Here is a 56,388-nt window from a genome sequence, read left to right as displayed (position 1 = left end):
GCAAAACTGCACCCGCTTGACGTAGCTGACTGACAATCTGTGCATCTTGCAGCGGTACGCGACCTTGCAAGGCCCCTGTACTGGATGTGGTGGGCATGTCCACGGTGTTCAGATTGTCTTTCAGCACCAGGGGCACGCCATCCAGCGCCAAGGCTTCGCCACGAGCGCGGCGTGCGTCGGACTGGTCCGCCTGCTGGTAGAACAGCTCCGAATTCAAATGTGCCAGGCCGCCCAGATGAGCCATTTCTTGTGATTGTTTAAGCAGGTCATCGGCGATTTCGCGGGCACTGAATTGGTTTTTTTCCAGACCTGCCAGCAGTTCGCTGGCGCTAAGCTCATTGAGTGACATAAGGTCTCCTTGGGGCATCCGTACCCCCTGACTTTGACTGTGATAATTCGATCAATCAGCCTCTAACAGGGCTGTCTTGAAAAAAGAGTCTGTAAGGGTAGCAGCAAGTTGCCGGAATGGATCAGGAAGCCTTCCAAACGACCCGGTTGCGGCCAGCATGTTTGGCCTCATACAAAAGCCGGTCGGCCTGTTCAATCGCTTGATTGATATCGCCATTGCCGCTTAGCTGCACCACCCCAAAGCTGGCTGTCAGCGTATGGGCCGTGGCGGGGATATGCAGATTCATGACACTGCTGCGCAAGCGCTCCGCTACCAACACAGCTGTGTGCAGGCTAGCACTGCGTATCAGCAAGACGAACTCCTCGCCCCCAAAGCGGGCCGCCAGATCATCTTGCCGAACCGTGCGTGCCAGTAGAGCACCAAACTCCTTCAAGGCCCGATCGCCTGCGGCATGCCCCCAAGTGTCATTAACAAGCTTGAAGTGATCCAGATCGCAGGTCAACACTGCCCAGCCACTGTGACCATACAGATCCAGCCGCTTTTGAACCTGCTCGAAAAACGCTCGACGATTCAATAGCCGGGTTAAGGGGTCGCGGCTGCGCTCGTGATCCAGCGACTGCACAATCGACATCGCTGTGCTGGTCAAAATAGCTAAAGCCAGCCAAATACTGATCAGCATATTCGTGGCCAGCATGAGCAGCCAAAAACCCGAACGTGTCAGTTCAGGCTGGACTTCCTTGGGGATCACCGTCGCCAGAATCGCAACGCGCATAAACGCATAGAGCAGCACCGTCAGATAAGACGCCCGCAGCAAGGTCTTGAGCGGCAGCGTAGGCGTACGACCATAAAGAATCGACTTGGCGGGTAAGGCCACCAACAAAGCAAGACCCGAATTCAAGATCTGCAAACGCAACCAAAGATCATCATCCACGCGGGAGAAATAAAGCAACAAACCCAGCGTGATGAGCATAATCGGCCAGGCCCAAGCCGCATGTGCTCGGCCGCCAAAACGCAAAGCCACCCCATTGGCCATCGTCCAGACACCCAGCAGATACATAGAGGACAGCGGCAAAGTCCAACGAGCCAACTGCTCATTGGGCATCAAACTGTGAATCCCCATAGGAATCGCCGTGGCGATATAGCCCGAAGCAATCCAAAGAAGATAACGATGATCGCGTAGACGGCTCCAGCAGTAAATCATGGCGACGCCCAGCAAAGCCGCGCAGGCAGGGACGATCAGAACGAAATACTGGTTGGGAGAAGACACGGTGTATTCGCGTGCATTTAAAAGAGTTGAAATTTGGCGTTACAACAATTGTAACGATATTGGTGGCTGACAAGCGTTTGTCGATTGAGAACAAACAGTTTAATCAGACAAAGGAAGCTGCTTCGATCTACTTTATGAGCCATCTGGCCCCCGAAACCTCGTCAGTCAGTACATGCCATCTGTTAGCCAAGCAATACTCAAACAAGGAATACGCAGACCAGCCCAGACAGTTCGCCAGGGTTGATAGGCAGACAGCTCCCCCAAAAAAGCGCTCATATTCGCGAACCCGAACCCGAACGGTAAGTTCGTCTAAGTAGACAGACTTACCGTCAATTAAAAGGGGCCTTCCAGCCTATTTCCTTGCCACCGTACGAGCCGATTTGGCCTCTTTGTAAGGTATCGGGGTGATTCAGAGTACTTGCCGCGGTCGGTTCTGACGTCCGGGGTTCAAGCCCTGTGCTGTTTGAGCGCGAGTTCACAGGGCGCCCGGAGGTCAGAACCGACAAGGGCACCGGTGCACAGCACCGGCAAGTGCTCAAGCCCCGATACCTTACAAAGAGCTCAAAGCGGCGTCTTATTGAAAGGGCCCCCTGTTAAGCCGCATCCAGCCCCAGTATCCTGACATCCACCTGTTTAATTATTCCGCCCGCGCATGAAAAAGAGAAAGACTCGGATCTTTTATCTAGTCCGCGCCGCCTTAACGAGCAAAAGAACCTCAGCGCACCAGAACAAAAGAACAAAAAAGAAGAGGGGAGCCATGACAGCTCCCCCCGTCCTCAAGACATCCACTCAAGAATTACTGAGCCGTTTCAACCAGCACCAGCTCAGTATCTTCCAGAGCCTGAATCTCCAGCGTAGTTTCATTGCGAACAGCTGCCCCGTCACGGGCATTCAACTCCAGACCATTCAGCGAAACCCGTCCCTTCGCAAGTACTAGATAAGCCAGATGCTCTGCAGGCAAAGACAAAGTCGTACTTTGTCCTTTCATTAACGTGGCCCCCAGCACACGAGCCTGGGCACGAATAGGCAAAGCCTCCGTGTCCCCTTCAAACCCACTGGCCAGCGCTACAAACTGCCCGGACCGCTCATCCTTGGGAAAAGGCTTGGCCCCCCAGGCAGGTGGCAAACCACGACGCTCGGGCTGAATCCAGATCTGGAAAATCCGAGTCGTGTCACTTTCCAGGTTGTACTCCGCATGGCGAATACCCGTGCCGGCACTCATCACCTGCACATCGCCCGCTTCCGTACGACCCTTATTGCCCAAACTGTCCTGATGGCTGATCGCCCCTTCGCGCACATACGTAATGATCTCCATATCGGCATGATCGTGAGGCGGAAAGCCCGTGTTGGGCGCAATCGTGTCGTCATTCCAGACACGCAGGGCACCCCACTCCATGCGAGCGGGATCGTAGTAATTTGCAAAAGAGAAATGGTGCTTGGCGTCCAGCCAGCCGTGGTTGGCGCCGCCCAGCTCATTAAAAGGCCGATGTTCAATCATGATGCGCTCCTTAATATTGGATACTAAAAAGAATTCTAAGCGTCTCGCTGATTGAATAAAATAGAATCAATAGCATAGTATCCATTCCAAAAATTACATGAAAACACTGCCAGACTTACAAGCATGGGCGATCTTTGCCACCGTGGCCGAAACCGGCTCCTTTGCCCAGGCCGCTGAGGTGCTGGGGCTGTCCCAGCCTACCGTCTCCAAAGCCATCACACGACTGGAGAAACAACTGCACGTGTCCTTGTTTCACCGTACCTCCCGGCGCTTGTCCCTGACAGAAACCGGCCAAGCCAGTCTGGAACAGGCTCAAGCCGTCCTGGCGGCGGGACAAAGCGCCGAAGCAGTCGCTCGAGATCAGCGCGAGAGTTTGCAAGGACGTATCAAAATAGCCGCCCCCATGTCCTTTGGCCTGGAGCACCTGGCCCCATTATTGCCACGCTTCATGGAAACACACCCGGCCGTCCTGCTGGACCTGCACTTTAACGATGCCCAAGTGAACATCGTTGAGCAGGGCTTTGACATGGCCTTGCGTATCTCTTCCATGGACGACTCCAGCCTCTTGGTGCGCCGCCTGTGCAATCTGCGCTTGCGACTGGTCGCCGCCCCTGCCTACCTGGCCAAATACGGCAGACCGACGCATCCCAGCGATTTGGCCGAACACATCAGCCTGCGCTATGCCTATGAACGGCGCGGCAGCGTCTGGCGTTTCCAGCAGGGCCAAGAACATTATTCCCAGACAGTACCTTGTGCCTTGCAAGTGAATAATGCCCAAGCCTTGATCCCTCCTTTGCTGCAAGGTTTGGGGCTGACCGTGCTGCCACAGTTCTTATTGGGCGATAAGGTGGAGCAGGGTTTGCTGGAAGTCGTCCTGCCGCAATGGAATTTGCCCAGCCTGACCTTGCATCTGCTGACCCCACCGGGCCGCTCTCGCTCGGCTCGGGTGCAAGCCTTTATCGACTTTCTGGTGACCGGGTTTGAACAGGCTGAGTGGGCAGACCCAGGCCAATAAGAGTCTGCTGACGTTTTACCGCTAGACTATCTGGTCCAGTCTTGTTTTCTAGGAGATCACTATGGATAAACGTCCTCCCTTGCCACCCTTCGAGCTGGAGAGCGCTCGCCAGAAAGTACGGGCTGCAGAAGATGCCTGGAACAGCCGTGACCCGGTCAAGGTGTCACAGGCCTATACAGTAGACACGCGCTGGCGCAACCGCAGCGAATTTCCGCAAGGGCGCGATGAAGTTCAATCTTTTTTAGAACGCAAATGGCAGAAAGAGCGCGAATATCGTTTGATAAAAGAGCTGTGGGCCTGGCAGGCAAATAGAATTGCCGTGCGTTTTGCCTATGAGTGGCAAGATGAATACGGCCAATGGTGGCGTAGTTATGGCAATGAGAATTGGGAATTTGACGAGCACGGGTATATGGCCGTGCGCCATGCCAGCATTAATGATTTAGCCATTACAGAATCCGAGCGCAAATTCCATTGGCCCTTGGGACGACGTCCTGATGAGCATCCTAGCCTAAGCGACCTGGGCCTTTAAGATCCAGATAAAGCTATCCACCTAAGTATGGCTGGCGATAAGTAGCCATAGAAAGTAAAAATCCGGTTTGCCGTTTGGTAAACCGGATTTTTTAAATCTTTACTCTTTATGCTTCATACATAGTCTTATGAAAAGACTGATGGGCACAATATTGAGGTTTATCTGTTCGCTATCAAAGACACGCATTCAGATAAATGGTTTAGTGTTGGGTTAGCCTTCGTTCACCTCCAAGGAGTCATCTATCATGAATCACCCTGCTGGCTTGGATTCGGCCCCCACGGCTGCTGATCGCACTGGGCCTTCCAGTCATTATTCCCGATTGATCGAGCAAGCTCGCAAAGAGCACAGTCGGATTTGTGTGGTGGCTCATCCTTGCGACGACGTGTCTTTGGGGGCGGCTTTGCAGGCGCGTGCTCAAGGCCTGTTCGAGATTGTGTTGGTTGGCCCGCAGGCCCGCTTGCATGCCGTGGCCGCAGAGCATGGTTTCAGCCTGGAAGGTGTCACCCTGATTGATACGCCGCATAGCCATGCCTCGGCAGAAAGAGCTGTGGAAGAAGTGCTGGCTGGCCGTGCGCAGTTGCTGATGAAGGGCAGCTTGCACACCGATGAACTGATTCAAGCGGTGTTGTGCACACAAGGTAAAGGCTTGCGTACCGGCCGTCGCCTGAGCCATGTGTTCATCATGGATGTGCCCAGCTACCCCGAGCCCCTGTTTGTGACAGATGGCGCGATCAATATTTTCCCGGACCTCAGCACCAAAGCAGACATCGTGCAAAACGCTATTGATCTGCACCACGGCCTGGGTTTGGGTAAACCGCTGGTGGCCATCTTGTCCGCGGTCGAGCAAGTCACAGAAAAAATCCCCACCACGCTGGAAGCGGCGGCGCTGTGCAAAATGGCCGATCGAGGCCAGATTACCGGCGGTGTGCTGGACGGCCCCTTGGCGCTGGACAATGCCATCAGTCTGGAAGCAGCACGTATTAAAGGCATTGTGTCGCCGGTCGCGGGCAGGGCACAGATTCTAGTGGCCCCTGACCTGGAGGCCGGCAATATGCTGGCCAAAAATCTGACTTTTCTATCGGGTGCTCAAGCGGCAGGGATCGTGATGGGCGCTCGTGTGCCTATCATCCTGACCAGTCGTGCTGACAGCGCCCAGACCCGCATGGCTTCTTGCGCCGTGGCCAGCATTTACGCTGGCTATCTGGAGCGTAAAGTGGCCGTGGAGGCCCAACACTCATGAGCGAACAGATTCTGGTCATCAATGCAGGCAGCTCCAGCCTGAAGTTTCATATGTATAAGGTGCAACCGGGCGACCAGTTGCACTTTGAGTTCGGCGGTCAGGTCTCAGGCATTGGCAGTTCTCAACCTGCTTTCAAGGTTAAAGATGCCCAGGGCCAATCCATGATCAAACAGGATCTGGAGAGCGAGCAGGCGAAGGACTTGCATACCGCCCAGGCTTTGGTGGCACGCTGGTTGCTGGAGCATGTGGATGGCCGGCCTATCGCAGTGGGCCACCGCATTGTGCACGGGGGCCCTCGCTATGACAGCAGTGTGCGTTTGACGCCAGAGGTTCTGGATTATCTGGACAGCCTGTCGCCTTTGGCTCCCTTGCATCAGCAAAACAACCTGGCTCCTGTGCGCGTGATTTTCGAGCACTACCCGGAGATTTTCCAGGTGGCGTGCTTGGACACCGCATTCCATCAAGGACATGCACCGCATCTGCAGCACTTTGCCTTGCCGGGTCGCTTCTTTGAACAGGGTGTGCGCCGCTACGGTTTTCATGGCTTGTCTTACCACTATATTTCCCAGCATTTGCAGCGTGAAATACCAGAACTGGCCGATGGGCGTGTCGTGGTGGCCCACTTGGGTTCAGGCGCGTCTGCTTGCGCCTTGAAAGAAGGGCGCAGTGTTCATACCACCATGGGCTTTACGGCTTTGGATGGTCTGCCTATGGGCACACGTCCGGGCCGTCTGGATGCAGGCGTGGTCTTGTGGATGTTGGAGCAGGGCATGGAGCACGATGAAATTCAGTCTGTGCTCTATACCCAATCGGGCTTGAAAGGTTTGTCCGGCGATCAGGCTGATATGCGTGCTTTGGAAGCCTCGGACGATCCCCGCGCCAAACTGGCGGTGGAGTACTTCTGCTATCACACGGCTGAAAACCTGGCGGGTTTGTGCGTAGCCTTGAAGGGTTTGGATACGCTGGTATTCACGGCTGGGATTGGCGAGCATAGCCCTTCTATTCGAGCGGGCATTGTCCAGCATTTGGAATGGCTGGGTGTGAAAATTGATCCGACACGTAACCAGGCAGGGGAAACTGTGATTTCCACCGATGATAGCCAAGTGCGTGTTCTGGTCATTCCAACGAACGAGGAACTGATCATTGCTGAACAGTCCCTCGCTTTGGTGCGTGCCAGACAGTAAGGCCAGCTATTCGATCTTAAGCATGTTTTTGAACCAGACCGGCAGCGACGGTCTGGTTTGTGCTGGGATCAATCAAGATGAAAGAGCCGGTGCTGGAATGGTCTTGATAGTCGTCCAGCACCAGCGGGTCCCGGCTGACCAGACTGACACGGCCAATATCATTCAAAGACAAGCTGCCGCCCGCCTCCTGCTCTTGCAGGCTATGAACATCGCGTAAAGCATGAACGGCCTGTACTTTGGCTTGCGTGACACGAGTGCCCTGTTTTAGCCAGTAAGAGCGGGTCGTGTTCAGGGCTTGCTCGTCCAGCCAGCACAATTGCGCATCAAAATGCTTGCTGGTGCTGACCTTGTCATGGGCCAGCGTCAACAAGTCTCCACGGGAAATATCCAGTTCACGGTCTAGAACGAGGGTGACAGCGTCGCCGTCGCTGACTTGAATCTGCTCTTGGCCTGCGCGGAACAACTGCGTTACTACGGCAGTCTTGGCGCTGGGCCACACCTGCACACTGTCACCCACTTGGATGCGGCCACCATTCAGTTGACCAGCATAGCCACGGAAACCATCGGCGCTGCTGCCACCATGACGCGCCACCCATTGCACAAACAAACGGGCTGGGCGCTGAATATCTTCACGTAAATCCAGCGATTCCAGCAAAGGCAACAATGGCAGGCCGGTGTACCAGGGTGTGTGCGGCGAAACCTGAGTGATGTTTTCACCTTTCAGCGCCGACAAAGGAATGATTTGAAAATACTCAATCCCCAGTTGCACGGCCAGTTGGCGATAGGCTTCATGAATGCGATCAAACACGGCCTGATCCCAATCGACCAAATCCATCTTGTTGACCGCCACCACGATATGGCGCAGCCCCAGCAATTTGGCGACGGTACTGTGGCGTTTAGTTTGAGTCAGCAATTGGCCGTCTTTGGCACGGTGCGCATCAATCAGGATGATGGCTGCCTGTGCGGTGGACGCGCCCGTGATCATATTGCGAGTGTATTGCTCATGGCCAGGGGTGTCGGCCACGATGAATTTACGTTTAGGCGTGGCGAAGTAGCGATAGGCCACATCAATGGTGATGCCTTGTTCGCGTTCGGCTTCCAGACCATCGGTCAGCAAGGCCAGATCAGGTTCGGCGTCCTCGCCGCGCTTGTATTTGGAGCGCTGGATGGCCGCAATCTGGTCGGCAAACACGCCCTGGCTGTCCACCAGCAAGCGTCCGATCAGGGTGGATTTTCCGTCGTCCACAGAGCCCGCGGTAATCAGGCGCAGTACGCCCTGATCGGCGGCCTGGAGCCAAGCATCATTGACTGTGTTCATTAGAAATATCCTTGTTTCTTGCGGTGTTCCATGGATGCTTCGGAGGTCTGGTCATCCATGCGGGTAGCGCCGCGCTCGGTAATCGTAGCCAAGGCGGTTTCAGCAATAATGTCCTGTACTGACGCGGCGGTAGACAGCACGGGGCAGGTGCAGGAAATATCGCCTACGGTACGAAAACGCACATCACGCCATTCGGAGCTTTCGCCATCCAGCAGCGGTGTCAGCGGGGTAATGGGAACGATCAGGCCCTGACGCTCCACAACTTCGCGAGAGTGGGTGTAGTAAATGGAAGGCAGATCAATGGCTTCGCGCTGGATGTATTGCCACACATCCAGTTCAGTCCAGTTGGAAATGGGGAAGACGCGCAGGTTCTCGCCCTTGTGAATACGAGTGTTGAACAAGTGCCACAGTTCGGGCCGCTGGGCCTTGGGGTCCCATTGACCAAACTCATCGCGGAACGACACGATGCGCTCTTTGGCACGGGCTTTTTCTTCGTCACGGCGGGCACCACCGAAACAGGCATCAAAGCCAAACTCGGCAATGGCTTCCAATAACGTGACGGCTTGTGCGCCATTTCGGCTTGCCGTCTCGCTGCGCAACACAACTGTGCCGCGTGCGATGGAGTCTTCCACACTGCGCACAACCAGCTCGGCATTCAGTTCAGCAGCGCGACGATCTCGAAACTCAATGACTTCCGGGTAGTTATGGCCGGTGTCCACATGCATCAGAGGAAAGGGCAGGGGGCCGGGAGCAAAGGCTTTTTGGGCCAATTGCAGCAGCACGGCTGAGTCTTTGCCGCCGGAGAACAGCAGCACGGGTTTTTCAGCTTCGGCAGCGATTTCGCGCAGAATAAAAATGGCCTCGGCTTCTAGCCAGTCCAGGTGAGTACGGTTGGAGAGAGGTTCGCCCATGAGTTTCCTTCAGGTGTTGACACTGCTATTCAGATTGCTGGCATGCAGGCCGCATTCCAGGCTGTCGCGCTGCTCCCACCACCAGCGCCCGGCGCGCACATCCTCACCGGGGCGAATGGCGCGCGTACAGGGCTCGCAACCAATGGAGGGGTAGCCTTGGTCGTGCAGCGCGTTATAGGGGATGCTCAAGCCACGGATCACGGCCCAGACGTCGTCCTGGGTCCAGTCGATCAGTGGGTTAAATTTTTCCAGGCCAAAGACGCTGTCGTATTCCTTGCTGGCCAGCTCGGTGCGGCTGGCGGTTTGTTCGCGCCGCTGGCCGGTAATCCAGGCTGAGCGACCTTGCAAGGCACGGCGTAAAGGCTCGACTTTGCGGATATTGCAGCACTCTTTGCGCAGTTCTACGCTTTCGTAAAAAGCGTGTGTGCCATGGGTATTGACGTGCTCTTGAACCCGGCCTGGGTCAGGAAGAAAAAACAGGATACTGCGTTCGTAGTGCTGCTGAATATGCTGGCCTAGTTGCAGGGTTTCTTCGTGCAGGCGGCCAGTATTCAGGGTGATGGTTTGCAAATCAGGGGTGTAGATGGACATGGCGTGAAACAGCACCATGTCTTCTGCAGCCAGGGAGCTGGCCAGAACGGCATCGGCGTGTTCGCGCGCGATGAGTTGCAAATCGTCGCGCAGCTGCTTCCACAGCATCAAAGGCCGGGCGCTTAAGGCAAGCGCGGCAGGGGCTTGGGCGGGCATGATCTGATGTCCTTGCGGCAATACCAGCGCCGGCCCTGCTTAAATTGGAATCGCGTGGGCCGCGCTATTGCCTTACATGGTTCATGGAATGATGAGCCAGTGTGCTTGCGCGCGCCCACGCTGGGAACGAAGTATTAGTTAGGTGAATATGCCCTTGCTGTATTTAGCCGCCTTGTCATTTTCTTTTTCAGGCGCGTCGGCTAGCGGCAATCACCGCGATGATCAGCACGCAAGACAGCCAGGTCAGCAGGTCAACTTGCTCGCCTAACCATAATGCAGAAATCAGCACCGTCAGGAACGGTTGAGCCAATTGCACCTGCCCAATACGGGCAACGCCGCCCATGGCCATAGCTTTGTACCAAGGGAAAAAACCCAGCAAGGAGGAGAACACGGCCAGATACAGCACCGCCATGATGGCTTGTGGCTCGGGTGTCTGTGTCATGGGCAAGGCCAGCCATAAGGTGGCAGGGATAGTTAGGGGCAGGCTGGCGGTCAAACACCAGCAAATTGTGCGCCAACCGCCCAGGGTACGGGCTACACGGCCACCTTCGGCATAGCCTACGCCCGACATGAAAACGGCCAGTGCCAACCAGATATCCCCGGTTTGCAGCGCACCTTCACCAATATAAAAGGCGTATGTCAGCACCAGAGCAGCGCCCAGCAAACTCAACAGCCAGAAGCGGCGGCTTAACGTTTCGCCATTACGAGCCGCGCTGACGATGGCGGTCGCGATGGGAATCAGACCACTGAGGACGGCGCCATGTGAAGAGGGTACGGTTTGCATGGCAATTGAAGAAAACACCGGCCAGCCTACGATCACACCGGTACAGGACAAGCCAATTCCGCGCCATTCCGTTGCGGTTGGGCGACGGCTGCGAGTCGCCAGCAAAATGACGGTTGCAAAGATGCCTCCAATACTGGCGCGTGCCATCCCAATTAACCAGGGGTCTAAGCTCTGTACCGCCAGCCGGGTCATGGGCAAGGTGAAGGCAAAGACGGTTACCCCGATAAAGGCATACAGATAAATCAGCAGGGTAGGGGTGGAGCTGGGCATGGGAAGGCTAGTACTGCGGCTCATGGAAATCACCACGTAGGGAAGATAGGTTGTTCACAGCTTTGAGCTTAAAATAAATAAGCGATACAGTTGCAGTACAGTTGTTCAATCAGTGGCTCAAGCTGTACTGGTCAAACTTCCGCTACAGTCGGTTTCCTCTATAAAAGGGCAGCATCATGGAATGGATGGATTGGCAGCCTGTTCGGGGCTCGGACAACACGCTTAGCGATCAGTTGGTGGCCTGGGTGCAGCAGGCCCTGCATATCCGCTATCGCGGCGGCAGCCGTTTGCCCTCGGTACGCCGTCTGGCGCAATCTGCGGGTGTCAGTACCCATACCGTGGTGGCCGCTTACGACAAGTTGATGGCACTGGGATTGGTGGAATCCCGCCCAGGGTCAGGATTTTTTGTACGCGTACGTAGTCCTCGACGTTTGCGTTCCGAGTCCTTGCATGTGGAAAAGAATGAGCCGCGCAAGATCGATGTGAACTGGATGTTGAACAGTTTTATGGGGCATAGCGACAGTGCGGGCATTCCCCGTCAGTGGCTGGACAACGATATGATTCTGGCCGCCTTGCGGCAGGTCAGTCGCAGCGCGGGCTCGAACTTGCTGGGCTATGGGCATTCGCATGGTTATCGCCCTTTGCGGCAGCATATTGCTGGGCAGCTGGAAGATGGTGGCATACAGGCTGATCCGGATACGCAGCTTTTATTGTGCAGTGGGGTGACGCAGGCACTGGATTTGCTTCTGCGCCATTGGTTGCGCCCTGGCGATGCCGTTGTTGTGGAGGATCCGGCCTGGTATTTGCTATTCGCCCGTTTAGCGGTGGTGGATGTGCGGGTGTTGAGCCTACCGCGACGTGCTGATGGCCCGGACCTGGCGGTACTGGAGCAACTGGCGCGTGAGCATCGTCCGCGTCTGGTCATCTTGAATACGGTGGTGCATAACCCTACCGGCTTTAGTTTAAGCCCGGCGGTGGCGCACAGTATCCTGACTCTAGCTCAGACCTGGGACTTTCACATTATTGAAGACGACACCTATAGCGAGCTGCATGCCCATCCAGCGTGTCGCCTGGCTCAATTGGATCAGCTGAACCGTGTCACTTTGGTGGGAGGCTATTCCAAGGTGATGGCGGCTGGTTTGCGGGTGGCGTATATGGCTGCCGCTCCAGAGCTTTTACAGGCCTTGGTCAATCTGAAAATGCTCGCGGGGCTGACTTCTCCGGAGTTGGGTGAGCGGGTTATTCACCGGGTGCTGGTAGACGGCCCCTATCGCAAACACTTGGAGCGCTTGCGGCGTCATGCCGATAGCGACAGGCACCGAACCTTGGAGCAACTGGCTCAATTGGGTTTGGCGCCGGATGCACCGCCCCAGGCGGGTATGTTTGTCTGGGTGGATACGGGTGTGGATACGGAAAGTTTGATCCGCACCTTAGGGCGTCCGGGACATTTATTGGTGCCGGGAGCCTTGTTTTCGCCGCAACAGCAACCATCTACTTATATGCGTATCAACGTTTCTTTAGGCGACGATGTGCAGTTTTGGCGTGATTTTGCGCGCTGTTTAGCCAGTGCCAAGCCGCCTTCTTCTACGGTGCCCAGCGAAGTAGCCTTATAGCTTGAACGCTGATAGTTGCACTGTCATCTAGCTCTGTTAGCATAAGTCTGTGCGACGCATAGAAAGAAACTCGTATGCGGAGTGCGATAGCTAATAGCAATGAGCGTTATTGCATTAATCAATTTTACTAATCGACAGTGGCTTCCTATAATGGCTTTACTGTCAATGATTAATCACTCACCGGAGCATGTATGTCTTTGATCAACACCGTCATCAAACCTTTTAAAGCCAACGCTTTTCACAACGGCAAATTTATCGAAGTCAGCAACGAAACCGTTGCGGGTAAGTGGTCTGTTTTCGTTTTCTACCCAGCCGACTTTACGTTTGTTTGCCCAACCGAACTGGAAGACTTGGCCGAGAACTACGCTGAGTTCCAAAAAATGGGCGTAGAAGTTTACTCCGTGTCCACCGACACTCACTTTGCTCACAAAGCATGGCACGACACCTCGGACGCCATCGGCAAAGTTAACTACCCAATGATTGCTGACCCAACCCATCAGCTGTCGCGCAACTTTGAAGTGCTGATTGAAGAAGAAGGTATCGCTCTGCGCGGTACGTTCGTGGTGAACCCAGAAGGCGAAATCAAGGTTCTGGAAATCCACGACAACGGCATCGGCCGTGTGGCTTCCGAGCTGCTGCGCAAAGTTAAGGCTGCTCAGTACATCGCCGCTCACCCCGGTGAAGTCTGCCCAGCCAAATGGGAAGAAGGCGCCAAGACGCTGACTCCTTCCCTGGATCTGGTTGGCAAGATCTAAGACCTTTTAAACACGGGTCTTTAGTGGTGGTCGGCGCGGTGCGCCGCCACCCCGGTGCCTGACCGGTTCAGGCACCTCAAGTTGTTTCGTTCAGTACAGGATAAAGGGCGTTTCACATGTTAGATGCAAACATCAAAACTCAATTGAAGGCTTACCTCGAGAAGATCACGCAACCGATCGAGATCGTTGCGACGCTGGATACTGGCGCCAAGTCCGTCGAGCTGCGCGAACTGTTGCAAGAAATTGATGGTCTGTCCGACAAGACCAGCTATCGCGAAGATGCGGATGCGCAAGAGCGCAAGCCTTCCTTCCAGATTAACCGTCCCGGCACTGACATTAGCGTGAGCTTTGCAGGTTTGCCGATGGGACACGAATTTACTTCTTTAATTCTGGCCCTGCTGCAAGTGGGCGGCCATGAAATCAAGCTGGATGCCGCTGTGATTGAGCAGATCCGTAATCTGCCCGGCGACTTTGTTTTTGAAACGTATTTCTCGCTGTCGTGCCAGAACTGTCCTGACGTAGTGCAGGCTCTGAACGCCATGTCCGTAATCAACCCACGTATCAAGCACGTGGCGATTGACGGTGCCCTGTTCCAGGACGAGGTTCAGCAGCGCAATATTATGTCGGTGCCGGCGGTGTTCTTGAATGGCGAAATGTTCCATCAAGGCCGCGCTAGCGCAGAGGAATTGCTGGCCAAGCTGGATACGGGCGATAACTCGGCACGTGCTGAGGCTTTGAATTCCAAGGACGAGTTTGATGTGCTGATTGTTGGTGGAGGCCCTGCGGGTGCCGCTGCTGCTGTGTATGCAGCTCGCAAGGGTATTCGTACTGGTGTGTTGGCCGAGCGTTTTGGTGGCCAGGTTCTGGACACTATGTCGATCGAGAACTACATCTCGGTGGTTGAAACCAATGGCCCCGCCTTTGCTACGGCCTTGGAGCAGCACGTTAAAACTTACGATGTGGACATCATGAATCTGCATCGTGCTAAGGGCATTCGCCGTGAAGGCAAGCAGGTCATTGTGGATGTGGATGGCGGAGCTCAGTTAAAGGCCAAGTCTGTCATTCTGGCGACCGGTGCCCGCTGGCGTGAGCTGAATGTTCCTGGTGAGCAGGATTACCGTAACCGTGGAGTGGCTTACTGCCCGCACTGCGATGGTCCTTTGTTTAAGGGCAAGGATGTTGCGGTGGTCGGTGGTGGCAACTCCGGCGTAGAAGCGGCGATTGATCTGGCTGGTCTGGTCAAGCACGTTACTTTGATCGAGTTTGGTGATACTTTGCGCGCTGATCAGGTTTTGCAGTCCAAGCTGCGCAGTTTGCCTAATGTGTCGATCATCATGCAGGCTCAGACGACGGAAGTTCTGGGTGATGGCACCAAGGTGGTTGGTTTGAATTACCTGGATCGTCAGACTCAGGAAGCCAAGAGCCTGAAGCTGGATGGTGTGTTTGTTCAGATTGGTCTGGTGCCAAACACGGAATGGCTCAAGGGCAGCGATGTTGGTTTGTCGCGCCATGGCGAGATCGAGGTTGATGCTCGTGGTGCTACTTCGCTGGCAGGGGTGTTTGCTGCTGGTGACGTGACGACTGTGCCTTTCAAGCAGATCGTGATTGCCGCTGGTGAAGGTGCCAAGGCTGCTTTGAGTGCTTTCGATTACCTGATCCGTAGTTCGGCTGAGGTTGAAGAGCCTGTCGCTGAGAAAGTTACTGCCTAAGTTTTTCTGATTGTTGGACTTAGCTGGTTGAGAGGGCCACCCTGTTTGGGGTGGCTCTTTTTTTGTCTGTGATGTGCAGAGGTTCTGGGGGAAAGTCGCCTCAGGAAAGACGCCGCTCAAGCCGTCCGCCCTGGCCTCGGGGCAATTCAGACTGCTTGCCGCGGGCTGTTCTGGAATCCGGGATGCAAGCCCTGTGCTGTTCGAGCGGGACGCTTGTACTTGGTCCGGGGGACCAAGCACCCCGGGAGTTCACAGGGCGCCCGGATTCCAGAACAGGCAAGGGCACCGGTGCGCAGCACCGGCAAGTAGTCAAGCCCCGAGGCCAGGGCGGACGGCTTGAGCGGCTCAATGCATGAGATGCCGCGATTTTTCAGCCGTTCTATGTACGAGAAATTGGCTGGGTTTTTGCTTTCTGTTGGCCTATCTATCTATTTGTCTGTCCATTTATTGCTTCGTGTTTACTTGTCGGTCGATCGCTTGTCTGGAAATTAAGCATCTACCTGTTCGCACATTTTTTTGGTGCAGTGGCCAAGCATGGTCATCTTGCTCTAATTTGAATGTGCTGATGCTGGTTTGTGATTCAGCTTTGCATATAAACACATCCTTACTGCATATACCGTCTCGGGCTTAGAAGTTGGCTTCATGCTTGCTGACGCTATAAACCACAGGCCGCAGCAGTGGTGCTTTATGAGAGTGCCTGCGGATTAATCCAAGCCCTGCTACAGATCCCCTTCAAGCTCCGGCCAATTCCCACCCAATACATCAGCACAGACTTGTAGCCATGCTCTGGCTGCCTGCGACAGATATCGTCCATTCCAGAGCAAGGCAACCTCCCAATTCAAAGCTGGGTCCACCACTTCCTTGGCAACCCAATCCCCCGGTTCCAGCCGAGACAGAAACGGCTGAGGCAACAAGGCCACCCCCATGCCTGCCTGCGCCATAGAAGCCACCCAATCCCATTGATTGCTTTGTGCGGCAATATTTGCTCGCAAACCTGCGTGAGCAAAAGCGCGCCGCAACATACGGGTCAGGGCATAGTCTTCACCCAGAAAAATCAGCGGATGCTTCTCCAGCTCCCGTAGCTTGATTTTCTTCTGCGAACCAGCAAGCAAATCCTTATGAGCAATCGCCCAAACCGCATGTTTCGCAACAGGTGTAGCTGACACATTCAGCTCCGGCCCCAAGGGCAAAATACTCAAGCCCATTTCAACCGTACCCGCTGCCACCATGCGCTCAATCCCCATGCCGGTCTCTTCGTGCAGAATCAGCTCAATCTGCGGATGCCGGTTCTTGAAAGTCTTGAGTACTTCCGTAAATAACACATTAATCATGGGCGGAATCCCCAGATCCAGACGACCGCGTTGCAGGGCCTGAACCTCGTGAACCTCCCGCAACAGCCCTTGCATGCTCTGCAAAACCTCTTGCCCACGCTCCAGCACCACTTTGCCGCAATCAGTCAGTTGCAACTGACGGTGATCGCGAATCAATAAAGGCTCACCCAGCTCATCTTCCAGCTGTTTAACCATCTTGCTGATGGTCGATTGAGTCACATTCAAACTTTGCGCTGCTTGCGTAAAGCTTTGATGTTTAACGGTTTCAATGAAATATCGCAAGGATCGGATATCCATATTTAGCTACCTTTTTGTCTATGACTTTTACGACTTCGTATGAGTTATTTTATTCATTATGGCGATGCTATGCTGACTTTGTTCAAAAAACATAAACGCCTGTGGTCAGGGCGATTTCGGCTTTTAAACGCGGCCTCAAGGGCCTGCCCTTTAAAAGCGAGTTGTCGTTCTGTTGCGTGAAGATCTCGCTCGGCGCTTTCGGCCCCGGCTCCTTCCGAAAGCAACAACAGGTAGATCAATGACACAGAGACAGGAGCACACGATGTTCAAGGATCGCATTCGTTCCCCCGAATTGGAAGGCAAAGTCATGACCGCTCAGGAGGCAGTCGCCTTCTTCAAAGACGGGATGAATGTTGGGATGAGCGGTTTTACCCGAGCAGGGGACTGTAAGGTTATGCCTCGAGCCTTGGCCGAACGTGCCCAGACCGAGCAGTTAAAACTGAACGTGGTAACTGGCGCGTCGCTAGGTAATGATAGCGACGGCATGATGGCAGAAGCTGGTGTGTTGGCCCGCCGCTCGCCATTCCAGGTGGACTCCGTGCTGCGCCGTCATATCAATGAGGGCAAAGTTCTTTTTACCGATCAGCACCTGTCTTTGACCGTTGAGCACATGCGCTCGGGCAACCTGCCCGCTATCGATATTGCAGTCATTGAAGCCGTAGCCATCACCGAAACCGGCGCTATTGTGCCGACGACTTCGGTAGGCAACTCGGCTAGTTTCGCTCAGCAAGCCAAACAGATCATCGTTGAGCTGAATCTGAGCATGCCGGTGGAAATGGAAGGCTTGCACGATATTTATGTGCCTGAGGCCCGCCCTAATCGCCAGCCTATTGAATTGACGGATGTGGACCAGCGTATTGGCACCACCGCCATTCAGGTTGATCCTTCCCGTATCGTGGGTATTGTGGTGACCGATGCTTTGGACAGCCCCTCCAGCGTGCTGCCTCCTGATGAAGAAACCCAGGCGATTGCCGGTCACATTATCGAGTTCCTGAAAGGCGAAGTGGATGCTGGCCGTATGAGCCAGTCCTTGCTGCCTTTGCAGGTAGGTATCGGGACGATCGCCAATGCCGTGACTTATGGCCTGCTGGATTCACCCTTTACCGACCTGAAGATGTATTCGGAAGTCTTGCAGGACAGCGCGATTGCCATGTTGGACTCCGGTCAGTTGAGCTTTGCTTCGGCTTCGTCCTTGACCTTGTCTGCCCCCAAAATGGCAAAATTCCTGGAAGGTCTGGATAGCTACCGTGACAAGCTGGTACTGCGTCCGCAGGAAATCAGTAATCACCCAGAGTTGGTACGTCGACTGGGCATTATTGCGATCAACACGGCGCTGGAGTTTGATATTTACGGCAATGTGAACTCCACCCACGTCTGTGGCACCCACATGATGAATGGCATTGGTGGTTCCGGTGATTTCGCCCGTAACGCCCACCTGTCTATTTTTGTCAGCAAGTCTGTCGCCAAAGACGGTGCGATCTCCAGTGTGGTGCCTATGGCATCGCATGTAGATCACTGTGAGCATGATGTGGCTGTGCTGGTTTCCGAGTGGGGTTTGGCTGATTTGCGTGGTCTGGCACCGCGCGAACGGGCACGCGTCATTATCGAAAAATGTGCTCACCCCGACTACCGTCCTGCCTTGCTGGACTATGTTGAGCGCGCCAGCGAACGTGGCGGCCATACGCCCCACATCCTGGAAGAAGCCTTGTCCTGGCATGTTCGTTTTCAGCAACAAGGCACCATGAAACAGGAGCAGTTCCAGACCCAGGAACTTGCCACTGCGTAGTCCATCAGGTCTGGTAATGCGCAGCCGAGTCAGTCCGGCAGCGTAGACCTTACAAACTGACCTGATCGCCCCTGGCATCCCACCCGTGCCAGGGGCATTTTTTTAGCGCTAAAATCGCACATTCTGCTGCGTTTAGCGAGGCCGACGTGCTCGAACAAATCGGTATTATCAATTTCTGGGCTTTTGTGGTGGGCACGGTGTTTATTGTGCTGCTGCCCGGACCTAATTCTTTATATGTACTGGCCAGTGGCGCAGGGCACGGCGTGCGCGAGGGTTACAAAGCCGCTCTGGGCGTAGTGGTAGGCGACGGCATTTTGATGACGCTAACTGCTCTGGGCGCCGCATCGCTGCTCAAGACTTTGCCTATGTTGTATATGGGCATACGCTGGCTGGGCGCGGCCTATCTCTTGTACTTGGGCGTGCGGCTGTTACAGTCGGCCTTCAGACAAGGTGGCCCGGTGCAGTCCGTGGACACGCGTTTGCGTCACGAAACGCGCTTTCGCAAAGCCTTGTTCCTTAGTTTGTTGAACCCCAAGGCCATCTTGTTTTTCCTGTCCTTTTTCGTACAGTTCGTCGATCCGTCGGCAGGCCACACGGGGCTGGCGTTCATGCTTCTGGGCCTGGTGGTGGAGGTGATCAGCATTTGCTATTTGTCTTTGCTGATCTTTGGCGGCGATCGTCTGGCAGGGATTTTCCGGCGTCATCAACGTCTGTCCCGGATGGGCAATGGTTCGGTAGGCTTGCTGTTTATGGGCTTTGCTGCCCGTATGATCAGCGACTAAGCGGGCCGCTTCAGGGCGCAGCAGTTCTGACAGCACTTATTTATCAGTTTTAAGGAAAACACCATGAGTAGCAAAATCCGTGTCGGTATTGCAGGTTACGGCAATTTAGGGCGAGGCGTAGAGCTGGCCCTGGCACAAAACCCGGACATGGAACTGGTCAGCGTTTTTACTCGTCGTGACCCTGCTTCCCTGCGTCTGCAAAGTGCAGGTGTGCCTGTGCGCTCCCTGGATCAGATTGAACAGTACCGCAATGATATTGACGTGTTGATTCTCTGTGGTGGCTCTAAAAATGACCTGCCCGAGCAAGGCCCGGCCTTGGCGCGCTGGTTTACCACCGTCGACAGCTTTGACACCCACGCCCGCATCCCTGAATACCATGCAGCGGTCGATGCAGCCGCTCAGGGTGCTGGTACCACGGCCCTGATCGCGGTAGGTTGGGACCCAGGCTTGTTCTCGCTGAACCGCTTGTATGGCGAATGCGTGTTGCCGGTCGGCCAAACGTACACCTTCTGGGGCAAGGGCCTGAGCCAAGGTCATTCGGATGCGATCCGTCGTGTGGCTGGCGTGGCCGGTGGTGTGCAATACACCTTGCCTATCGAAGCGGCAGTACAGCGCGTGCGTAATGGCGAGCAGCCAGAACTGAGCACCCGCGAAAAACACAAGCGTCAGTGCTTCGTCGTGCTGGAGCAGGGCGCAGATGCGGACACGGTGCGTGACGCTATTGTGACCATGCCTGATTACTTCGCAGACTACGACACCGAAGTGAACTTCATTGACGCCGAAACCCTGGCCCGCGATCACGCCGCTATGCCACACGGTGGTTTTGTGATCCGTAGCGGTCAGTCGGGTTCAGGCTCGCAGCAGGTCGTGGAGTACGCGCTGAATCTGGGTAGCAATCCAGAGTTCACCTCCAGCGTGCTGGTGGCCTACGCCCGTGCCGCTTACCGCATGAATCAGCAAGGGCAAATCGGTGCTCAAACGGTGTTGGATGTGGCCCCAGGCCTGCTCTCGCCCAAGTCGCCTGCGCAGTTGCGTAAAGAGCTGCTGTAAGTCTTGGTTGGACGTAGAAGTCTGGCTCAGCTTGCCTGAGCCAGACCGCTTGCCCCTCTTGTTGATGGGCAAATGATTCAGCACGGCAATAAAGGGTAAAATAGCGCTCATTTCCCATTATTTTGAGTGTTCTTATGCGTTTGTTGATCGCATTACTGCTGCCTTGGTTGGGTTTCTTCACCATTGGTCGGCCTGTGGCAGGCATTATCTGCCTGATTTTGCAGTTGACCGTCATTGGGTGGATACCTGCTGCAATCTGGGCGGTCTATTCCCTTAGCCAATACAAGACCGACAAGAAAATCGAGCAAGCCCTGGGCAAGCGTTAAGCCCAAGGTTTTTCTTCCCTATTTGTACGTCTGAGCAGGCCTTGTTGCGCTTGCTCAGGCGTTTTATATTTTTTGCTGATACAGCCATGACCCTATCGTCTCCCGTGGGCCATTCTTCTGAGTCCGGTGAGCAAACGGTATCCGTAGACCCCAAGGCTGTGCCACGCCTGGAACTTCGCCATATCACCAAAGCCTATCCGGCAGTGGTGGCGAATGACAATATCTCTCTGTCTATCCTGCCCGGCCAGATTCACGCCGTGTTGGGCGAGAATGGCGCGGGCAAGTCCACCCTGATGAAAATCATCTACGGTGTGGTCAAGCCGGATCAAGGCCAGATTCTGTGGGACGGCCAACCGGTACAGATCAGCAGCCCCGCTGCAGCCCGGCAACTGGGCATTGGCATGGTGTTCCAGCATTTTTCCCTGTTTGACACTTTAACTGTCACGGAAAATATCGCCCTGGGTCTGCCAGCCTCCACCAATATGCAAGAGCTGGCCGGGCGCATCAGCGAGACTGCCAGTCAATATGGTTTGGACCTGGACCCGCAACGCCATATTCACACCTTGTCTGTGGGTGAGTGCCAGCGGGTAGAGATTGTGCGTGCTTTGCTGGGTAAACCCAAGCTGCTGATCTTGGACGAGCCTACTTCGGTGCTCACTCCCCAGGCGGTACGCCGCCTGTTTGGTACCTTGCGCCAGTTGGCCGCTGAAGGCTGCAGCATTGTCTACATCAGCCACAAGCTCGATGAAATTCGTGAGCTGTGCAATGCCTGTACCGTTATGCGCATGGGCAAGGTCACGGGCTATTGTGATCCTCGTCAGGAAACGACGGCCAGTTTGTCTCGCCTGATGATTGGGGCTGAGCCCCAGACCTTGGGGGAACGCAGTGCGCAGCAAGGTGGGACACTGCTGCAGGTACGCAATCTGCAGTTAAGAAAATCTCATCCTTTTGCCTGCGAATTGCAGGATGTCAGCTTTGATCTGCACCAGGGCGAGATTTTGGGTGTGGCCGGTATTTCCGGTAACGGTCAGCAAGAGTTGCTGGCTGCTTTGTCGGGTGAAGACACGCGGGCCCAGTCTGAAAGCATTTTGCTGGATGGCCAGCCCATTGCCCAGCGTGATGCCGCTTGGCGACGCGATCAAGGCATGGGTTTTGTACCCGAAGAACGTTTGGGCCGTGGTGCTGTTCCTGAGTTGTCTCTAGCGCAAAACCTGCTGCTGTCCCATCAGAACCACGAGACTGTGCGGCGCGGCTTTCTGCGTTTTCCCACCATACGCCGTTTGGCGGGCGGGATTATCAAGCGCTTCCGCGTCAAAACAGCCAGTGAGCAGGCCCCGGCTAACAGCCTGTCGGGTGGCAACCTGCAAAAGTACATTATTGGGCGTGAAGTTACCCGTCAGCCGCGCATTCTGGTGATTGCCCAACCTACTTGGGGCGTTGATGTCGGTGCCGCCGCCCAGATTCACGCTGAACTGCTGGCCTTGCGGGATGCAGGCTGCGCCTTGCTGGTTATCTCCGAAGAACTGGATGAATTGTTTGCGATTGCCGATCGCCTGATTGTTATCTCCAAAGGTCGTATGTCTCCCTCTATTCCCGTGGCGCAAGCCAGTGTTGATCAGATTGGGCAATGGATGAGCGGTTTGTGGACGGAGGATGAGCATGTTCAGGCTTGAGACTCGCGCCGCGCCCTCTACCTTGATGGCCTGGTGTTCCCCTTTACTGGCTGTTTTGCTCACTATGGCGGTCGCCGGGACTTTGTTCTGGTCTTTGGGGAAAAACCCTCTGGCTGGCCTGAATGTGTTTTTCCTGGAGCCTCTGCGTGACCTGAACGGTTGGGCCGAGGTGGGCGTCAAATTGATTCCCTTGCTGCTGATTTCGGTAGGCCTGGCGATCTGCTTTCGAGCCAATATTTTTAATATCGGGGCGGAAGGGCAGTTGGTGATGGGAGCTTTGGCCGCCGGTGCCTTTATTTTGCAAGTAGACGATGGCGATAACGGCGGGTTCTTCCTGATCGCAATGGCCTTGGCTTGCGGAATGTTGGGCGGTATGTTCTGGGCCGGGATAGTGGCTTTTCTGAAAGACCGCTTTAACGCCAACGAGATTCTGGTATCCCTGATGCTGGTCTATGTGGCCCAGCATTTACTCAGCTATCTGGTTCACGGCGCTTTGCGTGATCCCGACGGTTTTGGCTTTCCACAGTCCAGTCTGTTCTCCGATGGCTTTTTGCTGCCTGCTATTTTGCCCGGCACTCGCTTGCATAGCGGGATTATTCTGGCCGTGATTGCGGCAGTGGCAGCCTGGTTGTTTCTGACACGCAGCATGGCGGGTTTCCGTTTGCGTGTGGGTGGCATGGCACCCCTGGCCGCACGTTATGCGGGTTTTTCGTCCCGTAAGGCGCTGTGGAGCTCTTTGCTGATTTCGGGAGCCCTGGCGGGTTTGGCGGGCGCGGCTGAAGTCATGGGCCCGGTTGGACAACTGACACCTTCTATTTCTCCCGGCTATGGCTTTGCCGCCATTATTGTGGCCTTTGTGGGGCGACTACACCCGCTGGGACTGATTTTTTCCTCTTTTGTGATGTCCTTGCTTTATATCGGTGGGGAACTGGCCCAAAGTCGTTTGGGTCTGCCCAACGCGATCACGGGTATTTTTCAGGGCATCTTGTTGTTTTCCTTGTTGGCTTGTGACGTGTTCATCACCAAGCGTTTGGTCTGGAGAAAGTAATGGACGCGATTGCACCTTTGCTGGCCGCAACCATCAACGCAGGTACCCCTTTACTCTTGGCGGCGTTGGGTTTGCTGATCAATGAGAAGTCGGGCGTCATCAATCTGGGCTCGGAAGGCATGATGCTGATGGCGGCCATCGTGGGCTTTGCCGTTGCCGTGCAAACCGGCAGCCCCGCTTTGGGCTTTGTGCTGGGCGCAGTCGTTGGCATGGTCATGGCGGCCGCCTTTGCCTGGCTGACGGTTTGGCTGGGAGCCAATCAGGTCGCCTGCGGTTTGGCCTTATCCTTATTCGGGGTAGGGGCCTCGGCCTATATTGGTTTGCCGTTTACCGGTAATTCCTTGGTCGTGACCAAGCTGTCCATTCCTGTGCTAAAAGATATTCCCCTGATCGGGCCGGCTTTCTTCCAGCAGCATTACATGGTCTATGTGTCCTGGGTTCTGTGCTTCGCCGTGGCCTGGTTCCTGGCGCGCACACGCTCCGGTCTGGTACTGCGGGCAGTGGGTGAATCGCCTGCCTCGGCCCACTCACTGGGTTACAACGTGCGCTATATCCGTTTGGGTGCCTTGATGTTTGGGGGCGCTTGCTGCGGATTGGCCGGAGCCTTCATCTGTCTGGTCTACACGCCCATGTGGGTAGAGAACATGGTCTCCGGGCGTGGCTGGATTGCCCTGGCGCTGACCACCTTTGCAACATGGCGCCCTTGGCGTGTAATGCTGGGCGCGTATCTGTTTGGTGGGGTCACGATTCTGACCTATCATGCGCAGGCTCTGGGTGTGCCGGTGGCCTCCCAATTGCTGGCCATGATGCCGTATCTGGCCACCATTATTGTGCTGGTTTTAATTTCCCGAAACGCTAACTGGATCAGGTTGAATATGCCTGCATCGCTTGGCAAAAACTTCAATCCCAACAACTAGAGGACTGACATGACTGGAAACTTTATGCGCAAGGCCCTGATGGCCGCTGCCATCGCTTCCCCCCTGGCCGCCTTGCCTGTGTCCGCTCAGGCAAACGATCAAGAACCCCTGAAAATCGGTTTTGTGTATGTCAGCCCCATCGGTGAAGCCGGTTGGACTTGGCAGCAAGATATCGGCCGTCTTGAAATGGAAGAGGCCCTGAAAGGTCGTGTGGTCACTCAGTACGTGGAAAACGTGCCTGAAGGTGCTGATGCTGAGCGCGTGATCCGCGATTTGGCCCAACAAGGTAATAAGCTGATTTTCACTACCTCGTTTGGCTATATGAACCAGACGCAGAAAGTGGCCAAGCAGTTTCCGGACGTGAAGTTCGTGCACTCCACCGGTTACAAAACAGCGCCTAACGTGGCTACTACTAACGCCCGTTTCTACGAGTCCCGTTACCTGGCTGGCGTGCTGGCTGGCAAAATGACCAAATCCAATGTGGTTGGCTATGTCGGTGCTCACCCCATTCCAGAAGTGCTGCAAGGTATTAACGCCTTCGCCATTGGTTTGAAGAGCGTGAACCCTGAAGCCCAGGTGCGCGTAGTTTGGGCCAACAGCTGGTACGACCCAGGTAAAGAGCGTGATGCTGCTGTGACCTTGCTGGGTCAGGGCGCGGACGTGGTGACTCACCACACCGACTCCACCGCAACTGTGCAAGCAGCAGAAGAAGCAGGCAAGTACGCGATTGCTTACCACTCCGACATGAGTAAGTTTGGTCGCAAGGCTCAATTGGCTGCCGTGACTCACCATTGGGGTGATTACTTCACCCGCAAAGCCACCGAAGTTCTGGATGGTAAGTGGCAGAATGACAGCACCTGGGGTGGCCTGAAGTCTGGTATGGCTGCTTTGGAAGGCTTCGGCCCTGAAGTGCCTGCTGACGTGAAAGAGTTCGTTCTGGCCAAACAGGCCGAGATCGTCGCTGGCACCTTGCAGCCTTTTGCCGCTCCTATTAAGGACAACGATGGCAAGGTTCGCCTGGAATCGGGTTTCCTGGATGATGATGCCTTGAACCGCATGGACTACTACGTTGAAGGCGTGGCCAGCAAGCTGCCCAAACAGTAATTTGCCCCGCAGTCTGTAGATAAACAAAGCCCCTTGCCGGAGAGTCCGACAAGGGGCTTTGTTATGTGTGACCGCTATGGCTTTTCAGACTGTAGGCCAGAGCTGTCTGGGTATCTGCTCTGGGGCCGGTGGGTAATCAGCTGAACACCGCGGGGCCGGCCTAAATACTAGGCTGTTTGAGCTGGGCGCTTGCGGCCCAAACGCGTTGATGCCCGCATCCAGCGTAGAGTCATCAGCACGGCAACCACGGATAAACCGGTCACCAGACCAATCCAGATCCCTGTGCCTCCCATATTGAACTGGAAGGCCAATAGAGAGCCCGTAGGAACGCCTAGCACCCAGTAGCCTAGCAAGGCCAACAACATGGGTATGCGCGTGTCATGCAGGCCGCGTAGCATCCCCGCAGCCACGGCTTGGGCACCATCACTGATCTGGAACAGAGCAGCCAGGGCCAGGAAGGTAATTGCCAGCTGGATGACCGCCTGGTTTTCCGGCACATCCAGATCCAGAAACAGGCCAATCAGGGTCAGAGGTGCAAACCAGAACACCAGGGCAGCCAGACCCATGAAGCCGACTCCCAAGACGTAGGAGATCCAGCCAGCCCGACGGGCGCCCAAAGGATCCACCCGGCCTGCAGCCAGCCCCACGCGGATGGTGGCGACTTGGCTGAAACCCAAAGGAATCATGTAGGACACCGAGCAGATCTGCATGGCAATGGCATGAGCCGCCAGATCAGACTGACCCAGCACGCCCATCATCATGATGGCAGCGTAAAAGACCAGAGTTTCCAACGTGAAGGTAATGGCAATAGGAATGCCCAGCGCCCACATTTTCCACAGACGCTTCAAGCTCCATTGCCAGGAATCGTTGAATAGGTAATAGCGTCTGAAACGGGGATCATTCAGCACCACCCAGCTTAATCCGGCAAACATGAAAATGCTGGATAGCGTAGTAGCCAGACCGGCACCTGCCAGCCCCATCTCGGGCATGCCTAGATTGCCGAACACGAACAACCAGCCCAGCAAGGCATTGATAACAATGGCGGCAAGGGCAATGGCTAAGGTCCATCCGGGCTTTTCCATGGCCGCTAAAAAAGACCGCAGCACGATATAGCCCAGGTAGGGCAATAAAGCCCATTGCAGGGTGTGCATATAGCTCACGGAGCGTGCGGCAATGATTGGGTCTTGGCCCATCAGCAGTAAGATGTGTTCGGCATTCCACAGCACAATCCAGGCGGGCAGGGTAATCAGCAGAGCGGTCAGAAAACCGTGACGGATAATTTGTTGCGACTCGCGTACATTGCGCAGCCGTCGCCCCAAGGTAGTCGCCAGCATGGGAACAACAGCCGAGACCAGACCCATGCTGAAAATCATGAAGGCTTGATAGAGGCTGGCTGATAAGGAGCCGGCGGCCAGCTCATCGGGGCCAAGACGGCCCATATAAATCAGATTGGTTGCCAGGAGGCTGACCTGAGCCAGATTGGTCAGGATCAAAGGCCCGCCCAAGCGCAAGGAGGATTGCAACTCCGCCAGCCAGAGTTGGCTCGGGCCGGTGGATGTGGACTTTGAAAACATGGCTTATTTAGCGCGAGGCAGGGACCAGGTACTGATAACTTGAGCCACTGCCGGGCCACCATTGGCCGGTTCCAGCAGGACATCGCCCGCGCAGGTGCGGCCGGTTTTGTGAATTCGAGCGTGGGCCAGGATGTCGCCGGGAGGGGCCTTGCGTAGGAAATTGATCGTCAGGCTGGAGGTGACCGCATCCGGGTTGCCGGTTGCACCCACGACAGCGGCATACAGGGCCAGATCAGCCAGACCCATCAGCATAGGGCCTGCCACCATGCCACCCATGCGTTGGTGAGCATTGCGCTCGGGCAGTCGTAAACAGGCGTTGTCGTGCCCGATATGCACCACATCAATACCCAGTACGGCGGCAAAGGGATGCAGACGTTCGAGTAGGTCACGAAACTCGACAATATCGATTTTGGGTTCGGGTGTAGAGAGTGTGCTGGTCATGACGTCGCCATAAAAGAAGGCCGTTGTAAGAAAGGCATACTGGCTGGTACTGTATCAGATCGTCCCGCCTATCGGGGTAGTTCGGTACCCGGCTGTTCAGGGCTGGATCAATTCCAAACGATCAAAAAGAAGCGAGGAGCATCATGAAACGCAGTGCAATTCTTGTTGCCTTGGGCTTACTGCTATCAAGCAGCGCCGTCGTGGCCCATAGTCATGGTCATCAGCCCGAACAGGTGCGCGCCTTAAGCACGCAGGTTCATGCCGACCGATGCTGGGTGCGCATGCTTCCCGAGCCTACGCCTTCGGCCGCTTATGTCGAGTTGGAAAACCAGGGTGAACAGAGTGTGGCCGTGGTCGGGGCCAGTTCCTTATCCTATGGGCACGTGATGCTGCACCAGACTAGCGAGAGCGATGGTATGGCGCGTATGTCGCATGCGTCGGAAATAGAGATTCCGGCTGGCGGAAATTTGAGCCTCAAGCCTGGGGCTTATCACGTCATGCTGGGACAGGCGAAAGAAGATCTGGCTCTAGGAGAGCGCATTATCTTGAGTCTGCATTTGTCCGACAATACCCAGGTTCAGGCCGAGTGCGAGTTACGCCCCGCCAAGACCCAGGCTTATTGATTGTGCGGAATTCATGTGTATAGAAGATTGGCCGCCTGGTGCGGCCATCTTTACGTGGACGATCAGGCTTGCAAGGCGTCCAGAACGGCTTGGTTGAACGCCTTGGGGTTGGCTAGGTTCATGCCATGGGCAGCCAGCGGGATACGGTGCAATTGGTCCTCGCGCCGGTGCTGGCGGATGATGTCCATGCAGTGCTGGTAGCGCGTCGGGCTGTGCTCGCCAGTAATGAAGCTTAAAGGGGCATCCAGCTGTTTAAGCCATTCCAATGCCGGGCCTTGATTGGGCTCTTGCTGCTGATCCAGCATGGTGTGGGCATTGTCTTGAATCATTTCGCGAAACCATCGCGTCATCTGCTTCCAGGTTCCAGAACCATTGACCGTATCTACGAACAAGGCCATCGCACCGTCCCGGTCGCCTTGCTCCAGCCGTTGGGCCACTTGCTGGAATAAAGGGGCATAGGAGTAGGCGCCAGGAGTGGGAAAGCCAGGGTCGGCCAAAGTCAGGCTGGCCACGCGCTCTGGCATGCTCTGCGCCAGCAGCAGGGCGACGTGACCGCCGCGAGAGTGGCCCACGATATGGACTTTCTCGTCCGGAATGTGCTGATCCAGTAGAGCTTCTAAATCTTGGGCATGCTGCGCGGTGCTGAACAGGCCAGGGCTGGGCGCGCCGGGCCAGTAGGAACGCAGGCTGGGGGCCAGCACTCGATAGTTGGTGGCGAAAGCGGGGATCTGCCAGCGCCAGTATCGCCAGTCACACAAGGACCCGTGGATCAGCAAAACAGGGGTGCCCTGGCCTTGATCGACAAAAGTGTGGCGATAGCCTTGTGCGTTCAGTTCAAACGTGGGGAAGTCAGCAAACGGGTTGTTCATGGCAAGCAATAAGAGTCAGCTAGGTCTGACGCCTGAAAAAAACAGACCGGGTCTGAACCCGGTCCGTATGGCTTTGATGACTGCTTGTTTATTCCAGCAGTTTCAAGCGGCTGCGTGCCGTCTCGGCCGCTTCCGCTTGTGGGTAGTCTTTAACAATGCGCTGCAAGGTGGTTTTGGCACCGCTCAGATCGTTCAGTTCGATCTGGCTGGAGGCTGTGACCATCAGGGCATCGGCGGCGCGTGGGCTTTGCGGCGAGGCTTTCACAAAAGCCTGCAGTTTCTGGATAGAGGCCTTGAAGTTCTTGACGGCGTACAGGCTGCTACCTTCGTAAAAGCGCACCTCGTCAGCCAGAACGCTGGAGGGGTAGGCGGCTAAAAAGCCCGCAAAGGCATCGGCAGCAGGCTTGTATTGGCCGGCACGATAGGCATCCATGGCGCTATCAAAGACCGCTTGTTCTTGTGGGTCTGCTGCGTGGGGACTTTGTTGTCCGGCAGCAGCATTATTCTGCTGCCCTTGGCCACTGGCTTGCCAGCTCAGTTTTTCAACCTGACCGCGAAGCGATACGACTTCGGAGCGCAGGGTGTCAATCTGGTCAGCCAATTGCAGGCGAGCCTGGGTATTTTGCTCGTTCATCTGCCGAATCTGTTGCCGCAGCTCCAAAATGGCGCGTCGTGCCTCGTCATCGGCAAAGGCCTTGGCTGGCAGGCTGGCAAACAAAGCGGCGGCAGCCAGCATGGCAACGGTCGCGAGGCGAAAAGGCTTTTTGTAAACGTGCATAGTGAAGTCCGTTAAAAAATGTGCATCTGCAATGCGCAGGCTCATCACCTGCCGGGTTCCCCTCTGTTGGGGGCTGTGATCTGAGGGCTTTGCACCAGCCTGGCAAGCCCGCTGTCCAGCATAACGAATTTTCAGTGGATCGGGCATGCTGCCAATAAAAAACGCCGCGGCGTTAACAACCGCCACGGCGTTGGAACCACTTGGTCGATGCAGAAATTATCGTTGGTAAACGATATCTGCGCGACGGTTTTCAGCGTAATCAGCTTCGGTGTTACCCAAAGCTTTTGGACGCTCTTTACCAAAGCTCACAGCTTCGATCTGGCTGTTGCTCACGCCCAGCAGACCCAGCATACGTGCAACAGCATCGGAACGACGCTGACCCAGAGCCAAGTTGTACTCAGCACCGCCACGCTCGTCGGTATTACCTTCGATGCGCACGGTTTGCTGAGGGTGGCCGCTCAGGTAAGAAGCATGCATTTCTACCAAGCTACGGTATTGGTCGTTAACCGAGTAGCTGTCGTAGTCAAAGAACACCGAGCGTTGTTGCGCCAGGGGGCTTTGAGGGTTGAACGGGTCCATGATCTGACCTGAGCTAGCAGAGTCCGATCCAGTACCGCCGGTTGAACCGGAGCCTGATTGATCCAGAGGAACCGAGCTGCAAGCAGCAAGGGCAGCAGCCATAACGGCAAGGGTAAGACTTTTAAGAATGCGCGAGCTCATTTGAATTCCTTTTGAAAAAGAGTCACACAGGATGTCAGTTGGTAAATGGTCCCCAGGTGGGTTCGCGTACTTTGCCATTCAAAGACGAGAGGGTCTGACGAACGCGACCGTCCACCGATGTGACAGCTAGGACACTGCGGCCCCCCTGAACAGAACTATATAAGATCTGCATCCCATTAGGGGCGAAACTCGGAGACTGATCGTCGGGACCTGTCGTCAGCAGTTGCTCTGCTCCTGATGCCATATCTTGAATGGCAATTCGGAAAGCACCGTTTCTACGTGTGACGTATACAAGCCTAGTACCGTCCGCAGAGACCTCCGGTGAAATATTGTAACTCCCGTTGAAGGTAATGCGCTGTGCATCGTCACCACCCAGGCTCACTTTGTAAATATTAGGAGCACCACCACGATCGCTCACAAATACAAGGGAGTTGCCATCGGGCATAAAACTGGGTTCAGTATCAATCAAGGGCGAACGCATCACGCGACGCAATCCGGATCCGTCCGTATTTAGCGTGTAAATCTGCGAAATACCGTCCCTGGAGAGCACAACAGCGACCTGATTGCCGTTTGGAGCCCATGCAGGGCTACTGTTATTACCCTTGAAATTGGCCAAGGGTTCACGGTGACCAGAGGCCAAGGTTTGCACATATACAACAGGTTTGTCGTTTTCAAAGCTCACATAAGCCAGCTTTTTACCGTCTGGTGACCAGGCTGGAGAGATGATTGAGTGTCTAGAACGCAACATTACCTGCGGATTTTGCCCGTCGGCGTCAGCAATTTGTAACTCGTAGTTGTTGCCTGTTTGCAACACGTAGGCCAGACGAGTGGAGAAAACGCCTCTCACGCCCGTAATTTTTTCATAAATCCGGTCTGCAATCTGGTGGGAAATGCGGCGTAATTCCTTTTCACTGCCCGCAAAAGCCACGCCATCAAGCTGAGTTTGACGGACCGAATCCACCAGACGATAGCTGATGGAGTACTGCCCGCCTGCCTGGGAGACGGAGCCGTAGGCCAGATAGTCGGCACCCCGGTTACGCCAATCGCTGTAAGCAATCGTGCTTTCTGCGTTCAGACCTGCTCCGGTGGCATTGATCAATTGGAATTGTCCCGAACGGGTCAAGTCAGCGCGGATAACTTCAGCCAGGGACTGGCTGGCTGGATTGTCAGCAAAATCGGCGATCGCGATGGGGTACTGAGTAGCACCCACACCTGATATATCGACCCGCAGTTGGGCCTGGGCCGGTTGGCTGGCGAACATGCCGGCGGCCAGGGCAAACGCTCCGGTGGCCGTGGCGCGCCAATGACGACCTAAGGTCGCCAGGGCTAAGGTAGCGGCAGTCATTATGCAATCTCCTGATTAATCGAACATACGGTACTCGCCATCAATATACGATGGGTAGTTCCCGCTAGGCGGTTTGGGGAAAGGGCTGCAACGGGCAAGGCCCTTGGATACGGCATCATCGAACTGGGCAATGCCGGACGATCGTTTGATCTGGACCCGATTGGGTGTGCCATCGGCATTCAGGTCCACGCGGTACTGGAGCGCCGGGTTGCCGCGCACCTCAGAGCGGGGCGGGGTGCTGTAGACCACACCAGGCTGCACGCAAGCGCGCACCTTGGCGGCGTAGCCACCATCACCACCACCGCCACCAGCCTGGTTGCGGTCTGCAGTACCACCAGGACGACCTGGGGCACCTTCGCGCATGGCACGGCGGAAGGCTTCTTCCTTGGCCTTGCGGTCGGCATCGGCCTTGGCTTTGGCAGCGGCATCGGCACGGGCTTTGCGTTCAGCGTCTGCTTTGGCTTTCGCCTCGGCATCAGCCTTGGCTTTAGCGTCCGCATCGGCTTTGGCTTTACGTTCTGCATCAGCCTTCGCTTTGGCGTCAGCCTCTGCTTTGGCCTTACGATCTGCTTCTGCCTTGGCTTTAGCGTCGGCTTCTGCCTTGTCCTTGCGCTCTTGTTCCTGCTTTTCTTTCAGTTCGCGCTCGCGCTGCTCAGCGGCCAGTTTGTCCTGACGCTGCTTGTCTTGGCGCTCTTTCTCCAGCTTTTCCTCACGCTCTTTTTTCTCGCGGTCTTTGCGGGCCTGTTCTAAAGCGATCTCGGGATCGACTTCAGGTTCGGCAGGAGGCGTGACTTTGGCAGGTTCTGGGGGAGGCTTGGGAGCGGGCGGTGGTTCAGGTGCAGGCTCGGGCTTGGGTTCTGGCTCTGCGACGGGTTCCGGTTCGGGCTGTGGTTCCGGTTCGGCCTCGGGGGCTTCGGGGTCGGCATTGACGGCCGCATCGGGCGCCACGCCATCCATCCACAATTCGACCTGTACCGCATTGGGTGTTTTGGGCGCAGAAAAAAGGGCTCCAGCCACAATGGCGAGCAGCAACAGCCCGTGCAGACCCAGGGCGACGAGCAAGCCGCGCTGATCTTCCTTTTTCTCAGGCGAGCGCTGCGCCTGATTGCGGGTATTGCGTGTTCTGTGCTTCATTCAGTTCAGGTTTTTCGCGCCGGATGGCGAGCACGCTATCCGGCCAGAGTTTATTTGCGAGCGTCGGGGTCGCTATTGCGATCGACGATCAGACCCAGGCGGTTAATGCCATTGGAGCGCAGTTCATCCATCAAGCCCATGACGGTCTCGTAGGGAACTTTGCCATCGGCGGCGATCACAACCGGGCTGTCAGCCTGCATGCGCGAGCGCACTTCGTTGATCAACGTGGACTTTTCGATGTTCATGAACTCGGAGCCCGCATCGCGCAAGCGAATGGCCAGCTTGCCGTCCTTGTCGACCTGGATTTCCACCGGTTTGGCAGGCACTTCGGAGGCTTGGCCTACCGAAGGTAGTTCCACCAGACCGGGGGTAATCATGGGCGCGGTGACCATAAAGATCACCAGCAGCACCAGCATTACGTCGATATAAGGGACAACGTTGATTTCGTTTTTCATGCGCCGGCCATGACGGCCGGTGCTTCCACGCATCGATGGCATCAGTTCACCTGCCGCTGCAAGATGTTCAGAAATTCGTCGATAAAGCTGTCAAAGCGGATCGAAACACGATCCAGCTCGTTGGTGAAGCGGTTGTAGGCAACCACAGCAGGAATGGCGGCAAACAGACCGATGGCCGTCGCAATCAGGGCTTCGGCAATACCGGGAGCCACCGAGGCCAAGGTCGCTTGCTGCATACCGGACAGGCCGATAAAAGCGTGCATGATCCCCCAGACCGTACCCAACAAGCCAATGTAGGGACTGACCGAACCGGCTGAGGCCAGAAAGTTCAGGTGGGTTTCCAAGGTGTCCATTTCGCGTTGAAAGCTGGCACGCATGGCACGGCGTGGGCCGTCCAGCAGGGCAGGGCCCGAGGTTTGGCTGCGACGCGCCTTGATGAACTCGGTCATGCCGGATTCAAAAATGCGGGCCAGAGCACCGTGTTCGGCCCGACGCGAGGAAATGGATTGCTGAAGCACGGCCAGATCACCACCCGCCCAGAAATCGTCCTCAAAGCGGCGGGTTTGCTCCAGCGTGCGTTTAAGTGCAGCCCTTTTACTGAAAATATAGGCCCACGAGAGAACCGAGATTCCCAGCAGAATCAGCATTACAAGCTGAACGGGAATACTGGCATCGAGAAGTAGCGAAATCAGCGACAGGTCGCTAGTAGCTTGCATGGTCAGTCCTGAACCTTTTCCAAGAGGGTACGTAAATCAGAGTCCAGCTTGCTTGGACGCAGCGTGTTGGCGTCAACGCAAACAATTTGGATAGTGCTTTGGCATAACAGTTCCCCACCTCGCAGGGCACCTTGTTCGAAATGGATGGTAGCCGAACCCAGTTGGGTAATGCGGCTGCGCACCGAGATCAAATCATCGAGCCGGGCAGGTTTGAGATATTGTATTTCAACCTTCTTGACTACGAACAGGCGTTGATTCTGCTCCGCCACATCCGATTGGTTTACGCCCAAGTTCCTGAGCCATTCTGTGCGCGCACGCTCAAAGAACTTCAGGTAGTTGGCGTAATATACGATCCCCCCGGCGTCGGTGTCCTCGTAATATACGCGAATATCAAGCCGAGCCTGGGTGTCCCACTTGTCATTAAGCATGTCGTTCGTAAAAGAGTTTATGTTGACGGGCAGGGCATGGCCTACGGCCAGCCCTGCTGCTAGTCCTTACAGCGTCGCCAAACGCTCCACACTGACCTGAGCAATCTGCTCCACAGGCACGTTGGTGCTGCTGGCATCGCGTCGGGCCTGCATCTCGACCACGCCTTCTTTCAGGCCGCGATCACCAATGGTAATGCGCAGTGGCACACCAATCAGCTCCCAGTCGGCAAACATAATGCCGGGGCGGGCATCGCGGTCATCCAGGATGACATCCACGCCTTGCTCTTTGAGCTGAGTGTACAGATCGGTAGCCGTCTGACGCACCGCCTCGCTCTTGGTAAAGCCAATCGGGCAGATTACCACTTCAAACGGGGCCAGGGCGCGTGGCCAGATCATGCCGCGTTCATCGTGGTTCTGCTCGATAGCTGCAGCCGCAATACGGCTTACGCCAATGCCATAACACCCCATTTGCATGACAGCAGGTTTACCATCAGTTTCCAAAAAGGTTGCGTTCAGCTTCTTGGAGTAGGTGTCGCCCAGGAAGAAGACGTGGCCCACTTCAATGCCGCGCTGGATAGCCAACTGGCCGCCTTCGGGGGCTGGGTCGCCATGCACCACGTTACGCAGGTCGGCTGTGATGGGTTCGGGCAGGTCGCGGCCCCAGTTCACGCCAGTGTGATGGAAGCCTTCCTCGTTGGCGCCGCAGACAAAGTCGCTCATATTGGCCACGGTCAGATCAGCAATGACCTGGACAGGCTGGCGGGTGCCGATGGGGCCCAGGTAGCCAGGCTTACAGCCAAAGGTGGCGACAATTTCTTCTTCGCTTGCCAGGCGGTGGCCTTTTTCAAAGCCAGCCAGTTTGGATACCTTGATGTCGTTGACTTCATGGTCGCCACGCACCAGCAGCAGGTATACAGTGGTTTTGGTCTGCTCGTTTTCTTCAAGGTCAGTCGCCAGCACCACGGATTTGACGGTGTCAGTCAGAGCCAGACCCAGTTGCTGGGCAACCAGTTCGCACTTGGGCGCGTCAGGTGTTGCCGTCTTGACCAGGGCTTCAGTCGGCGCAGCGCGCTCGGCCAGCAGGCAAGGCGCGGGAGCTAGCTCGATATTGGCGGCGTATTCGGTGTCGGGGTTGTAAACCAGCAAGTCTTCGCCGGTATCGGCAATGACCTGGAATTCATGGCTGCGAGTACCACCGATGGAGCCAGTGTCAGCGGCTACCGCGCGAAAGTTCAGGCCCAGACGGCTGAAAATGCGCATATAGGCATCGAACATGTTGTCGTAGCTGGCTTGGGCGTCTTCGGCGTTGCGGTCAAAGGAATAAGCATCCTTCATCGTGAACTCACGACCGCGCATCAAGCCAAAGCGGGGGCGACGCTCGTCACGGAACTTGGTTTGAATGTGATAGAAGTTGATGGGTAACTGGCGCCAGCTATGGATTTCGTTGCGGGCAATGTCCGTGATCACTTCTTCGGACGTAGGCTGCAAAACGAAATCGCGCTGGTGGCGGTCCTTGATTCGGAGCAGTTCATCGCCATACTTTTCCCAACGACCCGACTCTACCCAAAGCTCGGCAGGCTGGACCACAGGCATCAGCAATTCGATGGCGCCGGAGCGGTCCATTTCCTGGCGGATGATGTTTTCAATCTTGCGCAGCACGCGCAGGCCCATAGGCATATAAGTGTAGATACCGCCCGCCGCTTTACGGATCATGCCGGCGCGCGTCATGAGCTGGTGGCTGGCAACTTCGGCCTCGGTGGGCGCTTCTTTCAGGGTATTAATGTGATACTGGCTAGCATGCATGGTAGGGAACTCGTCAGGTACGTATAATCAGATCTAATTGTATTGAATTCGTTAGAGGTGGCCTATGTTAGATCGTGAAGGCTACCGTCCTAATGTCGGAATTATCCTCGTTAATCGCAAGAACGAGGTTTTTTGGGGCAAGCGTATTCGGGAACATGCCTGGCAGTTCCCGCAAGGCGGTATTAAATACGGTGAAACACCCGTACAAGCGATGTACCGCGAACTGCATGAAGAAGTGGGCTTGCTGCCTGAGCATATCCGTATATTAGGCCGGACGCGAGATTGGCTTCGCTACAACGTGCCCAATCATTTTGTACGTCGGGAGGCGCGTGGCCATTACAAGGGTCAGAAACAAATCTGGTTCTTGTTGCGGCTGGTAGGGCGAGACAGCGATGTCTGCCTGCGTTCCTCCACGACGCCGGAGTTTGATGCATGGCGTTGGAGTCAATATTGGGTGCCACTTGATTCAGTTATTGAGTTCAAGCGGGAAGTCTATCAGCAAGCGCTGAACGAGCTGTCGGATATTTTGTTCCGGCGGCGTCAGGAGAATCGTTATTTACGTCAGCGCCTTCAAAGCGCAGTTGATGCCGATACCTTAGATAGCAGGGATCATGCGCATATTATTGGTTGAAGACGAGCGGGAAATGGCCGCATGGCTGGAGCGGGCCTTGGCGCAAAGTGGTTTTTTGCCCGATCCCGCTCACGATGCCCGCTCGGCAGAAGTGTTATTGGCGGCCCACGAGTACGATGCGGTCGTGATGGATTTGCGCCTGCCTGATAAACACGGGCTGGTGCTATTGCGCGAGATGCGCGAACGCGGTGATCACACGCCGGTGCTGATTCTGACCGCGCAAGGTGCTCTGCAGGACCGCGTTCGCGGCCTGAATCTAGGTGCTGATGATTTTCTGACCAAACCCTTTGCTCTGGAAGAACTGGAAGCTCGTCTGGCGGCTTTAGTGCGGCGCAGCCGTGGGCGCGTCACGCCAGTAGTCAGCTGTGGCTCGCTGGAATACAACCCGGAAAGTCGGGCTTTCCTGCTGGATAGCGCCATTGTGCACTTGACCCCGCGTGAACATGCGGCCTTGCTGGTTCTGATCAGTCGTTCAGGCATGCCCGTAGAAAAGACTCAGCTGTTCGCTCGCGTGTTTGAACACGATAGCGATGCCAGCCCGGATGCCATCGAGGTCGTCTTGCACCGTTTACGCAAGAAACTGGCCAATAGCGATGTGCATATCGTGACGGTACGCGGTCTGGGCTATATGTTGGAAGTGCTTGAGGCGGAATCCGGCGTCGCATGACAGCACCATCCCCACCCCCCGCCACGGTCTGGCAAGGCAGTTTGCGCTTTTGGCTGCTGGTATTACTGATACCGGGTGTGGTGGCCCTGCTGTTGTACGACAGCTGGGAAGATTATCTGGCCATGAACTCCGTCACGGAAAATGTCTACGACAGTGCCTTGCTGGAACCGGCCAAGGTGCTAGAGACCAGTGTGGAGTTCAATACTGATGGCAGCTTGCGTATTGACCCACCTTTTTATGCCCAGGTCATGCTGGAGTCCAGGCCAGGCAATCGCAAGTATTTCCGAGTAGAAGAAGTCACTCCTTTGGTGCGCAACCTGGGCGGGGCCGATGCCAAGCAATTAAAAGGTCGCACTTTGTTGGGAATGGAGGGTCTGCCACGTCCTTCCAATCTGGCGGATCACGAAGGCGTGCCGGTTTTCTATGACTCCTACTTTCGCAATGACACCGTGCGCATGGTGGCCTTGTGGCGCGACCTGCACTACAAAGGCCAACATAGGCAAGTGCTGGTAATGGTGGGTGAAAGTATGGATTTGCGCCTGCGTACCCAGCAGGAAGCCTGGCGCGAAGGTATTTTCCGCAATTTGCGCATGCTGCTGTTTGCCGTGCTGTTGGTGTGGTTTGCCGTTGCCTGGGCTTTGCGTCCTTTGCAGGCCCTGCGTCAGGAAGTGCGTAATCGCAGTGTGGAAGATTTGCAGCCCTTGGACGAGCGTGACGTACCACGCGAAGTCGTGCCTTTGGTACGTTCGGTCAATCACCATATAGAACTGTACCGTTCGGTGCTGGACAGGCAGGCTCAGTTTCTGGCCGATGCCTCGCATCAGCTGCGTACACCGCTGGCCATTATTCATACCCAAGCCCAATACGCCCGCCGCGAACCGGATATTGAACGTGTCCGGGAATCCTTGGGGGCGATTATCAAGCAACTGGGGCAGGCTACCCGCCTGACTGAACAGTTGCTGGCTTTGGCCCACGCCAGTCACACCACCAGCATGAGCCAGGGGCAGATTGACCTGGCCAGCCTGGGGCGCGAGGTGGTGCTGCAATATTTACCCTTGGCGCGTGAACACCGTCAGGACCTGGGCTGGATCGGGCCGGGCGAAGAAGGCGAGCAAGCTCCCTTGTGGGTCTATGCCAGCGACGCCGAAATTCATGAGTCCGTGTCCAACCTGATTCATAACGCGATCAACCATGCCGGTAGCGGCAGTGCGATTACGGTCTCTGCGGGACATGACGACAAGCTGGCCTGGATCAGCGTCACTGATAACGGTATGGGTCTGGCGGCCAGTTTGCGTGAAAGCGTGTTTGTACGTTTTGATCGCGGTGGCCCGGCACGTAAAGGCGGGCGGGGTTCCGGCTCCGGCTTGGGCTTGGCCATTGCACTGGCATATGCCGAGCGCAATGGCGGCACTATTGTGCTGACCGATGGCGAGCCCAACGATATGGGCGGTTATGGCTTGAAAGCCACCTTGCGCTTGCCGCTGTTGGCACCTGAATCACCCAATCCAAGCCCCAGTATCTAATTTACGTGGCCTTGCTTGGGCGGGCCAGCAGCTTAAACAGAGTAGAAATATCCATATCTCGGTGGCCTTGCTCTGCAATCTTTGCAAATTGCTCTTGAATTAATGCAGTACCCGGAAGCAGTGCACCATTGCGCAGCGCTTCTTGCTTGACCAGATCCAAATCCTTCAGCATCCAGTTCACCGTAAAACCGGGCTGGAAGTCCCTGGCCAGCATAGTCGGACCTTTCGTTTCCATTTGCCAGCTTCGTGCTGCGCCCTTGGTTAATACCGACAAAGCCTGCTCCATATCCAAGCCGGCTCGTTCTCCAAATGCCATCGCCTCCGCCAGACCTTGTAATAGACCGACTACGGCAATCTGGTTCACCATTTTGCACAGCTGCCCCGATCCTAGGGGGCCCATCAAGGTGCAGGCCTGGGCATATGTCATCATCAGGGGACGGGCGCGCTCCATATCCTCTGCCTTGCCGCCGCACATAATGCTGAGTACTCCCTTTTGGGCACCCGCTTGTCCACCGGAAATGGGTGCATCGATAAAGGAGGCGCCCTTGCTGCTCGCCAGATCACCCAGTTCCCGCGCCACTTCTGCAGAGGCGGTAGTGTGGTCTATAAATAGTGTCCCTGCCTTCATCCCCGCCAAGGCACCGTCAGGCCCCAGGAAAATAGCTCGCAGATCATCATCATTACCCACACAGGCCATGACGATATCGGCTTGTGCGGCTGCTAGGGCTGGCGTAGCGGCCCATTCGTGTTTGAACTGCGCACTCCACTGTTCTGCTTTAGCCGGATTGCGGTTGTATACCGTCACCTGGTGGCCAGCCTGCGCCAGATGTCCCGCCATGGGGTAACCCATCACGCCCAAACCAATGAAGGCCACTTTTTGCGGGGTGGTGTGCTCATAGGGTTTAGCTTGAATCGAGGGGTTCATGCCGGGCTCTCCTTAAAGAAAATCGTGTTAGGGCGTACAGCTTAGCGCAGCTTGTCGGGCGTGATCTTTGCCCGTGCGAATAAGCGGCAAAGCGTTTGTGGCTTGACGGCGTCAGGCCCCTCATGTTCTAAACCAAACATAGATCTGTAATAAATGGGATGCATCCGTCTGGATTATGATGGGCCCACATAATTTCCTAGCTAATTAACTGGAACGTGAACCTTATGACCACTTTTGACCGTCGTCGTTTCTTGAAGCTGGCAGGTGCCACTGGACTGGCGTCTATGAGCACCTCTTTGCCATGGGCGGCATGGGCTGCAGATGCAGCTGTAATGGAAAAAGCGAAGGCTCAAGGCCAGGCTGTTTTCTACGCCAACATTACGGCGGTTGAGCCCATCATGAAGGCCCTGAAACAAGCACAGGGTATTGAGGGCAAATACACCCGTATTTCCAGCTCCAAATTTATCCCCACCATCCTGACCGAATTTAACGCGGGCAAGCTGATGGCCGATGTAGTCCAGGCTCCGCTGCCTATGCTGCAACTGCTTAAAGAGCAGGGCGTATTGATCCCCCATCAGTCCGAAGCCTTGCAAGGCTATCCGGAGTGGGCAGTTCAAGACGATTCGATTATTCAATTTGGCATTGAATATGTGTCTTATATCTATAATACGGACCACCTCAAAGCCGAGGACGCTCCGCAGCGCTACGAAGATCTGGCTGATCCCAAGTGGAAAGACAAGATCGTCATGGCCAACCCTTCCAACCACCCCTCCACAATTGGTTGGTTGATTGGTCTGAAGGAAAAGGTCTTTAGCAGCGAAGAGCAGTGGCTAGACTTCCTGAAAGGCCTGGCAGCCAACAAGCCCATGTTTGTGGCGTCCTTTGGCCCAACACCGGCCCCGATTGAAAGTGGCGAGAAGTTGATCGCTATTTCCATGCCTAAGTACATTGTGACCAAGTCGCCTGCACCATTGGCCTGGGGCCCTATGTCGGGTCAGCCTTTGCTGGGTTCCCCACGCGCAATCGCCTTGACCAAGAACGCACCGCATCCTGATGCGGCTCGCGTGTTCCTGGATTACTGGTTGGGCACTGAAGCGATGGGTATCTTGGCCAATAAAGTGGGCGAATATGTATTGGCTCCAGGGGTACATCCACCGGTTGCGGGTATTGATCAAGCCAAGGTCGAGCCGATTCGCGACCTGAGCGATGAAGAACTGGTCCGTTGGGGCCGCGAATTCAGCCGTATCTTCGCTGTTCGTTAATCGCGGAAACGATGGGTTCGTCAAGAACGGGGCGCCGCGGCGCCTCGCCTTATTTTTACTGAAAACTTTTACTCATTATGCAAATTGAAATTACCGGCCTAAGCAAGACCTATGTCTCAGAGGGCAAAACCTTCAAAGCTTTGGACAATATCAACCTGACGATTCCCGCTAATGAGTTTTTCACACTGTTAGGACCCAGCGGCTGCGGCAAAACCACGCTGCTGCGTTGCATAGTCGGTCTGGAAACACCGGACGAGGGTGAAATCCGCATCGGGGACGAGATCGTCTGGTCCAGCGCTAAAAATATCGCCGTGCCGGTGGAAAAACGTGGCCTGGGCATGGTGTTCCAGACCTACGCCATCTGGCCACATATGACGGTGTTCGACAATATCGCCTACCCCCTGCAAGTGCGTGGTGAGCGTAAAGAGGTGATCCGTGAAAAGGTCGCCAACATTCTGAAGTTTGTGCAGCTGGAAGGCGTGGATCAGCGCTCGGCCACGCGTTTGTCCGGTGGTCAGCAGCAGCGTGTCGCCCTGGCTCGGGCCTTGGTGGCAGAGCCGAAAGTCATTCTGTTTGACGAGCCGCTTAGTAATCTGGATGCCAAGCTGCGCGAAGAAACCCGCAAAGAGTTGCGCGAGTTCTTGAGCCGCCTGGACATTACCGCTGTCTACGTGACGCACGATCGGGTTGAAGCCTTGGCCTTGTCCAACTCTATTGCGGTCATGCGTGGTGGCAAGATTTTGGAGATCGGCTCCCCAGAGAAAATTTACTTTGATGCTGACCATCGCTTTGTGGCGGACTTCATTGGTCGTGCGAACCAGATCAGCGCCAAGGTGCGCGAACAGCGTGTCGATTCCACCATTGTGGAATGTGAGTTGGGTCAGCTGCATTGCAAAAAACGTGACTTGCCCGTGGGGACCGAGGTCACCCTGTGCATCCGTCCTGAATTTATTCGCGTCAGCAGCCAGTCGGGTGACGTGGGTCAGAACCTGTTCCACGGTCAAGTTCAGGCGCTGGAGTTCGTAGGTGAGTCCTACGAGGCCGAGGTTAACGTCGGTAAAGAAAAGCTCTTGGTGTGTATTGATCCGGATGTGAAGGTGAAAGAGGGCGATACCGTGCGCTTTAACCTGCACCCTGAACACTGCATGCTGTTGTCGGCATAAGGGCGGGGCATCATGAATCAAACTCGCAGACCACTTAGCTGGTCGCTTATTCTGATCGTCGGTTTTCTGACCCTGTGTCCAGTGCTAATGTTGCTGCTGGGCAGCTTTTCGCAGGGCCTGACCGCTTTTGGCTCCTTCACCACGGCCAAGTATGTGGCCGCCTATACCGATCCTTTCTTGCTGGAAGTCACCTTTAATACGGTGGTCTTCGTGCTGGGCTCGTCCCTGTTTTCTACGGCGCTGGCAGTTTTCCTGGCTTACCTGAACACCCGTACCAACATGCCCATGAAGGGTGTGTTTACGGTGCTGTCCATCGTACCCATGATGATTCCGCACTTGCTGTTTTCGGTCAGCTGGGCCTTGCTGCTCAACCCGTCCAATGGCTTGATCAATATGTTCTTGCAGGACACCCTGGGTCTGCAAGAAGCGCCGCTGAATATCTATTCGCTGTGGGGCATGATTCTGGTGGAGGGCTTGTTGAACATGCCCGTCGCCTACCTGATTATTGCTCCCGCTATGGCCTCTTTTGACGTGTCCATGGAAGAGTCCTCACGAGTATTTGGGGGCGGTTTGTGGCGTACCTTGACGCGGGTGACTCTGCCGATCTTGCGCCCTGCCATCATGGCTGCCTTCATCCTGGCCATTGTGCGTGCCTTGGCCTCCTATGCCGTTCCGCGTGTATTGGGTACGCCGGGACGGGTGGATGTGCTGGCCACCTATTTGTTCGAGATGATCTCGACCGGTTTTGCTCCGGACTATGGAAAGGCGGCGGCCTTGGGAATGAGTGTGCTGTCCGCCTCCATTGCCTTGATTGTGCTGTATCGCTACATGACCGCAGAAAGCAGCAAGTATGTGACGATCTCCAGCCGGGGCTTCAAACCCACTCAGCTGGAACTGCATCGGGCCAAAATCCCTCTGTTCATCATTGTGGGCATTATCAGTTTGCTGATGGTGGTGCTGCCCGTGGCTGTGCTGCTCTATACCTCCATGATTCCGTACTCCATGGTGCCTAGTGCGCGTGCCTTCTCCTTGATGAGTTGGGCGAACTGGATCGATGTCATACAAGATCCGATCTCCAAAGTGGCCATGAAAAACAGCCTGTTCCTGGCAGTGGTCGGAGCCAGTCTGGGTGTATTACTGTCGCTATTTGTGGCGTACGTCGTGGTTAAGCTACGAACGCGAGCGGCGGCCTTGCTAGATACCTTGAGCTTCCTGTCCTTTTCCTTCCCGGGCATTGTGATTGGTATTGGCTTTATGTGGTTCTTCGTACAAACGCCGCTCTACGCTACCTTAACGGCTTTACTGCTCGCCTATATTGCCGCCTATCTGCCTTATGGCATTCGGCCTTTGTCGGCGGCTTTCGTGCAGGTGCATGCTCACTTGGAAGAGTCCTCGGCCGTTGCCGGGGCCAGTTCCTGGACGACCATGCGCCGCATCATTATTCCTTTGCTGATTCCCGGAGTGGTGTCGGCTTGGATCTTGATGGCAACCATGTTCATCCGCGAATTGACCGTGTCCGTGGTACTGTCTCGTCCCGGTACGGAAGTGCTGGCGGTACAGGTACTGGGTTACGCCGAAGACGGGCTATGGGGCAAGCTGTCTGCACTGGGGATCATCATGATTTTGATCTCTACTGTGCTGGTACTGTTGGCCATGCATATCGGTAACTTTTACAAGCGCCGTCAAGGCACGATGTAAGGTAGATCCTGGCTGATCTCAATGGCCTGAGTTCCGGGAGGGATTCAGGCCATTGTTTTTTGTGCAGCAGGGTTTTATCTTGTCGCTGTTCATCTTGGGTCTGCTCGATGACACATGCTGCAATGGGCAGCTTCTATAGATTGAAACGTAAAAACCTATGACGCATAAATGCAAAGTGCTGGTGGTCGGTGGCGGTGTGATGGGGGCGTCGGTAGCTTGGCATCTCACTAAAGCAGGGGCTGCAGTGACTTTGATTGACTCAGGGCCTGGCAGTACTCCTAGTGCAACTGCTGCTTCTTTCGGCTGGGTAGGAGGCAGCGCCAGCACGCCATCGGATGACCCGGCAGCCTTTGCCTTGCGCTTGCACGCTCTGGACGAATTCAAACGCCTGGAGCGGGATTGGGGTTTGCTGCCAGTGACCGTGCGTGGAGCGCTGTTATGGGGAGCAACAACAGATGAGACAGCGGATTTGATCGCCGAGCATCTTGCTGCAGGCTCCAAAATTGAAAGTCTTTCAGGCCAGCAACTGCGCCAAAAAGAACCTTTGCTTGTTGCACCTCCGGACTTGGCGGCTTGGGCACCGGATGACTTTGCACTGGAACCGACTGATTTGGCTCGCTGCTTTCTTCAAGCTGCGCGGGCAGAAGGAGCCTCTGTGCTTTCGGGCACCGTGCAGGCCGTTTTGTATGCCCAGGGGCGAGCCAAGGGAGTGGAGCTGCAAGGGCAATCCATTTATGCCGATAAGGTGGTGTTGGCCAATGGCTATGGCGCCGTGGCGCTGGCTGCCGGCATCGGCGTAGACCTAGCGATTGAGCAACAGCCCGCCGTGCTGATGCGCTTTGATGCGGGTAAAAACGTGATTCAGCATTTGCTCTGCGCTCAGGATCTGGAGTTACGTCCCGGCAAAGAAGCAGGGCTGATGTCGGCCTTGGATTATCCGCAACAAGGTGAAGCTGGTTTGCAGGCTCTGGCTGATGAGACCTGCCAGGCGATTGCTCAACTGCTGCAGCTACCGGTTCCTCCCCGCTTGCATTCTATAGAGGTGGGGTTTCGTCCCATGACTCTCAGCAAGCTGCCATTGTGTGGGCCGATAGGGGCGGTAGAGGATCTGTTTGCGGTCATAGCCCACCCGGGTGTCATCCTGGCTCCCTTGCTAGGGAAACGTGCCGTGCAGGCGGTATTGGCGTCGTAGATGCTTTAACTTGGAGCAGGCTCATATTGCCTTTCTTTGATCAAGTTACTTGCACATAATGCCGGAGCAAAGAAAAAAGGCCTGATTTCGTGGAGAGACGAAACCAGGCCTTCTTGTTTTCTAGCGCCGGTTTGAAGACTCCCTAGGCTGGGAGCGAATTCAAACCGGAGAAGCAACGATGCTTTAGTCCTCTTCCACGAAGGTGGCTTCGCGTTTCTTTTTCACCGAGGGCAGGGCGACGACGACAACCAGGAAGGCCGCCAGAACCAGCAGAGACAAAGAGAGAGGACGTGTCAGGAACGTGGTGTAGTCCCCGCGGGACAGCAGCAGAGCGCGACGGAAGTTTTCTTCCATCATCGGTCCCAAGACCAGACCCAGCAGCAGCGGAGCACCTTCACAACGCAGCTTGGACCACACGTAACCCACAAAACCAAAGGCAGCAGTGACCAAAATATCAAATACGTTGTAGTTCAGCGAGTACACACCGACCGTGCAGAACACCAGAATGGCAGGGAACAGCAGGCGGTAAGGCACTTTCAGCAATTTCACCCACAGACCAACTAATGGCAGGTTCAGAATCACCAGCATCAGGTTACCGATCCACATGGAGGCAATCAGGCCCCAGAACAACTCGGGGTGGCTGGTCATCACTTGTGGGCCGGGCTGAATGTTGTGAATGGTCATCGCACCAATCATCAGAGCCGTTACCGCGTTACCTGGGATACCCAGTGTCAGCAGGGGGATAAAGGATGTCTGCGCCGCAGCGTTGTTGGCTGATTCAGGACCCGCCAGACCGGCTGGGTGACCTTTACCAAAGCGTTCCGGATTGCGGGAGATTTTCTTCTCCAGCGTGTAGGACGCGAAGGAAGACAGAACCGCACCACCGCCGGGCAGGATACCCAACACCGAACCCATGGCGGTACCACGCAGCACTGCAGGCCAGGATTCTTTGAATTCCTGCTTGTTGGGGTACAAGGAGCCTACTTTGCCGGTAATCTCGACGCGCTGGTCACCCAGTTCCAGGTTGTTCATGATTTCGGAGAAACCAAATACACCCATGGCAACCACGGCAAAGTCGATACCGTCTTGCAGTTCTGGAATGCCGAAGTCGTAACGGGCTACGCCGGAGTTCACGTCGGTGCCGACCATACCCAGCAGCAGACCCAGCAAGATCATGCAGATAGCTTTGGGCAAGGAGCCGGAGGCCAAAACAACCGCACCGACCAAGCCTAACACCATTAATGAGAAATACTCCGCGGGCCCAAACTTGAAGGCGACTTCAGCCAAGGGAGGTGCGAAGGCAGCCAACAATACGGTGGCCACACAACCGGCAAAGAAAGAACCCAGAGCAGCAATCGCCAGGGCAGCACCGGCCCGGCCATTACGTGCCATCTGGTGTCCGTCCAATACCGTTACCACCGCTGAGGTTTCCCCCGGCAAGGCGACCAGAATTGCCGTCGTAGACCCACCGTACTGAGCACCGTAATAAATACCAGCCAGCATGATCAGGCCAGCAACAGGTGGCAGCACATAAGTAATGGGCAGCAGCATGGCGATGGTTGGCACGGGGCCAATACCAGGCAAGACACCAATCAAGGTACCAAGCACACAGCCGAGCAGGGCGTAGGCCAGATTCTCGGGCGTGAACGCCACGGAGAAACCGAGCATCAGGTTGTCAAATAATTCCATGTCTGTTCACCCCCAATCAGGCCAGAAAACTTGGCCACAAGGGGAATACCAGCCCCAGGCCCTTGATGAATGCCAACCAGACAAACAGCACCAAAAACACGGCTGCGCCCAGTGCAACTGGCCAGCTGAATTCATGGCTGGCAAAGCTGCTGATCAGAACAAGCAAGAAAATAGAAATGTAGACACCCAGAGAATTGAGCGTCAGACCGCAAAGCACCACCGCGCCGATGATAACAAGGGCCACTTTCCAGTTAAACTTGTCGATCTCGGTTTTTTCCGCTTTGGCAGACATTGAGCTGAGTGTGACAACTGCCCCTAACAAGCTCTGGCATACACCCAACCAGAATGGGAAGTAGCCAGGGCCCATACGAGCAGCAGTTCCCATTGAATAGCTGGTGGCTCCAAGCGCAAATGCCGCGCCGATAACCACAAACATAATCCCGGACCAAAAGTCCTGTTTATTTTTAATTTGCATAAGGTGGATTCTCCTTGTCTGCCCTGCGCATTGGTTTTCCTTTTTCCTGTGTCAGCTTCTTTATAGTGGAGTCGTACTCCACACCCCCGATAGTGCCGACTGCATTGAACAGGGGTGACGCATGGTAATGGAGCACTTGCAGACTGGAAACCCTGACTTGGCCCTAGTTTTTAGGGGTTTTCCCGGTAATTCGGGAAATTTAGGGTTTTTTGGGAGCGTGTTGGGCGGCTAATAAGATGCTTTGAAAGAAGTTTGAAAGGTAATGGAAAGATGGGTGAAAGGTTATCATTAGTATGAAATTCCTCTACCCAGTAACCCTAGCAATGGTTTACGATAAGGCCCATGTTGCAAGATCTCGACTTTCTCGCTGACCGTATCGGTCAACTGGTAGAGCAATCTCGTCAGCTACACGCTGAACGCGCTCAATTATTAGCTCGTCTGAAAACTCAGGATGCCGAGCTGGACGCCTTGCGCCAGCAGAACCGTCTTCAGCAAGACGAGTTTGAGTCCTTATCCACCGGTGTTGCTTCACATCAGCGTCAATTGGATGTGGTTCAGCAGCAAGCACAAACTGATCAGGCAGAATTGAAAAAACTGCTGGAGCAGGAACAAGCTCAGATCGTGGCCCTGCGCCGTGAGCTCGACAGTGCGCGTGCCGGCATGGGCGTGTTGCGTGATGTGGCTGGACAGGCTCGTGACCAGATCGGTTCGATCCTGATGCGTCTACCCGGTGCGGTACAGGAGTAAATCATGGAACGAGTCGATATTTCCCTGTTGGGCCGCGATTATTCTTTGGCGTGCCCACCTTCCGAAAAAGCGCGTTTGCTTGAAGCGGTCAAATTAGTTGACCAACGCATGCAGTCCATCAAGGGGTCGGGCCGCGTTTCGGGTAACGAACGCATCGCTGTTATGGCCGCCATTCAGATCGCCAGCGAGTTTTTATCTGCTAAAGCACCTGATGGTCCACTGGCTAATGTTGCTTTTGGCGATTTCAAGCGTAAAATTGAAGACATGCACGCAATGATTGACGATGTCATAGAGCCTTCAGGCACATCGCGTTAAACCAAATTTGAAAGCAGCCCTGCGTTTTTCCTCATAGGCTGCCTTCATCCCAGTAAGTCCCTGCCGTGTTCGTGACACGACCATACATTCCTTGAACCAATGCTTTTGGCATACAGGTTGTTGGATTGGCCAATAGGAGCGATCGTCCTTCGCGGCGAACCCGAAGCTGGCCTGATGACAACCGATCTTGGACCTTCGGTTCCAGGATGCCGGTCTTGACGGCAATGGTGGGGCACCTACAAAAAAGCCCGTCCAGAAATGGACGGGCTTTTTACTTTCTTCTTATCCTTAGCTATTATTTTTGGCCCTCTGGCTGACAAAGGCAAACAGAGCCAAGCCACCAATAATCATGGGCAGCGACAGCCATTGGCCCATCGACAAGCCTGCACTGAGCAGACCCAGATAACCGTCAGGCTCACGGGTGTATTCCACCATGAAGCGGAAAAAGCCGTAGCCAATCAGAAACAAGGCACTGGTCTGGCCCACGATGCGCGGACGACGGGTGAACCACCACAGCAAGATAAATAAGGCGATACCTTCCAGCGCCATCTCATAGAGTTGCGATGGGTGACGCGGGGTTGCATCCACTTGCGGGAACACCATGGCCCAAGGCACATCACTAGGGCGGCCCCACAACTCACCATTGATGAAATTGCCCAGGCGGCCGACAGCCAGCCCCAGTGGAATCAAAGGTGCCAGAAAGTCGCTGACTTCCAGAAAGCGTCGTTGGCGGTTACGGGCAAACAGGGCAATCGTAGCCAGTACACCGATCAGACCGCCATGAAAGGACATGCCGCCTTGCCAGACATACAGAATTTCCAGCGGGTGCGACAAGTAGTAGGCGGGTTGATAAAACAGGGTGTAGCCCAGACGCCCACCCGCTACTACGCCCAGGACGCAATAAAAGATCAGGTCTTCCAGGTCTTTGCGAGTCAGCAAGGAGTAACCTGCGCGAATGCGCGCTGTACCTGCTAGCCATACCAGGCCAAAGCCGACCAAATACATCAAGCCATACCAATGAATGGCAAGGGGGCCAATTTGTATGGCGACAGGATCAAACTGCGGGTGAATTAACATGCGTGCCCATTACAGAGATGATTATCAGATAATAGCGTGACTGCGAGCCCAGGCTAGGGCTGGGTAAATTGTAAGGGAAGGATCATGCTGTATTCAGTCTCTTGGGCCAGCCATTTACCATTAGTAGTTTTTTGTGGGCTGATGATCTTTAATCCAGCGGCAAAGGCTGATACGGTAGCGGTGATGGACATTGTGCAGGCGCAGTGCTTGTCCTGCCATCAGATGGATCGTAAACGGGTGGGACCTCCGTTCCGGGAGATTGCCCAACGCTATGCGCAAGGTCCGGCGCAGGAAACCCTGACGTATTTGCAGAGACAGATTCAACAGGGCAGCCGGGGCAATTGGGGAGCGATTCCCATGCCCGCTCAAAACCGGATCAGCGTCCAGCAAGCGCAAGCTATTGCAGCTTGGTTGTTGAGTCTAGCCAATTCGTCAACAAAGGAGATTTCATGAAGGAAACAGCCATATTAGGTGGCGGATGTTTTTGGTGCACCGAAGGTATTTTCAAAGCCTTGCAAGGCGTGCAATCGGTGGTGCCGGGATACTGTGGCGGCCACGTTGAGCACCCTACCTACGAGCAGGTGTGCGGCAAGCAGACCGGCCATATTGAAGTGGTCAAGGTGGAGTTCGACCCCTCCGTCATTTCCTACCGGGATTTGCTGGAAGTTTTTTTCCTGACCCACGACCCTACCACGCCAGATCGACAGGGTGCCGACCAAGGTCCGCAATATGCTTCCGCCATTTTTTGTCAGAACGAGGAGCAGCGTCGTCAGGCTTTTGAGGTGATTGAAGAAATTAAACCGCAGTTCGATGCGCCCATCGTGACGCATGTACTCGACAGCCCCACGTTCTGGGAAGCTGAGGATTATCACCACGACTATTTTGCGCTTCATCCCGAGCAGGCTTATTGCCAGATGGTTATTGCGCCCAAGCTCAAGAAGTTTTATCAGCGTTTTCAGGATTTACTGATTAAAGGTGCTTGAGCTACCTTTAAGAATGCGGGGTAGGGGCAAGGTAGCGTCTATACAGGACGCTACCTGGTAATGTCAGCCGTGCCATCAGGCCAATAATCAGTAAGGTCAGGACAACTCGGCCCACCAGAGCTACCCAGATGTTGGCACCCAGAGCCAGAATAAGAATGGTGTCTTCAATCAGGGAATGGCTCAAGGATAGCCAGGATAAAGCCAGAAGACGTGTTCGGGGGCTGTAATTCTGTTGGCGGGACTCATCAATAATCAAGGCGCCGCCATAGCTCAGGCCCAGCAACACCCCGATGGTAGTTGTGGGGGCGACGCGCTCTTCTAGCCCTGAAAACCGCAGTAGGGGCAGTAATAAACGGGTCAGCAACCGGGTGAAACCTATCTTGTCCAGCACGGACAGAATCAGCAGCAAGCCCAGGATAATGAGCCAAGTCATTAGTAAGGAGCTGGCCGTGCCCCAAAACCAATCTACCCAACCCTGCCAGCCACCTTGTGTGGCATTGGACTGGCCGTACAGCCAGGCCAGTGAAACAGGTTCCTGTAAAAGGCCGGCGCTGCTCAGTCCCCAGGCCAGCAGGCCGCCGTAGAGCAAGGCACAAATAATGCGTAGTGCTGCTGTAAACCAGAAGCTGGCGCCAGCCCGACGCACAATGGCTTGCTCCATGGGCATATTGTGCGCAAATAGCATCATGGTGCCCAATACGCTGATTTGGGCAGCGTTAAGACTCAGGCTGTCGCCCAAGGAGGCCATTGAGCCTATACCTGCATAAATACCAGCCAAAGCGGTGGTTGCCCAGACAATGCCAGCTTCGGCAGGTAGCCCGACCAAGGCCATGATGGGGCCAATCCATTTTCCAGCCTGCTCAATCAAACCTAGCTGCGCAGCAATACGCACCACAATCATGATCGGGATCATGATGCGCGCAACGGTATAGAACATGCGCAGGCTGCGGATAAAGGTGGTGCGTAGGAAATTCAGCATGAGAGCAGGATGTTGGGAAATGTGACTGATGCTAGCACGGCAAGCAAGCTTTGGTCCTTATCCAACTGACGTGTAGGTGTGTGGCTGCTAGTGTGCCGTTATGGGCAACGTGGAATTTGCACTAAGCCAAGAAAATGCCCCTGATATAGGAACTTTGCGTAGCAAGCCAATGTTGCTAGACAAGGTTTTCTGAATCAGGGGCGTTTCAGGTCAAACAGGCTAGGGTTTATCGGCCCGAGCAGTGGCCGCCACTGGCAGCTTGTCCGCTACCCCAGGCAATGGGGGCGGGTTCTGGACGGTAGGGGTAGTCTTGCAGGCTGTCCATCACCACTAATAAGACAACGATCAGCCAGAAGGTACTGGTTATAAGGCGGAAAGTAGTTTTGCTCATGCTTGCGCGACTCAAGGGTTAACGCGGCGACGAATGCGCACGCCTATGATGGACCCGGCAAAGGCCAGTGCAAACCAGACCCAGCCGTGTATGCTGGCCGAGGCAATGCCCCCCAGAAATGCACCCACATTGCATCCAAAGGCCATGCGAGCACTGTAGCCCATGACCAAGCCTGCAATTGCGCCTACCCACAAGGTGCGCGAATTGGGCGATTTGAAGTTGGCAGGGTGGTTCCAGCGAGAAGCCGCCATAGCCCCCAGGATCAAACCAAAGTTGGTAACCGAGGTGACGTCAGCCAGCACAGGTTCAGCCAGACGTTGGGCATGGGGAGCCACGCCCCAGAATGCGTCCCCAACCGGGGACCAGCCCAAGGCTGAAAATACTTTTGCGCCCCAAAGACCAATACCGTAAACGATACCCCAGGGTTGCCCGGCGACCACCATGTGAATGGCGTATAGGACAGCCAACAGCAAGGCGCCCATCCACCAGCGCATTTCCCATTTGGCGGGGGAGCTGCTGTGTGTTTTTTGATGGCGTCGTGCGCCTCGGCCTACAAACCAGGATACGGCGGCGCAGCCCAATACGGTGATCAGTAGGGCGGTGGGCCAGCCCAATGAGACGGTCAGGTCAATGGCGGGTAAGCCTCCCAAGGCAATCCAGCCGGGTTGATGCGATGCGCCTAGAAAACTGCCAATGGCAAAGGTAGGTAATACGGCAAAGGAGATTGGAGCACCTGCGCCTGCTTTATATAAGGTGCCGGAGCCGCAGCCGTCAGCCAGTTGCATGGCGGCCCCAAACAGGAAGGCACCTAGCACGAGGCTGATGGTCAATGGCGCAATGGCACCTACCAGCTCACCACCGCTATCTGCGATCAGGGGGAGGGTGAAAGCGGCGGCCAATACCAGCAAGAGCATTTGTGCCCAGATCCCTTGGGGATCACGGCGCTCGATATAGTTGCGCCAGCCAGTGGTGAAGCCAAAACGGGCTCCTTGCAGCACGGCGCCAAAGCCTATCCCTAATAGGGTCAGCAGACCTTGGCGCAAACCGCCTACCAGCGTGACCCCGATGATCAGGGCCAGGCTGGCCAGGATAAAGCCCAGTCTAGTTAGAAGAAGCATGATCGGATACCAACTATTTAATTAAGAGCGCGCTTGGCATCAAGTTTCAGGACTTCAAAGCGGGATGGCTGGTTGTCCATGGGCAGGTTGCTGCGGCTCCATTCCACGACGGACTCGGGGTAGAGCTTCACATCGGGGTTGCCGGCCAACTCCGAGAGTACAAACCAGTTGGTGGCAGCCCAGTGTCCGGTATTGCAGAACGAGACGGTGGGTTTGTTATCCAGACCCTGCTCTTGGACGATTTTAATAATTTCGCCTGTGTCTTTCAGTACGGGTTTATCACTGCGAAAGAAGCTGTTGAAGTCCAGTTCACGAGCGCCGGGCAAGGTGCCGTAGCGTGCAGCGGCATCAACGCGCTTTTCGCCTTTGAAAAATTCGCTAGGGCGGGCATCCAGTAAGACGGGGGCTTGTCCGTTCTTGATGTAGTCAGCCACTTCTTGTGTGCTGACGACCATATCTTTGCGGTACTGGTAGCTGAATTCGGTGGGACTTACTGCTGGCGTGTCTTTGCTAAGGGGGTTGCCTTCTGCTTCCCAGGCTTGCAGGCCGCCGTCCAGAATCGACAACTGTGTCAGGCCGCCAGCTTTCAGTGTCCAGTACACGCGTGCGGCAGCACCAAAGTCGGTGGGGTTCGCGCCTGCGTAGGTGACGACTACGTAGCTGTCTTTGGAAATGCCGGCTTTGCTGAATAGGGCGGACAGTTCGTCTTCCGAGCGTAAGGCTCCCGCGTTATCTGCTGGTCCGCGATAGGCGCCGTATGGGGTGTGGACAGCACCGGGAACGTGGCCAGCTGCATATTCTTTGTCTGTGCGGATGTCCAGAATTCGCAGATTGCTTTGATCCAGTTGGGTTGCCAGGTCGGCGGCCGAGATCAAGGCTGTTGGCTTGGCGGCAGTTTCGGGTGTACTTGGTTCTGCGGAGACAGACGGCGCTATTACCGTGCTGAATGCAAATGCCAGGGAGATGAGGATAGGTTTGATCATTATTACTCTCTTGAGTAAGCAGCGGCCTGCTTAGAGGATTAAGTGCATAAGGAATGGTAATGAACGCGGCTACAGAAAATAACAATGAATTGGGGATTAGCTTATTGCTTGAGGGTGTAAAGGCGGCGGGATGGAAGGGAAATGGGGAGGATAAGGTTTGGGGAGTGGGGAGTGGGGAGTGGGGAGTAGGGAGTAGGGAGTAGGGAGTAGGGAGTAGGGAGTAGGGAGTAGGGAGTAGCAGGGCTGGAGGCTGTGCGGTGCTCGGCTGTTTCAGATCTCGGTGGTTTGGGGTTTCCTCTCTTTTTGGGTGTTGTTGAAATGGTTCGATGCGAACTTTCCTCTGTCTTAGCCCATGGAGATGGGCAGCTATATAAATAGGGCTCCCTTAGTTAGGGGGCGGTTCGTTTGCAACCGCCTTCTCTATATATAGAGTGGGAGTCTTTGAGGTGACATGGACTTTAACCAGGAGAACTGGCAATGGGCCGTAAGTCGGGTGGCTCATTCGCAAAGCCTGGATGATCGCACCCATATCCTGTCTGTCTCTGTCTCTGTCTCTGTCTCTGTCTCTGTCTCTGTCTCTGTCTCTGTCTCTGTCTCTGTCTCTGTCTCTGTCTCTGTCTCTGCCCGTATTTGTGATTGATGCGCCTACTGCCTAGTTAGTGCTCTTATATAGAGCCTCGATGTAGATGGTTTTTATATAGAGAGGAGGATGGGAGCGGGAACACTAGGTCTCTTATATATAGGAGATAAGCTCTCTCTATATAGATAGGACGATTGCTTCAGACCTACTTTATGTAGGTCGCCACTCAGAGCCCTGGTACAGGGAGCCCGGGCGGACTGTTTGCCGACGCTGCGCGTCGGTGCCCTTGTCAGAGCTACGATCGGGGCGCAGTCTGAACTCGCCCAGTGATTGGTCCCCCGGACCAATCACAAACGTTGGGCTCAAACAGCAGACTGCTTGCATCCCCGATCGCAGCTCTGACTGCCGCAAACAGTCTGACTCGCCCCGGCTCCCTGTGCCAGGGCTCCGAGTGGCTGGCAGGCCCTCATGAGGAAGGGTTTGGTAGGCTTGCTTGCGCTGCCTCTATATATAGAGTGGTTTGAAGTGGCAGGTTTGTAGCCCTGGTTCGGCAAGCAAGCAAGCAAGCAAGCAAGCAAGCAAGCAAGCAAGCAAGCAAGCAAGCAAGCAAGCAAGCAAGCAAGCAAGCAAGCAAGCAAGCAAGGTCTGACTACAAGTGGGTTGGTTTAGCCTCTCTATCTATATAGGAGGTCAGCTCGTCAGGGATATAAGGTATGGCCAACGGTCTTTTTGCACCAGAAATCAAGGTTTTGGGCCATGTTCTAGCGATTAGGAGCTAAGTTTTCTCTACAGGCAGAAAAATGTCGACGTCACAGTCAAAATTATTTTCCTGAGTGTTCTCTATAGTTATCAATGAGCTATGTGTTTTTGCTGGTGGCCTTCTCATCAAATAGTAAGAAAAATGACAAAGAAGGCTTGCAAGCCGCGAATTCATCGTGCTATAGTTCTTTTCTCGCTGCAGCACAGACAGGGTTTACCCCGAAGCGCTACAGAGAGCAGTTAGACAAGAATCACCGCTTTGGCCAGAAGGCCCGCACCGATACTTAGATAGCTGGCCAGGTAACTGGCAGGGTGAAAACCCGGAGCTTGACAGATCTCAAAATTCTGTGTTAAAGTTCTAGGTTCTCCCTAAGAGAACGCAACGTTAAGTTTTTAAGTGTTTGAAAAGACTTTTGAAAATTTACCCTTGTTTGTGAAGTTGGATGGTTAGCCTCACGGTTGATTGTTCATCAGGTAGGACAGAGCGAAAGTTCTGGTTTGAGCGTGACGAGTTAGACGGTGTTAAAACTTTCTAGCTTCTTCAAAAAAAACGCTTGACACGCCGCCTGATCTGCTTCATAATCTCGTTTCTCTGCTGCTAACACAGCGAAGTTTGAAGCGCTCAGCGCGACGAGCTAACCGGGTTAGTAAGTGGAACGACAGGCAACTGTCACTGCTCTTTAACAATTAACAGCCGATAAGTGTGGGCGCTTGGGATGAGCGAGTCGAACCCTTCGGGGATCGCCACAAGTTTGTATCAAGTGCTCACAAACGAAGAATGAAGATTTACCTTGTGTAAACTCTGAATTTTTCTTTGAGACACAATCGGTCTCGTCGCAAGA

54 protein-coding genes and 1 other RNA gene (1 of these 55 only partly in view) are annotated in these 56,388 nt (G+C 55.1%); 28 read left to right on the top strand and 27 right to left on the bottom strand.

The features are described from left to right. From iaaH to IE156_RS09560, 3 genes are all read right to left on the bottom strand, one after another. On the bottom strand, positions 1-349 hold the start of the coding sequence (gene iaaH / locus IE156_RS09570; protein WP_189392317.1) for an indoleacetamide hydrolase. The gene continues 1,079 nt to the left of window position 1, outside the view; the window shows 349 of its 1,428 coding nt (coding positions 1-349); its start codon is at positions 347-349; the stop codon falls past the left edge of the window. Between the two features lie 121 nt (positions 350-470). Further along, positions 471-1,616 (bottom strand): GGDEF domain-containing protein, encoded by a 1,146-nt coding sequence (locus tag IE156_RS09565; protein ID WP_189392316.1) that lies wholly within the window; start codon positions 1,614-1,616, stop codon positions 471-473. A 796-nt stretch (positions 1,617-2,412) separates the two neighbouring features. Beyond that, the gene (locus IE156_RS09560) at positions 2,413-3,114 is read right to left on the bottom strand and encodes a pirin family protein (protein ID WP_189392315.1); all 702 of its coding nucleotides are present in this window, start codon (positions 3,112-3,114) and stop codon (positions 2,413-2,415) included. Positions 3,115-3,211: 97 nt separating this feature from the next. On the opposite strand from IE156_RS09560, the gene IE156_RS09555 reads away from it, so the two are divergent. The 4 genes from IE156_RS09555 to IE156_RS09540 all read left to right on the top strand — a co-directional run bounded on the left by IE156_RS09555 (position 3,212) and on the right by IE156_RS09540 (position 7,082). After that, on the top strand, positions 3,212-4,129 hold the full coding sequence (locus IE156_RS09555) for a LysR family transcriptional regulator (RefSeq protein ID WP_189392314.1): 918 nt from the start codon (positions 3,212-3,214) through the stop codon (positions 4,127-4,129). 61 nt (positions 4,130-4,190) lie between these two features. After that, positions 4,191-4,658, top strand: a complete 468-nt coding sequence (locus tag IE156_RS09550) for a nuclear transport factor 2 family protein (RefSeq protein ID WP_189392313.1) — start codon at positions 4,191-4,193, stop codon at positions 4,656-4,658. Between the two features lie 244 nt (positions 4,659-4,902). Continuing rightward, complete coding sequence (locus tag IE156_RS09545) at positions 4,903-5,898, top strand: phosphate acetyltransferase (RefSeq protein WP_189392312.1); 996 nt, start codon at positions 4,903-4,905, stop codon at positions 5,896-5,898. Continuing rightward, positions 5,895-7,082 carry an acetate/propionate family kinase gene (locus IE156_RS09540; RefSeq protein WP_189392311.1) on the top strand — a complete coding sequence of 396 codons (1,188 nt, stop codon included), beginning with the start codon at positions 5,895-5,897 and terminating at the stop codon, positions 7,080-7,082. Before IE156_RS09545 ends, IE156_RS09540 begins: the two co-directional genes overlap by 4 nt. A gap of 16 nt (positions 7,083-7,098) precedes the next feature. Here the strand turns inward: IE156_RS09540 and IE156_RS09535 are convergent, their stop codons facing one another. The 4 genes from IE156_RS09535 to IE156_RS09520 all read right to left on the bottom strand — a co-directional run bounded on the left by IE156_RS09535 (position 7,099) and on the right by IE156_RS09520 (position 11,136). Then, complete coding sequence (locus IE156_RS09535; RefSeq protein ID WP_189392310.1) at positions 7,099-8,400, bottom strand: sulfate adenylyltransferase subunit 1; 1,302 nt, start codon at positions 8,398-8,400, stop codon at positions 7,099-7,101. Continuing rightward, positions 8,400-9,311, bottom strand: a complete 912-nt coding sequence (cysD, locus tag IE156_RS09530; RefSeq protein WP_189392309.1) for a sulfate adenylyltransferase subunit CysD — start codon at positions 9,309-9,311, stop codon at positions 8,400-8,402. Before cysD ends, IE156_RS09535 begins: the two co-directional genes overlap by 1 nt. A gap of 9 nt (positions 9,312-9,320) precedes the next feature. Then, positions 9,321-10,058, bottom strand: a complete 738-nt coding sequence (locus tag IE156_RS09525) for a phosphoadenylyl-sulfate reductase (RefSeq protein WP_189392308.1) — start codon at positions 10,056-10,058, stop codon at positions 9,321-9,323. Positions 10,059-10,245: 187 nt separating this feature from the next. Next, a complete protein-coding gene (locus tag IE156_RS09520; RefSeq protein WP_189392307.1) occupies positions 10,246-11,136 on the bottom strand; it encodes a DMT family transporter in 891 nt (296 codons plus the stop codon). A 152-nt stretch (positions 11,137-11,288) separates the two neighbouring features. Between IE156_RS09520 and IE156_RS09515 the strand changes: the two genes are divergently transcribed. The 3 genes from IE156_RS09515 (at position 11,289) to ahpF (ending at position 15,189) form a co-directional block, all read left to right on the top strand. Further along, positions 11,289-12,725: an aminotransferase-like domain-containing protein gene (locus tag IE156_RS09515; RefSeq protein WP_229841195.1), complete on the top strand. Its 1,437-nt coding sequence runs from the start codon at positions 11,289-11,291 to the stop codon at positions 12,723-12,725. A gap of 191 nt (positions 12,726-12,916) precedes the next feature. Beyond that, entirely contained in the window at positions 12,917-13,480 is a 564-nt protein-coding gene (ahpC, locus tag IE156_RS09510) for an alkyl hydroperoxide reductase subunit C (RefSeq protein ID WP_189392306.1), read from the top strand. A 116-nt stretch (positions 13,481-13,596) separates the two neighbouring features. Then, positions 13,597-15,189, top strand: a complete 1,593-nt coding sequence (ahpF, locus tag IE156_RS09505; protein ID WP_189392305.1) for an alkyl hydroperoxide reductase subunit F — start codon at positions 13,597-13,599, stop codon at positions 15,187-15,189. A gap of 719 nt (positions 15,190-15,908) precedes the next feature. Here ahpF and IE156_RS09500 read toward each other — a convergent pair. Then, positions 15,909-16,817 carry a LysR family transcriptional regulator gene (locus IE156_RS09500; protein ID WP_189392304.1) on the bottom strand — a complete coding sequence of 303 codons (909 nt, stop codon included), beginning with the start codon at positions 16,815-16,817 and terminating at the stop codon, positions 15,909-15,911. A gap of 262 nt (positions 16,818-17,079) precedes the next feature. Between IE156_RS09500 and scpC the strand changes: the two genes are divergently transcribed. The 8 genes from scpC to IE156_RS09460 all read left to right on the top strand — a co-directional run bounded on the left by scpC (position 17,080) and on the right by IE156_RS09460 (position 25,503). Then, positions 17,080-18,603, top strand: a complete 1,524-nt coding sequence (gene scpC, locus IE156_RS09495) for a succinyl-CoA:acetate CoA-transferase ScpC (protein ID WP_189392303.1) — start codon at positions 17,080-17,082, stop codon at positions 18,601-18,603. A gap of 146 nt (positions 18,604-18,749) precedes the next feature. After that, positions 18,750-19,385: a leucine efflux protein LeuE gene (leuE, locus tag IE156_RS09490; protein WP_189392302.1), complete on the top strand. Its 636-nt coding sequence runs from the start codon at positions 18,750-18,752 to the stop codon at positions 19,383-19,385. A 63-nt stretch (positions 19,386-19,448) separates the two neighbouring features. Next, a complete protein-coding gene (locus IE156_RS09485; protein WP_189392301.1) occupies positions 19,449-20,435 on the top strand; it encodes a diaminopimelate dehydrogenase in 987 nt (328 codons plus the stop codon). A gap of 134 nt (positions 20,436-20,569) precedes the next feature. Then, positions 20,570-20,761 carry a YqaE/Pmp3 family membrane protein gene (locus IE156_RS09480; protein WP_153230896.1) on the top strand — a complete coding sequence of 64 codons (192 nt, stop codon included), beginning with the start codon at positions 20,570-20,572 and terminating at the stop codon, positions 20,759-20,761. 86 nt (positions 20,762-20,847) lie between these two features. Beyond that, entirely contained in the window at positions 20,848-22,434 is a 1,587-nt protein-coding gene (locus tag IE156_RS09475) for an ABC transporter ATP-binding protein (RefSeq protein WP_229841187.1), read from the top strand. Continuing rightward, on the top strand, positions 22,421-23,482 hold the full coding sequence (locus IE156_RS09470; protein WP_189392300.1) for an ABC transporter permease: 1,062 nt from the start codon (positions 22,421-22,423) through the stop codon (positions 23,480-23,482). Before IE156_RS09475 ends, IE156_RS09470 begins: the two co-directional genes overlap by 14 nt. Continuing rightward, positions 23,482-24,399: an ABC transporter permease gene (locus IE156_RS09465; protein ID WP_189392299.1), complete on the top strand. Its 918-nt coding sequence runs from the start codon at positions 23,482-23,484 to the stop codon at positions 24,397-24,399. Before IE156_RS09470 ends, IE156_RS09465 begins: the two co-directional genes overlap by 1 nt. 24 nt (positions 24,400-24,423) lie before the next feature. Then, the gene (locus IE156_RS09460) at positions 24,424-25,503 is read left to right on the top strand and encodes a BMP family ABC transporter substrate-binding protein (protein ID WP_189392902.1); all 1,080 of its coding nucleotides are present in this window, start codon (positions 24,424-24,426) and stop codon (positions 25,501-25,503) included. Between the two features lie 167 nt (positions 25,504-25,670). Here IE156_RS09460 and IE156_RS09455 read toward each other — a convergent pair whose 3' ends face one another. Next, positions 25,671-27,077 (bottom strand): MATE family efflux transporter, encoded by a 1,407-nt coding sequence (locus tag IE156_RS09455; RefSeq protein ID WP_189392298.1) that lies wholly within the window; start codon positions 27,075-27,077, stop codon positions 25,671-25,673. 3 nt (positions 27,078-27,080) lie between these two features. Next, positions 27,081-27,518, bottom strand: a complete 438-nt coding sequence (locus tag IE156_RS09450) for a PaaI family thioesterase (protein WP_189392297.1) — start codon at positions 27,516-27,518, stop codon at positions 27,081-27,083. Positions 27,519-27,661: 143 nt separating this feature from the next. Here IE156_RS09450 and IE156_RS09445 point away from each other — a divergent pair, with 143 nt between their 5' ends. Beyond that, the gene (locus IE156_RS09445; RefSeq protein ID WP_189392296.1) at positions 27,662-28,141 is read left to right on the top strand and encodes a copper chaperone PCu(A)C; all 480 of its coding nucleotides are present in this window, start codon (positions 27,662-27,664) and stop codon (positions 28,139-28,141) included. A gap of 62 nt (positions 28,142-28,203) precedes the next feature. On the opposite strand, the gene IE156_RS09440 is transcribed toward IE156_RS09445, so the two are convergent. The 9 genes from IE156_RS09440 to IE156_RS09400 all read right to left on the bottom strand — a co-directional run bounded on the left by IE156_RS09440 (position 28,204) and on the right by IE156_RS09400 (position 36,389). Further along, positions 28,204-29,010 (bottom strand): alpha/beta fold hydrolase, encoded by an 807-nt coding sequence (locus tag IE156_RS09440; RefSeq protein WP_189392295.1) that lies wholly within the window; start codon positions 29,008-29,010, stop codon positions 28,204-28,206. 88 nt (positions 29,011-29,098) lie between these two features. After that, positions 29,099-29,788 (bottom strand): tol-pal system protein YbgF, encoded by a 690-nt coding sequence (ybgF, locus tag IE156_RS09435; RefSeq protein ID WP_189392294.1) that lies wholly within the window; start codon positions 29,786-29,788, stop codon positions 29,099-29,101. A gap of 216 nt (positions 29,789-30,004) precedes the next feature. After that, positions 30,005-30,508, bottom strand: coding sequence for a peptidoglycan-associated lipoprotein Pal (gene pal, locus IE156_RS09430; protein ID WP_189392293.1), 504 nt, complete (start codon positions 30,506-30,508; stop codon positions 30,005-30,007). 34 nt (positions 30,509-30,542) lie between these two features. Continuing rightward, on the bottom strand, positions 30,543-31,769 hold the full coding sequence (gene tolB / locus IE156_RS09425; protein ID WP_229841267.1) for a Tol-Pal system beta propeller repeat protein TolB: 1,227 nt from the start codon (positions 31,767-31,769) through the stop codon (positions 30,543-30,545). 99 nt (positions 31,770-31,868) lie between these two features. After that, positions 31,869-32,987 (bottom strand): cell envelope integrity protein TolA, encoded by a 1,119-nt coding sequence (tolA, locus tag IE156_RS09420; RefSeq protein ID WP_189392291.1) that lies wholly within the window; start codon positions 32,985-32,987, stop codon positions 31,869-31,871. 50 nt (positions 32,988-33,037) lie between these two features. Continuing rightward, positions 33,038-33,484, bottom strand: a complete 447-nt coding sequence (tolR, locus tag IE156_RS09415) for a protein TolR (protein ID WP_189392290.1) — start codon at positions 33,482-33,484, stop codon at positions 33,038-33,040. After that, entirely contained in the window at positions 33,484-34,158 is a 675-nt protein-coding gene (gene tolQ / locus IE156_RS09410; protein ID WP_189392289.1) for a protein TolQ, read from the bottom strand. The genes tolR and tolQ overlap by 1 nt, the downstream gene beginning before the upstream one ends. Positions 34,159-34,160: 2 nt before the next feature. Further along, positions 34,161-34,586, bottom strand: a complete 426-nt coding sequence (gene ybgC, locus IE156_RS09405) for a tol-pal system-associated acyl-CoA thioesterase (RefSeq protein ID WP_003805592.1) — start codon at positions 34,584-34,586, stop codon at positions 34,161-34,163. Between the two features lie 66 nt (positions 34,587-34,652). Next, on the bottom strand, positions 34,653-36,389 hold the full coding sequence (locus IE156_RS09400; protein ID WP_189392288.1) for a proline--tRNA ligase: 1,737 nt from the start codon (positions 36,387-36,389) through the stop codon (positions 34,653-34,655). Between the two features lie 64 nt (positions 36,390-36,453). Here IE156_RS09400 and IE156_RS09395 point away from each other — a divergent pair, with 64 nt between their 5' ends. The 3 genes from IE156_RS09395 to IE156_RS09385 are packed head-to-tail and all read left to right on the top strand — an operon-like array spanning position 36,454 to position 39,210. Beyond that, positions 36,454-37,020: an RNA pyrophosphohydrolase gene (locus tag IE156_RS09395; RefSeq protein ID WP_189392287.1), complete on the top strand. Its 567-nt coding sequence runs from the start codon at positions 36,454-36,456 to the stop codon at positions 37,018-37,020. Then, positions 37,001-37,687 (top strand): response regulator, encoded by a 687-nt coding sequence (locus tag IE156_RS09390; protein ID WP_189392286.1) that lies wholly within the window; start codon positions 37,001-37,003, stop codon positions 37,685-37,687. Before IE156_RS09395 ends, IE156_RS09390 begins: the two co-directional genes overlap by 20 nt. Next, a complete protein-coding gene (locus IE156_RS09385; RefSeq protein ID WP_189392285.1) occupies positions 37,684-39,210 on the top strand; it encodes a sensor histidine kinase in 1,527 nt (508 codons plus the stop codon). The genes IE156_RS09390 and IE156_RS09385 overlap by 4 nt, the downstream gene beginning before the upstream one ends. Before the next feature lies 1 nt (position 39,211). Here IE156_RS09385 and IE156_RS09380 read toward each other — a convergent pair whose 3' ends face one another. Next, on the bottom strand, positions 39,212-40,135 hold the full coding sequence (locus IE156_RS09380) for an NAD(P)-dependent oxidoreductase (protein WP_189392284.1): 924 nt from the start codon (positions 40,133-40,135) through the stop codon (positions 39,212-39,214). Positions 40,136-40,359: 224 nt separating this feature from the next. Between IE156_RS09380 and IE156_RS09375 the strand changes: the two genes are divergently transcribed. The 4 genes from IE156_RS09375 to IE156_RS09360 all read left to right on the top strand — a co-directional run bounded on the left by IE156_RS09375 (position 40,360) and on the right by IE156_RS09360 (position 45,450). Beyond that, positions 40,360-41,397, top strand: coding sequence for an ABC transporter substrate-binding protein (locus IE156_RS09375; RefSeq protein ID WP_189392283.1), 1,038 nt, complete (start codon positions 40,360-40,362; stop codon positions 41,395-41,397). 77 nt (positions 41,398-41,474) lie between these two features. Continuing rightward, the gene (locus IE156_RS09370) at positions 41,475-42,560 is read left to right on the top strand and encodes an ABC transporter ATP-binding protein (protein WP_189392282.1); all 1,086 of its coding nucleotides are present in this window, start codon (positions 41,475-41,477) and stop codon (positions 42,558-42,560) included. Positions 42,561-42,572: 12 nt separating this feature from the next. Further along, positions 42,573-44,258 carry an ABC transporter permease gene (locus IE156_RS09365; protein ID WP_189392281.1) on the top strand — a complete coding sequence of 562 codons (1,686 nt, stop codon included), beginning with the start codon at positions 42,573-42,575 and terminating at the stop codon, positions 44,256-44,258. Positions 44,259-44,415: 157 nt separating this feature from the next. Beyond that, entirely contained in the window at positions 44,416-45,450 is a 1,035-nt protein-coding gene (locus IE156_RS09360; RefSeq protein WP_189392280.1) for an NAD(P)/FAD-dependent oxidoreductase, read from the top strand. Positions 45,451-45,633: 183 nt separating this feature from the next. Here the strand turns inward: IE156_RS09360 and IE156_RS09355 are convergent, their stop codons facing one another. Further along, on the bottom strand, positions 45,634-47,139 hold the full coding sequence (locus IE156_RS09355; RefSeq protein WP_189392279.1) for a tripartite tricarboxylate transporter permease: 1,506 nt from the start codon (positions 47,137-47,139) through the stop codon (positions 45,634-45,636). Between the two features lie 16 nt (positions 47,140-47,155). Then, positions 47,156-47,614: a tripartite tricarboxylate transporter TctB family protein gene (locus tag IE156_RS09350; RefSeq protein WP_189392278.1), complete on the bottom strand. Its 459-nt coding sequence runs from the start codon at positions 47,612-47,614 to the stop codon at positions 47,156-47,158. Between the two features lie 342 nt (positions 47,615-47,956). Here IE156_RS09350 and IE156_RS09345 point away from each other — a divergent pair, with 342 nt between their 5' ends. The 3 genes from IE156_RS09345 (at position 47,957) to ssrS (ending at position 48,914) form a co-directional block, all read left to right on the top strand. Next, complete coding sequence (locus IE156_RS09345; RefSeq protein ID WP_189392277.1) at positions 47,957-48,361, top strand: hypothetical protein; 405 nt, start codon at positions 47,957-47,959, stop codon at positions 48,359-48,361. Positions 48,362-48,364: 3 nt separating this feature from the next. Next, entirely contained in the window at positions 48,365-48,676 is a 312-nt protein-coding gene (locus IE156_RS09340; protein ID WP_042489348.1) for a cell division protein ZapA, read from the top strand. 54 nt (positions 48,677-48,730) lie between these two features. Beyond that, a non-coding RNA gene (ssrS, locus tag IE156_RS09335) (6S RNA) lies at positions 48,731-48,914 on the top strand. A 50-nt stretch (positions 48,915-48,964) separates the two neighbouring features. Here the strand turns inward: ssrS and lgt are convergent. After that, positions 48,965-49,753 (bottom strand): prolipoprotein diacylglyceryl transferase, encoded by a 789-nt coding sequence (gene lgt, locus IE156_RS09330; protein WP_189392276.1) that lies wholly within the window; start codon positions 49,751-49,753, stop codon positions 48,965-48,967. Between the two features lie 84 nt (positions 49,754-49,837). Between lgt and IE156_RS09325 the strand changes: the two genes are divergently transcribed. Both IE156_RS09325 and msrA read left to right on the top strand, forming a co-directional pair. Further along, positions 49,838-50,206, top strand: coding sequence for a c-type cytochrome (locus tag IE156_RS09325; protein ID WP_229841185.1), 369 nt, complete (start codon positions 49,838-49,840; stop codon positions 50,204-50,206). Next, complete coding sequence (gene msrA / locus IE156_RS09320; protein ID WP_189392275.1) at positions 50,203-50,736, top strand: peptide-methionine (S)-S-oxide reductase MsrA; 534 nt, start codon at positions 50,203-50,205, stop codon at positions 50,734-50,736. Before IE156_RS09325 ends, msrA begins: the two co-directional genes overlap by 4 nt. Positions 50,737-50,743: 7 nt before the next feature. Here the strand turns inward: msrA and IE156_RS09315 are convergent, their stop codons facing one another. The 4 genes from IE156_RS09315 to IE156_RS09300 form a co-directional block, all read right to left on the bottom strand. Continuing rightward, positions 50,744-51,715, bottom strand: coding sequence for a nucleoside recognition domain-containing protein (locus tag IE156_RS09315; protein WP_189392274.1), 972 nt, complete (start codon positions 51,713-51,715; stop codon positions 50,744-50,746). Between the two features lie 226 nt (positions 51,716-51,941). After that, a complete protein-coding gene (locus IE156_RS09310; RefSeq protein ID WP_189392273.1) occupies positions 51,942-52,106 on the bottom strand; it encodes a hypothetical protein in 165 nt (54 codons plus the stop codon). An 11-nt stretch (positions 52,107-52,117) separates the two neighbouring features. Then, the gene (locus tag IE156_RS09305; RefSeq protein WP_189392272.1) at positions 52,118-53,224 is read right to left on the bottom strand and encodes a YeeE/YedE family protein; all 1,107 of its coding nucleotides are present in this window, start codon (positions 53,222-53,224) and stop codon (positions 52,118-52,120) included. A 17-nt stretch (positions 53,225-53,241) separates the two neighbouring features. Beyond that, positions 53,242-54,207 carry a sulfurtransferase gene (locus IE156_RS09300; protein ID WP_189392271.1) on the bottom strand — a complete coding sequence of 322 codons (966 nt, stop codon included), beginning with the start codon at positions 54,205-54,207 and terminating at the stop codon, positions 53,242-53,244. Positions 54,208-56,388: the final 2,181 nt, after the last annotated feature.

It is taken from the genome of Alcaligenes pakistanensis, from assembly GCF_014652815.1.
Classification (GTDB): Bacteria; Pseudomonadota; Gammaproteobacteria; order Burkholderiales; family Burkholderiaceae_B; genus Alcaligenes; species Alcaligenes pakistanensis.
This window is presented reverse-complemented; position numbering and strand designations above follow the sequence as displayed.

Bases quoted from the DNA above. Each gene is read 5' to 3' on its own strand.
- IE156_RS09455 (WP_189392298.1), bottom strand. From the start codon at position 27,077: ATGTTTTCAAAGTCCACATCCACCGGCCCGAGCCAACTCTGGCTGGCG.
- IE156_RS09375 (WP_189392283.1), top strand. From the start codon at position 40,360: ATGACCACTTTTGACCGTCGTCGTTTCTTGAAGCTGGCAGGTGCCACT.
- IE156_RS09350 (WP_189392278.1), bottom strand. From the start codon at position 47,614: ATGCAAATTAAAAATAAACAGGACTTTTGGTCCGGGATTATGTTTGTG.
- IE156_RS09325 (WP_229841185.1), top strand. From the start codon at position 49,838: ATGCTGTATTCAGTCTCTTGGGCCAGCCATTTACCATTAGTAGTTTTT.
- IE156_RS09445 (WP_189392296.1), top strand. From the start codon at position 27,662: ATGAAACGCAGTGCAATTCTTGTTGCCTTGGGCTTACTGCTATCAAGC.
- IE156_RS09475 (WP_229841187.1), top strand. From the start codon at position 20,848: ATGACCCTATCGTCTCCCGTGGGCCATTCTTCTGAGTCCGGTGAGCAA.
- IE156_RS09365 (WP_189392281.1), top strand. From the start codon at position 42,573: ATGAATCAAACTCGCAGACCACTTAGCTGGTCGCTTATTCTGATCGTC.
- IE156_RS09345 (WP_189392277.1), top strand. From the start codon at position 47,957: ATGTTGCAAGATCTCGACTTTCTCGCTGACCGTATCGGTCAACTGGTA.
- IE156_RS09310 (WP_189392273.1), bottom strand. From the start codon at position 52,106: ATGAGCAAAACTACTTTCCGCCTTATAACCAGTACCTTCTGGCTGATC.
- IE156_RS09500 (WP_189392304.1), bottom strand. From the start codon at position 16,817: ATGGATATCCGATCCTTGCGATATTTCATTGAAACCGTTAAACATCAA.
- IE156_RS09315 (WP_189392274.1), bottom strand. From the start codon at position 51,715: ATGCTGAATTTCCTACGCACCACCTTTATCCGCAGCCTGCGCATGTTC.
- IE156_RS09450 (WP_189392297.1), bottom strand. From the start codon at position 27,518: ATGACCAGCACACTCTCTACACCCGAACCCAAAATCGATATTGTCGAG.
- IE156_RS09340 (WP_042489348.1), top strand. From the start codon at position 48,365: ATGGAACGAGTCGATATTTCCCTGTTGGGCCGCGATTATTCTTTGGCG.
- IE156_RS09540 (WP_189392311.1), top strand. From the start codon at position 5,895: ATGAGCGAACAGATTCTGGTCATCAATGCAGGCAGCTCCAGCCTGAAG.
- IE156_RS09465 (WP_189392299.1), top strand. From the start codon at position 23,482: ATGGACGCGATTGCACCTTTGCTGGCCGCAACCATCAACGCAGGTACC.
- IE156_RS09360 (WP_189392280.1), top strand. From the start codon at position 44,416: ATGACGCATAAATGCAAAGTGCTGGTGGTCGGTGGCGGTGTGATGGGG.
- IE156_RS09460 (WP_189392902.1), top strand. From the start codon at position 24,424: ATGCGCAAGGCCCTGATGGCCGCTGCCATCGCTTCCCCCCTGGCCGCC.
- IE156_RS09560 (WP_189392315.1), bottom strand. From the start codon at position 3,114: ATGATTGAACATCGGCCTTTTAATGAGCTGGGCGGCGCCAACCACGGC.
- msrA (WP_189392275.1), top strand. From the start codon at position 50,203: ATGAAGGAAACAGCCATATTAGGTGGCGGATGTTTTTGGTGCACCGAA.
- IE156_RS09480 (WP_153230896.1), top strand. From the start codon at position 20,570: ATGCGTTTGTTGATCGCATTACTGCTGCCTTGGTTGGGTTTCTTCACC.
- IE156_RS09300 (WP_189392271.1), bottom strand. From the start codon at position 54,207: ATGATCAAACCTATCCTCATCTCCCTGGCATTTGCATTCAGCACGGTA.
- IE156_RS09470 (WP_189392300.1), top strand. From the start codon at position 22,421: ATGTTCAGGCTTGAGACTCGCGCCGCGCCCTCTACCTTGATGGCCTGG.
- tolR (WP_189392290.1), bottom strand. From the start codon at position 33,484: ATGCCATCGATGCGTGGAAGCACCGGCCGTCATGGCCGGCGCATGAAA.
- IE156_RS09440 (WP_189392295.1), bottom strand. From the start codon at position 29,010: ATGAACAACCCGTTTGCTGACTTCCCCACGTTTGAACTGAACGCACAA.
- IE156_RS09550 (WP_189392313.1), top strand. From the start codon at position 4,191: ATGGATAAACGTCCTCCCTTGCCACCCTTCGAGCTGGAGAGCGCTCGC.
- tolQ (WP_189392289.1), bottom strand. From the start codon at position 34,158: ATGCAAGCTACTAGCGACCTGTCGCTGATTTCGCTACTTCTCGATGCC.
- IE156_RS09380 (WP_189392284.1), bottom strand. From the start codon at position 40,135: ATGAACCCCTCGATTCAAGCTAAACCCTATGAGCACACCACCCCGCAA.
- pal (WP_189392293.1), bottom strand. From the start codon at position 30,508: ATGAGCTCGCGCATTCTTAAAAGTCTTACCCTTGCCGTTATGGCTGCT.
- IE156_RS09535 (WP_189392310.1), bottom strand. From the start codon at position 8,400: ATGAACACAGTCAATGATGCTTGGCTCCAGGCCGCCGATCAGGGCGTA.
- IE156_RS09370 (WP_189392282.1), top strand. From the start codon at position 41,475: ATGCAAATTGAAATTACCGGCCTAAGCAAGACCTATGTCTCAGAGGGC.
- tolA (WP_189392291.1), bottom strand. From the start codon at position 32,987: ATGAAGCACAGAACACGCAATACCCGCAATCAGGCGCAGCGCTCGCCT.
- ybgC (WP_003805592.1), bottom strand. From the start codon at position 34,586: ATGCTTAATGACAAGTGGGACACCCAGGCTCGGCTTGATATTCGCGTA.
- IE156_RS09385 (WP_189392285.1), top strand. From the start codon at position 37,684: ATGACAGCACCATCCCCACCCCCCGCCACGGTCTGGCAAGGCAGTTTG.
- ahpC (WP_189392306.1), top strand. From the start codon at position 12,917: ATGTCTTTGATCAACACCGTCATCAAACCTTTTAAAGCCAACGCTTTT.
- tolB (WP_229841267.1), bottom strand. From the start codon at position 31,769: ATGTTCGCCAGCCAACCGGCCCAGGCCCAACTGCGGGTCGATATATCA.
- IE156_RS09355 (WP_189392279.1), bottom strand. From the start codon at position 47,139: ATGGAATTATTTGACAACCTGATGCTCGGTTTCTCCGTGGCGTTCACG.
- scpC (WP_189392303.1), top strand. From the start codon at position 17,080: ATGTTCAAGGATCGCATTCGTTCCCCCGAATTGGAAGGCAAAGTCATG.
- ybgF (WP_189392294.1), bottom strand. From the start codon at position 29,788: ATGCACGTTTACAAAAAGCCTTTTCGCCTCGCGACCGTTGCCATGCTG.
- IE156_RS09395 (WP_189392287.1), top strand. From the start codon at position 36,454: ATGTTAGATCGTGAAGGCTACCGTCCTAATGTCGGAATTATCCTCGTT.
- IE156_RS09305 (WP_189392272.1), bottom strand. From the start codon at position 53,224: ATGCTTCTTCTAACTAGACTGGGCTTTATCCTGGCCAGCCTGGCCCTG.
- IE156_RS09525 (WP_189392308.1), bottom strand. From the start codon at position 10,058: ATGCCCGCCCAAGCCCCTGCCGCGCTTGCCTTAAGCGCCCGGCCTTTG.
- cysD (WP_189392309.1), bottom strand. From the start codon at position 9,311: ATGGGCGAACCTCTCTCCAACCGTACTCACCTGGACTGGCTAGAAGCC.
- IE156_RS09520 (WP_189392307.1), bottom strand. From the start codon at position 11,136: ATGAGCCGCAGTACTAGCCTTCCCATGCCCAGCTCCACCCCTACCCTG.
- lgt (WP_189392276.1), bottom strand. From the start codon at position 49,753: ATGTTAATTCACCCGCAGTTTGATCCTGTCGCCATACAAATTGGCCCC.
- IE156_RS09400 (WP_189392288.1), bottom strand. From the start codon at position 36,389: ATGCATGCTAGCCAGTATCACATTAATACCCTGAAAGAAGCGCCCACC.
- IE156_RS09390 (WP_189392286.1), top strand. From the start codon at position 37,001: ATGCGCATATTATTGGTTGAAGACGAGCGGGAAATGGCCGCATGGCTG.
- ahpF (WP_189392305.1), top strand. From the start codon at position 13,597: ATGTTAGATGCAAACATCAAAACTCAATTGAAGGCTTACCTCGAGAAG.
- IE156_RS09515 (WP_229841195.1), top strand. From the start codon at position 11,289: ATGGAATGGATGGATTGGCAGCCTGTTCGGGGCTCGGACAACACGCTT.
- IE156_RS09485 (WP_189392301.1), top strand. From the start codon at position 19,449: ATGAGTAGCAAAATCCGTGTCGGTATTGCAGGTTACGGCAATTTAGGG.
- IE156_RS09545 (WP_189392312.1), top strand. From the start codon at position 4,903: ATGAATCACCCTGCTGGCTTGGATTCGGCCCCCACGGCTGCTGATCGC.
- IE156_RS09555 (WP_189392314.1), top strand. From the start codon at position 3,212: ATGAAAACACTGCCAGACTTACAAGCATGGGCGATCTTTGCCACCGTG.